The organism is Streptomyces sp. NPDC008086, assembly GCF_042957325.1.
GTDB lineage: Bacteria > Actinomycetota > Actinomycetes > Streptomycetales > Streptomycetaceae > Streptomyces.
On record NZ_JBIBIA010000005.1, the window covers coordinates 508,633 to 566,057 of the forward strand.

Below are 57,425 nucleotides of genomic sequence, written 5' to 3' on the forward strand. Positions count from 1 at the left end.
GGCCCTCACCAACGTCGTACGCCACTCGGGGTCGCGCCACGCGCGTGTGCGCCTCGACCACGACGACCGGACGACCCTGCGGCTGTGTATCGACGACGACGGTCCCGCGACCGGCGCCGACGCGGGCGGCAGTGGCAACGGACTCGCCGGAATGCGGGAGCGGGCGGCGGCGCTCGGTGGCACCATCGAGGCGGGCCCGCGTGCCGACGGAGGCTTCCGGGTGCTCGCCGTACTGCCGTTGAAGACGGCTCACGAGGTCAAGGAGGACCGGTGATCCGCGTACTGCTCGCCGACGACCAGTCACTGGTGCGGGCCGGCTTCCGGGCGCTGCTCGACGCCCAGCCCGACATCGAGGTGGCCGCGGAGGCCTCCGACGGCGAGGAGGCGCTGCGCAAGGTGCGCGAACTGCGGCCCGACGTCGTCCTGATGGACATCCGCATGCCGCTCCTGGACGGCCTCGCCGCGACCCGCCGGATCACCGAGGACACGGCACTGAAGGACGTCAGGGTGGTCATGCTGACCACTTTCGAACTCGACGAGTACGTCTTCGAGGCCATCCGCTCGGGCGCCTCCGGGTTCCTGGTCAAGGACACCGAGCCCGAGGAACTGCTGCGTGCCGTACGGGCGGTGGTCGAGGGCGACGCGCTGCTGTCGCCGGGCGTGACCCGGCGTCTCATCGCCGAGTTCGCCGCCCGCTCCAAGGAGCCGGCCGCCGCGGACGCCCTCGCCGAACTCACCGAGCGGGAACGGGAGGTGATGGCGCTGGTCGGCATCGGCCTGTCCAACGAGGAGATCGCCCGGCGCCTGGTGGTCAGCCCGCTCACCGCGAAGACCCACGTCAGCCGCACCATGGTGAAGCTCGGAGCCCGCGACCGGGCCCAACTCGTGGTGCTCGCCTACGAGTCGGGGTTGGTACGGCCGGGCTGGCTGGGCTGAGACGTCTGCCGGAACCGCGTCAGCACGCTGACGACCCGGGCGAAGAACAGCACGACCGCGACCGTGGCGCCCACCCCGACCAGGGCGCCGCGCACCCCGTCCGACACGTCGAAGACGTACGCCGGCCCGACGATCGCCGCGAACAGCACCGCCGCCGCGAACACCGCACTGAACAGCGCGTACCCGATCTCGACCGTGATCGCGTCCCGCTCCGCCTGCCGGCGCCGTCCCCCGTGGTTGTCCATACCCCGAGTCAAACAGGGGTGCGCCCGACGGAGCAAGCGGCTCCGCCGGACGCACCCGGGAGACGGTCCCCCAGGGGGTGTGGTGAAAGTCCCGCACAGCACCCCTAGTCGCGGAGCGCCACCCGCTCCACTTCCGTCTCCTTCGCGGTGGACTTGGCGACCACGACGGTCCGCTGCTCGCGGCGCGTCCGCAGTCCGGTGAGGGCGATGAGGAGGCCCGCGACCGCGATGACCGTGGTCACGACCAGGGCGGGCAGGTAGCTGTCGAGGACCGCTTGCGGGGACGCGGGTTCCTCGGGGCTGTTCGCGGTCAGGACCGCGGTCACGACGGCCAGGAACAGCGCGCCGCCCACCTGGACCGAGGTGTTGAGCAGGCCCGAGACCATGCCCTGCTCGTGTTCGTCGACGCCGTTGGTGGCCTGGACGTTGAGCGAGGGGAAGGTCAGCGCGAAGCCCGCGCCCACCAGCAGCATGGTGGGCAGGATGACCGTGGCGTAGACCGGGTCGAGGTCGATCCGCAGGAACAGGAGGTAGCCGGCGACCAGCGCGGCGAACCCGATCGCGATCAGCCGTGCCGTGCCGAACCGGTCGATGACCGCACCGACCTTCGTCGCAGACAGCGCCACGAGCGCACCCGCCGGCAGGAAGGCCAGCGCCGTGTGCAGCGCCGACCAGCCGAGCAGCTGCTGCATGTACAGCGTGACCAGGAACTGGAAGCCGATGTAGCTGCCGATGAACGTCAACGCGCCCAGCTGTGCCCGCACCTGGGCTCCGGAGCGCAGCACGCCCAGCCGGATCAGCGGGCTCGGGCTGCGTCGCTCGACGCGGACGAAGGCCGTGAGCAGGACGACGACGGCGACGAACGACAGGATCGTGCGGGCCGAGCCCCAGCCCGCCTCGGGTGCCTCGACGACGGTGAACACGAGCAGCAGCATCGAGGCGGTGCCGAGGATGGCGCCGGGGATGTCGTAGCCGCCGCTGGTCCGTTCGCGCTCGGTGCGCGGGAGCAGTTTCAGGCCGGCGACCAGGGCGATCAGCGCGACGGGCGCCGGGAGCAGCATGGTCAGGCGCCAACTGGCCTCGGTGAGCAGGCCGGAGAAGACGAGCCCCATCGAGTAGCCGGTGGCGCCGCAGGTGGTGTAGATCGCCAGCGCGCGATTGCGGATCGGGCCCTCGGCGAACGTCGTGGTGATGATGGACAGGCCGGCGGGCGCGGTGAACGCGGCGGCGAGGCCCTTGACGAACCGGCTGGCGATCAGCAGCGGGCCCGAGTCGACGAGCCCGCCGAGCAGCGAGGCGAGCGCGAAGACGGCGAGAGCGACGAGGAAGACCTGGCGTCGGCCCAGCAGGTCGGCGGTGCGTCCGCCGAGGAGCAGCAGGCCGCCGTAGCCCAGGATGTAGCCGCTGACGATCCATTGCAGGGTCGAGGTGGACAGGTCCAGGTCGGCGCCGATGGACGGCAGGGCGACGCCGACCATCGACACGTCGAGCGCGTCCAGGAACATCGCGGCGCACAGCACCAGGAGGGTGCCCCACAGCCGGGGGGTCCAGCGTCCGTCGGACGCGGGGGTGGTGAGCGGAGAGGTCATGACGGAGACAGTACATGCGCACGCATTGAATGCAAGTGCATTTAATGTCGGTGCAATAATTGCGGAACTCTGCTACGGTGCGCCCATGGCGGCGGAGAAGCCCGAGCAGGCACTCGTGGACCAGTGGCACGACATCCTGGCGCTGCATGCGCGCACCCAGTGCGAGCTCGACCGCGCGCTCGGCCGACACGGCCTGTGCGCAAGCGACTTCGAGGTCCTGGACGTGCTGGCGGACGCCAAGTGCCCGTCGTACCGGGTGCAGGAGATCTCCGAACGCGTCCATCTGAGCCAGAGCGCCCTGTCGCGGCTGATCGCCCGGCTGGAGAAGGACGGGCTGGTCGAGCGCGGGATGTGCCAGGAGGACCGGCGGGGCGTCAAGGTCCACCTGACGGCGAAGGGCCGCACGCTGCACGGCACGGTACTGCCCGTGCAGCGGGCGGTGCTGACGAGGATGCTGACGAACTGACCGGCGCCGGGCCCGGGTTCAGCTCCAGGTGACGGCGGAGTTCTCCCGCCACAGCGTGGCGACGGACTCGTCGCCCGTCACGTGCGGGAAGGGCTGCCGGTTCCACAGCGACAGATAGAGCTGCGCGCCCGGCCCGGAGATCTCGCAGTCGGCCCGCCCGGCGTCGCCCCGCTCGGCCGCGGGCGGCTCCTGCGACAGCCGTACGGTCCACACCGCACCGTCCGCGTCCGTCGCCCGCACCCGGAGCACCCGGGGCTCGGCGCTGCGGACCCGGCTCTTCGGGCGGGCGTGGAAGGCGCGCAGCAACTCGTCGATGCCGTCCGCCGCGAAGCCGGTGTCGATCCCGCTCGGCGTACCCCCGCGGGCCGCCTCCGCGTCGAAGCGGTGCACGGTCGTCTCGTGCGCCTGCCTGCGGGCCCAGAACGCGAGGGGTGACGGCGCGGGCAGAAAGTGCCAGCACCGCACGTCGGCCGGGGCGGCCGCGAGCGTGTCGACCAGGTGGCGGTGCCCTTCCCGGAACCAGTCGAGCAACTCGGCGCCGTCCAGGTCGGGCGGCCCGTCGCCGGGGCGGGGGGACATGTGCCCCTCGGCCACGAACGCCGCCGCCCAGCGGTGCACCATCCCGGTGTGCCGTACCAGGTCCCGCACCTGCCACTCGGGACAGGTCGGCACCTTCGCGTCGGTCCCTGCCGCCTCGGCGGCCGCCGCCAGCAGCCGGCCCTCGCGGTCGAGGGTGCGGACGAACTCGGGTGTCTCCATGGGGGGAGTGTGCCGGATGGAGTGCGGTCCAAGGGAAGCCCTGTTCGGAAGCTGGTCAGGGCGCGATGGGAAAGAGAAGAACTCGTTGCCCTCGGGGTCGACCAGGACCCAGTGGTCCTCGAACCGGACGACGACCGTCGCGCCGAGGGCGGTGAGCCGGCCGAGCTCGGCCTCGGGGCGCCGGAGACCAGGTCCAGATGGGGAGCGTGCCAGGCGTCGTGGGTCAGGCGAAACTCTGCGGACACGGCCTAGGATGGCGGCCGCACCGCTTGTTCGCGCGCAAGTCGCGTTCGTCGCAGGGAGATCGCCCATGCGCCCCGATGAGGCAGCACGTACCCCGGTCGGCGGCCGGGGCCTGGACGGGGAGTCGGCCGGGCCCGTGGTGGCGCGGCTGGTGCTGGGCGCGCGGCTGTGCGGACTGCGGGAGGAGCAGGGGATCTCACGCGTGGCCGCGGGGCATGTCATCCGGGCTTCACGGTCCAAGATCAGTCGGCTCGAAGGCGGCCGCCATGGGGTCAAACCGCGGGACGTGGAGGATCTGCTCACCCTCTACGGCGTCACCGACGAGGCCGAGCGTGCCACCTTGCTGACCCTGGCCGAACAGGCCAACACCCCCGCCTGGTGGCAGTACTACAGCGACGTCGTGCCCTCCTGGGCGCAGCTCTACCTCGGCGCCGAACAGGCAGCGAGCCTCATCCGCTGCTTCGAGGTGCAGCGCGTGCCCCAGCTGTTGCAGACCCCCGACTACGCCCGTGCCGCCATCCGCCTCGCCCACCCCGGCGCCGGTGCGCGGGAGATCGACCGGCGGTGCATGCTGAGGGCGACACGGCGGCGGATCCTGCACCGTCGGCCGACGGCGCAGTTGTGGGCCGTGATCGACGAGGCGGCGCTGCGCCGCCCGGTGGGCGGCCTCGACGTGATGCGCGCCCAGCTCAGGCATCTCATCGAGATCTGCCGACTCCCGCAGGTCACCGTGCAGATCCTGCCGTTCCTCGCCGGCGGCCACGCCGCGGAGAGCGGCCCCGTGACCATCCTGCGCCTGCCCGGCGGTCTGCTGCCCGACATGGTCTACCTGGAACGACTCGCCACCGCTCTGTACCCTGACCGGCCGGACGAGATCGAGCGCTACTGGGATGTCATGAACCGCCTGGTGGTCGAGGCGGAATCGCCGGACGAGACGCCGACGATCCTCCATCGCATCCTCCAGGAAACCTGAGCCGTCAGCGCTTGAGGGCCACCCCGCCGTACTGGTGGACCTCGGCGGGCAGCCCCCAGGCACCCGCGTCCGGACGCCAGCGCGAGCAGGACGCCACGCCCGGTTCGAGCAGCTCCAGACCGTCGAAGAAGCCCGCGATCTGCTCGGGGCTGCGCAGGATGTACGGGATCGAGCCGCCGTCGTTGTACTGCTGGATGGCCCGGACGTAGGCTTCGCTGGTGTCGGTGCTGTCGTACTGCACCAGGTAGCTGCCGGAGGGCAGCGCGTCCACCAGTCGCCGCACGATCGAGCGCGCCTCGTCGTAGTCCTCGATGTGGCCGAGGATGCCCATCAGCATCAGGGCGACCGGCTCGTCGAAGTTCAGCGTCTTACCGGCCTCCCGCACGATGGTGCTCGGGTCGCGCAGGTCGGCGTCGACATAGTTGGTGACACCTTCCGGCGTGCTGGTCAGCAGCGCGCGGGCGTGGGCCAGGACCAACGGGTCGTTGTCGACGTAGACGATCCGGCACTCGGGGACCACTCGCTGGGCGATCTCATGGGTGTTGTCCACACTGGGCAGCCCGGTGCCGATGTCCAGGAACTGCCGGATGCCCTCCTCGGCGGCCAGATGACGGACGGCGCGGGCGAGGAAGTAGCGCGCGGCGCGGGCGCCGGTCTCGATCCCGGGGAAGATCGCGCGGAACGCGTCACCGGCCACCCGGTCGACCTCGTAGTTGTCCTTGCCGCCCAGCCAGTAGTTCCAGATCCGAGCCGACTGCGGCACCGAGGTGTCGATCTTGGCGAGCGCCTCGTGCTCGGTGTTCTCCGGCTGTTCGGTCATGGGCACTCCCGCATGTGTGTGGTGTGGTCAGGACCACGAAACCGGCCAACGCCGGTCGTGGACACCCACGTTATTCCCCACGGCCCGGCTCAGGTGAATCACGAGGCCTCAACTCGCCTTTGCGACACCACCTGTTGGCCGTTCAGCGGGCCGTCGCACGCCGCGTGCCGAAGCCGATGACCGCCGCCGTGGCGGCGAGGGCGGCCACGCTCGTGAGGGCGAGCGGGAGGGACAGCCAGTCCGCCATGAAGCCGATGGCGGGCGGGCCCAGCAGCATGCCGCCGTAGCCGAGGGTGGACGCGATGGCGACCCCGTCGGGACCGGCGAGCGTGCCGGCGCGTTCGACGGCGACCGGGAAGAGGTTGGCGAGGCCCAGACCGGTGATCACGAAGCCCAGGAGTGCCGCCCAGAGGGTCGGGGCGAGCGCGCCGAGCAGCATTCCGGCCGCCGCGGTGGCGCCGCCGAGGACGAGGGTACGGGTCTGGCCCAGGCGCTCCAGCAGCCAGGCGCCGGTGAGCCGGCCGACGGTCATGGCGAGTGCGAAACAGGAGTAGCCGATGGCCGCCGCGCCCGGCGAGGCGTGCAGGTCCTGCTCCAGGTGCAGGGCGCTCCAGTCGGCCAGGGCTCCCTCGCCGTAGGCCGTGCACAGGGCGATCAGGCCGAAGGTGACGACCAGACGGCGGGTCCGGGCGTCCAGGCGGCGGGGCGCCGACTCGTCCTTCGGCGTGCTCTCGGGGGGCTCCGGCGGCGGGACGCGCAGCAGGACGCGGCCCGCCAGGGCCGTGACGACCAGCCCGATCACGGTGAGGCCGAGCAGGTGCCGCGTCGGCGACAGCGCGCCGGCGACCAGCCCGCCGAGCCCGGCGCCGACCATGCCGCCGAGGCTGAAGGCGGCGTGGAAGCTGGGCATGATGGGCCGCCGCAAAGCTCGGCCCAGGTCGACCGCCGCGCTGTTGAAGGCGACGTTGATCCCGCCGTACGCGGCGCCGAAGACCAGCAGGACGGCGCCCAGGGCCGGCGCGGAGTGGGTGAGCGGGGGCAGGGCCACGCTGAGGGAGAGCAGGACGCCGCAGACGACGGTGACGAGATGGCTGCCGTACCGGCGGCACAGGCGGCCGGTGAGCACCATCGTCACGACGGCCCCGGCGGAGACGCCGAGGAGGGCCAGGCCCAGGGCGCTGGCGGAGGCGCCGGTCTGCTGCTTGATGGCGGGGATACGGACGACCCAGCCGGCGAAGACGAAGCCGTCGAGGGCGAAGAAGGTGGTCAGGGCGATGCGGAGGCGGGTCAGGTCGTGGGGCGTACCCGGCACGGCGCTGTGCGATCGGGTTTTGTTTATTAGCGGCACAAAATCAGGCTAGGCGGGCGCGGGGGAGACGACAAGGGCAGCGCCCGCGTCGGCCGACTGTCCGGGTACCGTCCGAAGTGCGACGCTGGGACGAGAGCTGTCGGCCGAGGGAACTCGGGAGGGCACTGATGGGACGCGATGTGCCGGCCCTGGTGTTCACACGGGAGGATCGCCGTCGGTACCGGGAGAAGATGCACAGCTGTCTCGACGTGCTGGCGCAGATGCTGCGCGAGTCGACCTTCGAGAGTGAGCGCCCCCGGGTCGGCCTGGAGATCGAGCTCAACCTGGTGGACGACGCCGGACGGCTGGCGATGCGCAACACCGAGGTCCTCCAGGCCATCGCCGACCCCTCCTGGTCGAGCGAGCTGGGCCGCTTCAACCTGGAGATCAACATCCCGCCCCGGGAGCTGACGACCGGCGGCCCCGGCGCCTGGGAGCAGGCGATCCGTGACGCGCTCAACCACGCCGAGGACCGCGCCGCCGCCGTCGGCGCCCACCTGATCATGATCGGCATCCTGCCGACCCTGGGGGAGGCCGACGTCGGCGAGCGGGCCCTGTCCGGCGACCCGCGCTACCAGCTGCTCAACGAGCAGATCTTCGCGGCCCGCGGCGAGGACCTGAAGATCACCGTGGACGGCGTCGAGCGGCTGTCGACGTACGCCGACACCATCACCCCCGAGGCCGCCTGCACCAGCACCCAGTTCCACCTCCAGGTCGCGCCGAAGGACTTCGCCGACTACTGGAACGCGGCCCAGGCCGTCGCGGGCGTACAGATCGCCCTCGCGGCGAACTCGCCCTTCCTCTTCGGCAAGGAACTGTGGCGCGAGACCCGTATCCCGCTGTTCGAGCAGGCCACCGACACCCGCCCCCAGGAGATCAAAGCCCAGGGCGTACGCCCCCGGGTGTGGTTCGGCGAACGCTGGATCACCAGCGTCTTCGACCTGTTCGAGGAGAACGTGCGCTACTTCCCGGCCCTGCTGCCCCTGTGCGACGACGAGGACCCGCAGCGGGCGCTCGATGACGGCGGCGCCCCGCAACTGGGCGAACTGACCCTGCACAACGGCACGATCTACCGCTGGAACCGCCCCATCTACGCCGTCACCGACAGCGGCCCGCACCTGCGCATCGAGAACCGCGTCCTGCCCGCCGGCCCCACCGTGGCCGACATCATCGCCAACGGCGCCTTCTACTACGGCCTCACCCGCGCCCTCGTCGACGAGGACCGGCCGATCTGGACGCGGATGTCGTTCTCGGTCGCCGAGGAGAACCTCCACACCGCCGCCCGCGACGGCATCGACGCCCGCCTGTACTGGCCCGGCATGGGCGAAGTGCCGGTCCCGGAACTGGTGTTGCGCCGCCTGCTGCCCCTCGCCCACCACGGCCTCGAGCTGGCCGGCCTCGACGCGGCATGGCGCGAACCCCTGCTGGGCATCGTCGAGCAGCGCTGCGTCGTCGCCCGCAACGGGGCCCTGTGGCAGGCGGAGACCGTGCACCAGCTGGAGAAGGCCGGTGTCTTCGACCGGGACGAGGCGCTGCGGCGGATGACCAGGACGTACATGGACTACATGCACCTCAACGCGGCCGCGCACACCTGGCCGGTGGACTGACCGGCCTCGTGAACGCCTTCTTCCACGGTGCCCCGGATCAGCCGCCGCCGAGCCCCTTCCAGGTTTCCGCCGCCGTCAACGGCACCGGCGCGGGCACCTGCGCCGACGTGGTCAGCTCGATACGGCGCCCCTCGGCCGACGACCGCAGCAGCGCGCTCATCGTCTCCAGCACGTGCAGGGCGAGTTCGCCGTTCGCGCGGGGCGCGCGCCGCTCGTCGGCGGTGATGAAGTCGAGGAGTCCGACGCCCCGGGCGCCGTCGACGTAGCCCGCCGAGGGCGGGAGCGTACGCCACTCGCCGGCCCCGAGCTCGAAGAGCCGTACGTCACCGTCGAAGCGGTTCGGGTCCGGGACCGCGAGGGTGCCCCTCTCGCCGTGCACCTCGATCGGCGCCGCGGTCGTCGCCACGCCGTCGAAGCTCGTCGTGATCGTCGTCAGGGCGCCGTCCACGTGCTCCAGGACCCCGGAGACATGGCTGTCCACCTCCACCGGGATCCGCTCGCCCGCGCGCGGGCCGGACCCGATCACCCGCTCGGCACGCAATCGGCCGGCCGCGCCCGTCACGGCCCGCACCGGGCCGAGCAGTTGGACCAGGGAGGCCAGGTAGTACGGCCCCATGTCCAGCAGCGGGCCCCCGCCGGCCGTGTAGTAGAAGTCGGGGTGCGGATGCCAGCGTTCGTGGCCCGGCGTGACCATCATGGCCGTGGCGAACTGCGGACGTCCGATACGCCCCGCCGCCACCGCCGCCCGCGCCGTCTGGACGCCGGTGCCGAGGACGGTGTCCGGCGCGCACCCCACACCGACCCCGGCCTTCGCGGCGGCGTCGATCACGGCCTGCGCGTCGGCGAGGCTCGCGGCCAGCGGCTTCTCCCCGTAGACGTGCTTGCCTCGCCCGACGGCACCGAGGGCGATCTCGGCGTGGGCCGCGGGAACGGTGAGGTTGAGCACCGTGTCCACGTCCGGGCTGCTCAGCAGCTCCGCGACGGTCAGCGCCCGAACGCCGGGCACCTCGGCGGCGACCGCGGCCGACCGGGAGGCGTCCAGGTCGGCGACCGCGGTGACGCGCACCCGGGGGTGGCCGACGAGGGTGTCCAGGTACGCGCGGGAGATGACGCCGAGCCCTACGACGCCGATGCGGTGCGCGTCGCCCACAGCATGCCCCTCTCGATGACGGTGCGGACGCTCGGGTGCTCCAGGACGTCGAGGCTGTGCCCCGGTGTCGTCACCATGACGCGCCCGGCGCCCCACTGCCGGGTCCAGATCGCCGGCGAGGTGACCGGGCGGTGCCATGGCTGCCACGGCCGGGCCGGGTGGGTGGTCGTGGCCAGGACGTCGATCAGGTCGTCGTGGAGCACCCAGTACTGCTCGGTGTGCAGCTCGAAGTCCTCGATGCCCGCGGTGACCGGGTGCTCGCGGCCCAGCTCCGTGATGTCGACGGTGTGCGGCAGGTAGTTGTCCTCCTGGCCGCCCACGCGTGCGCAGGGCTCCTTGCCCGGGTGGGTCGCGAACTGCCCGCCCACCAGATGGAGATAGTCGGAGGAGGCGCGGAACGAGTCGGCGATGCCGCCGTGCCAGCCGGTGAAGCCGGTGCCGGCCACGACCGCCGCGCTCAGTCCTGCCAACTGCTCGGCGCTGATCTGCGACATCGTCACGCACTGCACGACGAGGTCCGTGGCGGCCATCTCGGCGGCGTCTGCGTAGACATCGGTGGACTCCTCGATCCGGACGGCGTATCCGTTGCTCCGCAGGAAGGGCAGGAACAGCTCGGTGGCCCGGACCGGCTGATGCCCCTCCCATCCGCCTCGGACCACCAGGGCCTTCTTCCGCGTCATCTCGTCCCTTCGGGGTCGAAGAACAGCGCCCTCACTATGCGCCAGACGTCGCCCCGGGGGAAAGAGTCGCCGGACTGCGCGAAATTTTCGCTCCGAGGCGATCGACGGCCCGTGACCGGGCAGGCTTCCGGGGTCTCTCCTGCCCTGCTCGTCAACTCCGCTCCCCGGGAGCCCTCTTGGACTTCGACGACACGACAGCCGCCTCGGACGCCCTCCGTCCCGGCCCGCTCTCCCGCCGCAGATTCCTCCAGGTCACCGCCACCGCGACAGCCGCGGCCACGGCAACGGCGGCCGCCGGCGTCGGCACACCGGCCACGGCCGCCGCCACCGGGACGTCCCTCTCGTTCACCGCTGCCACAGGCGGTTCCGCCACCCTCGCCCCGTCCGGTGACCGGCTGATCGCCGAGGTCCAGAACGTGCTCTGGTCCCTTCCGAGGGACGGCGGCACCGCGGCCCGGATCACCGCGCCCGGCCTCGAACCCACCCGCCCGCAGTTCTCGCCCGACGGCAGCCGCCTCGTCGTCTGCGCCTACCGCGGCGGAGGCTTCCACCTCTGGACGCTGCGGCCCGACGGCACCGGGCTGCGGCAGCTCACCGACGGTCCGTGGGACGACCGAGGTCCGGCCTGGTCGCCGGACGGCACCCGGATCGCGTTCGCCTCCGAACGCGGCGGCAGCGCCGTGACCGGCGCCCCGTACCGCGTCTGGGTCGTGGACGTACGCACCGGCGCCCTGACCCGGCTCACCGGACGTCCGGGGCAGCAGGGCCCAGGACAGGACGGCGGCTGGGAGGACTTCGACCCGGCATGGTCGCCCGACAGCGAGCGGGTGCTGTTCGTGCGGGCCCGCGTCACCGAGACGGGCGCCCTCAGGGCGGACACCGTCGCGTCCGTGGCCGCCGACGGTTCGGGCCCCGTCACCGCCGAGCGCACCGACGACTCCGGCGCCCAGCTCATGACCCCGGCCGTCTCGCCGGCCGGACGCCTGGCCCACCTGCGCACCACGGCTGCCCCCGCCGCCTCGTGCACGCTCGTCGTGGACGGCACGCCGGTCGCCGTGGCGGGCGACCTCCTCCCCGCACCGCCCCGCTGGACGGACGCCGAGCGGCTGCTCCTCACGGTCGACGGCCACTTCCGCCTCGTCGACCCGGACGCGCCGGGCGACGGCGAGGAGATCCCGTTCACCGCCACGCTGCCCGTGCACCGGCCCCGCCACCGCACCAAGGCGTACGACTTCGAGAGCACCGGCACCCGTCCGGTCCGCGCGCTGCACCTGCCCGCCCTGTCACCGGACGGCCGCAGCGTCGCCTTCGCCGCGCTCAACGCGCTGTGGACCGCCGGGACCACGGGCGGCCGTGCACCCCGCAAGGTGCTGCGGGTCCCCGCCACCCGCTATGTGTCGGCGCCGTCCTGGACGCCCGACGGCACGGCGCTGGTGTACACCGACGACCGCGACGGCCTGTTCGCCGTACGGAGCCGGGACCTCGACTCGGGGGAGGAGACCGTACTCGCCGAGGGCGGCCGCATCTTTCCCGCCCTCTCGCCCGACGGGAACCGGCTGGCCTGCCTGGACATGTCCGGCAGCCTCGTGGTCCGCGACCTGACCGACGGCACCGAACGCGTCCTCGCCGCGCCGCTCGGCGCGGGCGGGCTGCCGGGCCGCCCCAGCTGGTCGCCCGACGGCCGCCACCTGGCGCTGTGCGACCGCAACCGCCTCAACCAGCGCTTCCGCGAGGGCTACAACCTGATCCGCGTCGTCGACACGACCACCGGGACCGCCGCCCTGCACGCCCTCGCCCCGCACGCCTCCCTCTCCGACCGCTACGACTCCGGCCCCGTCTGGTCCCCGGACGGCCGCTGGATGGCCGTGATCGCCGAGTCCGCGCTGTGGCTGCTGCCCGTCCGCGCCGACGGCACCCCGCACGGCGAACCGCGCCTCCTCACCACCGAACCCGCCGACCACCCCTCCTGGTCCGCCGACGCCCGCACCCTGCTCTACCTCTCCGCGGGCACCCTGCGCCTCCTCGACCTCCGCGACGGCCTGGCCCGTACCGTCCGCGTCCCGCTGGACTACCGCAGACCCCGCCCGGCGGACACCGTCGTGCACGCGGGCCGCCTCTGGGACGGAGCCGGCGAGGACGTCCGCGAGGACGTCGACGTCGTGATCCGCGCCGGCCGGATCGCGGAAATCTCCCCGCACCGCGCCGGCCGCCCCGCCGCCCGCCGCGTCGACGCGAGCGACCGCACCCTGATCCCGGGCCTGTGGGACGCGCACACCCACCCCTGGCAGACCACGTACGGCGGCTGGCAGACCGCGCTGCAACTCGCGTACGGCATCACGACGGCCGTCTCGCTCGGCGGCTTCGCCTACGAACAGGCCCGCATCCGGGAGGCCGTCGCCGCCGGCACCCTCGCCGGACCCCGCTTGCTGGCCACCGGCGAACTCCTCGACGGGGCACGGGTCGCCTACAGCATGGGCCGCGCCCACCGCACCCGCGAGGGCCTGCACCGCTCGCTGGCGCGCGGGGCCGCGCTCGACTGGGACTTCGTGAAGACGTACGTACGCGCCCCCGGGTGGGTGATGAAGGAGGCCGCCGACTTCGCGCACGAGCGGCTCGGGGTGCGCAGCGGCAGCCATCTGTGCAGCCCCGGTGTGCAACTGGGGCAGGACCTGACGACCCACCTCCAGGCGACGCAACGGCTGGAGTTCGGGCACGCGACCTCCGCGACGGGGCGGGCCTACCAGGACGTCGAGGAGATCTACACCGCCACCGACTTCCACCTCGTCGCCACACCCTTCACCGCGCTGGCCCTGCTCGGCGCCGACCCCGCCCTCGCGGACGACCCGCGCGTCACCGCGCTCATGCCGCCGTGGGACACCGCGCTCGTCCGTCAGCAGGCCGGGCAGCCGCCCACCGAGGCCCAACTGACCACACTGGCAAGGGAGATGAACGTCTACCGGCGGATCCTCGCGGGCGGCGGACTGGTCGCGCTCGGCACCGACCAGCCGCTCGTCCCGGTCGGCCTGCATCTGCACCTGGCCCTGCGCGCCCTGCACCGGGCCGGCCTCTCACCGGCCGAGGCACTGCGCACCGCGACCCTGCTGCCCGCGCGGGTCTTCGGCGCCGACGCCGACCTGGGCACGATCGAGGAGGGAAAGCTCGCCGACCTCACGGTCGTGGACGGCGACCCGTTCACCGACTTCACCGAACTGGTCCGTACGGCGGCGGTCCTGCGTGGAGGCGTGCTGTTCGAGCAGTCGGACCTGGTCGACGCCTTCGCCGCCTTCGCCGCCTTCGACGTCACGGCAACGAGGCACGCGGCCGTGGAATGGCTTGAGGTGAGCCGCCGTATGCGCCGTGAGGGGTGCTGCGACCTCTGAGTGGTCATGGTCCACACACACTTCCTCGGGTATCTGCGCAGGAGCATCACTCGGGCTGCACACAGCCCGTCCAAAGCCTCGTTAGCGTTGCGAGCCGTTCGATTCTCCCGTGCGACCCCAGGAAGACCGCAGATGGACTACTGCTCCTCGTGCCGACGGCATCTCAACGGGGCCCTCGTGTGCCCCGGGTGCGGCGCCTACGCCCCGGACATCGCTCCCTCCGCGATCGGGGGCCCGACGGTGTCGGCCGCGCCCGCCGCGGTGGCGCCCGGCACGGCCGCGTGGGATTCCCCCGCCGCCGACGGCTGGCACGACGGCTACTTCCGGGACGAGACGGTGCCGTCCGCCGACCTGGACGAGACGGCGCCCGACGCGCCGGCCGCCGACGAGGAAGGCGTGCCCGTCGTCTCGGAGGGCAGGGCCGCGCGCCGTCGCCAGCGGGCCCGTTGGAAGAAGAACCAGCGTCGGGCCGTGGTCGCGACCGCCGTCGCCCTGGTCGGAGGCGGTCTGACCGTCTCGGCGATGAACCGGGGAGTCACCGACAAGGCCCAGGCGGCCACCGCGCCGGAGAACCCGAACACGGCGGTCGCCGAGCAGCAGGAGACCGAGCTCACCCGCCCGGTGTCCACTCCCGCGGACACCCGCGAAGTCCCGCGCGTCGACACGACCCCGTCGAAGACGCACCCCACCGACGCCGCCCGCGAGGCCATCACGCCGCCGCGCGCCACCCGGGAGTTCACCCGACCGGACGCCGCCGCCACCCCGAGCCCCACGGTGACCACGGCCCCACAGTCGCAGAGCGTCTCCTCCGGCGCCGGTGCCGCGAACTCCGGCAACGCGAGCTCGGGTGGAGCCCAGTCCGGCTCCGGCGACAGCGACGGCACGTCGGCCGAGCAGCAGACGCCGGCCCCGTCGGCGACCGAGGGCTCCGACTCCGGCACCTCCACCTCACCGTCCAGCCCCGCACCGGAGGCGACCTCGCCGGCGCAGCTCTGCGTGCTCAACCTCGTCTGCCTCGGCTGACCGAGCCGCCGGACCGCCACCCGACCACCCTCGCCGGAGCGCCCGCCACCTGAGATGGTCGTCACCCTCCCGCATCGCCACACAACCTCGTGGATGCGGTCATGCTGGAAGAAGCCGGACGTCACCGCCGACGCACCGGCACCGGCAGAGCAGGACGTCGTACTCAGGAAGGAACTCCCCATGGTCGAGCAGGACGAGCGCTTCGATGTCGTGGTCCTCGGCGCGGGCCCCGGCGGCTACGTCGCCGCCATCCGCGCCGCCCAGCTGGGCAAGCGGGTGGCGGTCGTGGAGGAGAAGTACTGGGGCGGCGTCTGTCTGAACGTGGGCTGCATCCCCAGCAAGGCGCTGCTGCGCAACGCCGAACTGGCGCACATCTTCACGCGCGAGGCGAAGACCTTCGGCATCAAGGTGGACGGCACGGTCAGCTTCGACTTCGGCGAGGCGTTCCGCCGCAGCCGCAAGGTCGCGGACGGCCGGGTCAAGGGCGTCCACTTCCTGATGAAGAAGAACAAGATCACCGAGATCGACGGCCGGGGCACCTTCCTCGACCCGCACACCCTCCAGGTGGCGGGCTACGACGGCGAGACCCGCACCATCGGCTTCGAGCACTGCATCATCGCCACCGGCGCCTCGCCCAAGCTGCTGCCCGGCACCCGGCGCAGCGCGCGCGTGGTGACCTTCGAGGAGCAGATCCTGGCCGAGGAACTGCCGGCGTCGATCGTCATCGCGGGCGCCGGCGCGATCGGCGTCGAGTTCGCCTACGTACTGCACAACTACGGCGTGAAGGTCACCGTCGTCGAGTTCCTGGACCGGATGGCCCCGCTGGAGGACGCCGAGGTCTCCGCCGAACTCGCCAAGCAGTACCGGCGGTTGGGCATCGACGTGCTGACGTCCACCCGGGTCGACGCCATCGACGAGTCCGGCCCGCAGGTGCGCGTCACCGTCACCGCCAAGGACGGCTCGCAGCAGGTCCTGGAGGCCGACAAGGTGCTCCAGGCCATCGGCTTCCAGCCGAACATCGACGGCTACGGCCTCGACAAGACCGGCGTGACCGTCACCGAGCGCGGCGCGATCGACGTCGACGGGCGCTGCCGCACCTCGGTCCCGCACATCTTCGCCATCGGCGACGTCACCGCGAAGCTGATGCTGGCGCACGCCGCCGAGGCCATGGGCGTCATCGCCGCCGAGACCATCGCGGACGCGGAGACGATGGAGCTGGACTACGTGATGATCCCGCGGGCCACCTACTGCCAGCCGCAGGTCGCCAGCTTCGGCTACACCGAGGCCCAGGCCCGTGAACTCGGCTACGACGTCAAGGTCGCCAAGTTCCCGTTCACGGCGAACGGCAAGTCGCACGGCCTCGGCGACGCGACCGGGTTCGTGAAGCTGATCAGCGACGACACCCACGGCGAACTCATCGGCGCCCACCTCATCGGCCCGGACGTCACCGAGCTGCTGCCCGAGCTGACCCTGGCCCAGCAGTGGGACCTGACCGTGCACGAGGTCGCGCGCAACGTCCACGCCCACCCGACCCTGGGAGAGGCCGTCAAGGAAGCGGTGCACGGGCTCGCGGGTCACATGATCAACTTCTGACCGTTCGGCCGTTCGGTCTCCCGGCCGTTCCGGCGTTCATGCGTTCAGCCGTCCAGCCACCAGCGGGCCGCCGCCCAGGCGAACGCGTAACCGAGGCTGTTGACCGCCCAGTGCAGGGCCATGGGCGGCAGCAGACTGTCCGAGCGGCGGCGCAGCTCGCACAGGACGACCCCGGCGACGGCCGTGGCGACGATCGCCGCGGCCACCGTCGGTGCCACGCCGGCCGTGCCGTCGCCGAAGACCGAGCCGACGGCGGCGTTGGAGCGATTGATGCCCCGGGCCGGCATCAGATGCCACAGCCCGAACAGCAGCGACGACCCGGCCGTGGCCCACGCCGTGCCGTGCCGCCGCCGGATCATGGCCCACAGCACGCCCCGGAAGGCCGTCTCCTCCAGCAGCACGGTCCCGAACGGCACCCGCACCAGCGTCACCCACAGCAGCCGCCCCACGGACAGGTCGGCGGCCCGGGCGTCCCGGAAGGCCTCGCGCCCGGCAGGGGCGACGAGGAGCAGCACCAGCACCAGCAGAACGATCCCGACCAGCACGGGCGTCCACCGCAGCCCCCTGCGCACGGCCGCCGCGTCGAGCCCCAGGTCGGCCAGGGTGAGCCCGTCCCAGCGCGCGACCAGCAGCAGTACCGCCGACGCGGCCACACAGACGACCACGTACAGGGCGGGGCCCCGCGCGAGCCAGTTGTTCAGCAGGTTCGCGACGGCGAGAACGGCGACAGCGCATACGATCCGCATCCGGCTTCCAGGATCCCCTGTCCCGGCCCCGCACGTCCGCCTGCCGCCCCTGTGGCGCCACGGCGCCCGCTTGAGCATCCTCGGTGGTACCGCGTCCCCAGGGAGGCCCACCCATGCCGGCCAAGAACCTCACCGCCAACCGCGCTGCCCTCGGCCATCGCGTCGCCTACGCCCTGCGCCACCCCGACCGCGTGCCCCGCCATCTGGCCCGCACCGCCCGCGACATGTGGCTGCGCCGCCGCCACCCCGACCACGTCTCCTACTACCGCGCGGTGATGCGCTCCGACACCCGGGCCGACCCGGACGCCGCGGTCGGCAGTCACAACCGGGAGCGGTGGCTCGCGCTCGGGGCGATGCAGTTCGACTACCTCGTCGGCCACGGTCTGCGCCCCGAGCACCGGATGCTGGAGATCGGGTGCGGCAACCTGCGCGGCGGCTGGCGGTTCATCCGCCACCTCGACCCCGGCCACTACCACGGCGTCGACATCTCGCCCGACATCCTGTTCGCCGCCCAGGACACGGTCGTGGAGATGGGCCTGCAGGATCGGCTCCCCACGCTGACCCCGGTGCGCGACCTGACGCTGCGGTTCCTGCCCGACGCACACTTCGACGTCGTACACGCCCACAGCGTCTTCTCCCACTCGCCGCTCCCGGTCATCGACGAGTGCCTGGCCAACGTGGGCCGGGTCCTCGCCCCCGGCGGCTGGTTCGACTTCACCTTCGACCGCACCGAGGGCCAGGAGCACCACGTCCTGCGCGAGGACTTCTACTACCGCACCGAGACCCTGGTGACCCTGGCCGGGAAACACGGCCTGCGGGCCCGCTTCATGACGGACTGGGAGAAGCTCCCGCACGGCCAGTCCAAGATCCGCGTCACGCACCCGGCGTGAACCGACGCCCCGTCAGCAGCGGGCGTCCGCCTCGAAGCAGGTCATCTGTCCCGGACTCTTGACTCGGCATGCGGGAGTGGCCATCCTCGTCGCACATTGCGCGAGGTCATGACAACTCGACCCCGCTCTCCCGCCGACCGAGGGACGTGGGCTGTGACCAGTGCCGGACGCCCGTACCGCAGACGCAAGAACGTCACCGTTGTGTCGCTCCTCCTGCTCGTGCTGTCCCTCACGCTCGGACCCACCCCGAGCTCGGCGGCCGGCACCGACTGGTGGAACCCGGCCGCACGGCCCGCGCCGGACTCCCAGGTCAACGTCACGGGAGAGCCCTTCACCGGCACCAACGCCAAGGGCGAGGTGCGCGGATTCGTCGACGCGCACGACCACATCTTCTCCAACGAGGCCTTCGGCGGCCGTCTGATCTGCGGAAAGCCGTTCTCCGAGGCGGGCGTCGCCGACGCCCTCAAGGACTGCCCCGAGCACTACCCGGACGGCTCCCTCGCGATCTTCGACTTCATCACCAACGGCGGCGACGGCAAGCACGACCCCGTCGGCTGGCCCACCTTCAAGGACTGGCCCCGGCACGACTCGCTGACCCACCAGCAGAACTACTACGCCTGGATCGAGCGGGCCTGGCGCGGCGGCCAGCGCGTCCTGGTCAACGACCTCGTCACCAACGGCGTGATCTGCTCCGTGTACTTCTTCAAGGACCGCTCCTGCGACGAGATGACGTCCATCCGGCTCCAGGCCAAGCTGACGTACGACATGCAGGCCTTCGTCGACAAGATGTACGGCGGCACCGGGAAGGGCTGGTTCCGGATCGTCACCGACAGCGCCCAGGCCCGCGACGTCATCGCGCAGGGCAAGCTGGCGGTCATCCTCGGCGTGGAGACCTCCGAGCCCTTCGGCTGCAAGCAGGTCCTCGACATCGCGCAGTGCGGCAAGGAGGACATCGACAAGGGCCTGGACGAGCTGTACTCGCTGGGCGTGCGCAGCATGTTCCTGTGCCACAAGTTCGACAACGCCCTGTGCGGCGTCCGCTTCGACTCGGGCGGCCTCGGCACGGCCATCAACGTCGGGCAGTTCCTGTCCACCGGCACCTTCTGGAAGACCGAGACCTGCAAGGGCCCGCAGCACGACAACCCCATCGGCAACGCCACGGCGGCCGAAGCCGAGAAGGAGCTGCCTGCGGGCGTCGAGGTCCCCTCGTACGGCGCTGACGCCCAGTGCAACGTCCGCGGCCTCACCGACCTCGGCGAATACGCCGTGCGCGGCATGATGAAACGCAAGATGATGCTGGAGATCGACCACATGAGCGTCAAGGCCACCGGCCGGGTGCTCGACATCTTCGAGTCCGCGTCCTACCCCGGCGTCCTGTCCTCGCACAGCTGGATGGACCTGGACTGGACCGAACGGGTCTACGGCCTCGGCGGCTTCGTCGCCCAGTACATGCACGGCTCCGAGGGCTTCATCTCGGAGGCGAAGCGCACCGAGGCCCTGCGCGACAAGTACGGCGTCGGATACGGCTACGGCACCGACATGAACGGCGTCGGCGGCTGGCCGGGACCACGCGGAGCGGACGCGCCCAACAAGGTGACATACCCCTTCAAGAGCGTCGACGGCGGCTCCGTCATCGACCGGCAGACCACCGGGCAGCGCACCTGGGACCTGAACACCGACGGCGCCGCCCACTACGGCCTCGTCCCGGACTGGATCGAGGACATCCGGCGCGTCGGCGGCCAGGACGTGGTCGACGACCTCTTCCGGGGCGCCGAGTCCTACCTCGACACCTGGGGGGCCTCCGAGAACCACGCGTCCGGCGTGAACCTCGCGAGCGGCGCGGCTACGTCGGCCAGCTCCTCCGAGTGGAGCCTGTTCACCAGCTACCAGCCGAACCGCGCCGTCGACGGCGACAGCCGGACCCGCTGGGCCAGCGACTGGAGCGACGACCAGTGGTACCAGGTCGACCTCGGGTCCACCCAGCTCGTCAGGCGGGTCACCCTCGACTGGGAGCGGGCGTACGGCAAGTCGTACCGCATCGAGCTCTCCACCGACGGGGTGAACTGGCGGACCGCCTGGTCCACGACCGCCGGCGACGGCGGCCTGGACACGGCCCGGTTCGCCGGCACACCGGCCAGGTATGTTCGCGTCCACGGCTCGCAGCGCGGCACCGAATGGGGCTACTCCCTCCACGAGGTCGGCGTCCACAGCAGCTGACACCCACGAGAGGGGTTCCATGGCACGGTTGCCGTCCGCCGAGCGGCGGCGACAGCTCACCGAGGCGGCGATCAGAGCGATGAGCCGGGACGGCGTCCCCAGGACGACGACCCGGTCCATCGCCGCCGAGGCGGGCGTTTCGCTGAGCGTCTTCCACTACTGCTTCGACTCCAAGCAGGAGCTGGTCGAGTCCGTCATCACCACCCTCACCGAGCACTCCGTGACGCGCGTGAAGGACGCCATACGGCCCAGGGCCACCTTCGAGGAGACCGTCCGGGCAGGCTTCCAGGCCTACTGGGACCACGTCCGCGCCCACCCCGACGAGCACATGCTGACCTACGAGCTCACGCAGTACGCGCTGCGCCAGCCCGGCTTCGAGCATCTGGCACGCCGCCAGTACGAGCTGTACGCCGAGACGTACGCCGAGCTCATCGACCAGCTCCGGCAGGCCATGGGCCTCCGGCTGCGCGTCCCCGTCCCCGTCCTGGCCCGCTACCTGGCCGCCATGACGGACGGCCTGACCCTCAACTACCTCGTGCTCGGCGACGACGCGGCCTGGACCGCCATCCTCGACACGGTCACCGCGCACATCGCGGGCCTGGTGGAGGAGACCTGATCGGGGGCGGTCACCCGCGTGCGACGGCTCGGTCGCCCGCCGGTTCCGCCGCCTCCCGCCGGAACAGCCACCGCAGGTCCGGCTCCACCGCAGCGCGCAGCATCCGCCGGACGGGCGGCGTGCACAGCAGCGTCACGACCACGGCCGCCACGGCAGTGACGACGACCGCGCCGAGCGGCCGCTGTACCCAGGCGGCGTCGTACCAGCCGAAGTACTTCGAGCCCTGCGCGACGAAACCGTGCAGCAGATAGCCGTACAGCGTGCCCGTCCCCAGCACCGTGCACCACAGCCGCCGCCCCGGCACCCAGGCGAGGAAGCAGGCCACCAGGACCAGAGAACAGGCGAACAGCACCGGCGTCATCACGGCCCCGTACCACGCGGGCGCCCCCAGCTCCTGGGCGCTGTCCCGGTGGTAGAACCAGCTGCCCGTCATGCGCGGCACCGCCCAGTACGCCACCACGAACGCGCCCGCGAACACGGGCACCGCGGCGATCCGCACCGCACGGCGCCGGACCATCCAAAAGTGCTCCGGCTTCAGGAGCAGCCCCAGCACGAAGTACGGCAGGAACTGCAGGGCGCGCTGGAGATCGAGGTCGTCGCCGATGGACGGCGACAGGGTGGCCAGCATCGCCATGGCGAGCGCGAGGGGCAGCGGCAGGCGCACCCGCCGCCACAGCGGCGTGGTCAGCCGCCACAGGAACAGGGCCGCGAGGAACCAGGTCAGATACAGCGGGTCGAGCAGGCTGACCGGGCGGTCCGGCTCCTGATCGGTCCATCTGGTGAACAGGGTGTACGCCGTCTCGAAGACGACATACGGGACGACGAGGCCCGTCACCAGGCGTCTGAGCTGCCGCGGGCGGCCGTCGAAGCCACGGGAGAAGTAGCCGGAGATCACGATGAACGCCGGCATGTGGAAGGCGTACACGAGCATGTACAACGCGTCCACGGTCCGGCTGCCGTCGCGCAGCGGTTCCCACGCATGGCCGACCGCCACCAGCACGATCGCCGCGTACTTGGCGTTGTCGAAGAAGGCGTCCCGTTCCTTCGAAGCCGCAGGTCGCGGCGGGGTTGCGGGGGTGGGAGCGGTGTCCACGGCTGTGACGGTGGGCTTCGGCATCCCACGCGTCTCACCACTTGTGGACGAGGCAAACCTCCCCGGCAGGACACGGCGTCCCACCTGCGCGGACGCGTCCGCCACAGGGCCATAGGGGTGTGGTCGTAACCCGTGTGATCGCTCCGAATGGTGCGACCGGGAGGAATGGCTGACGGTGGATCACGTCAGGCCTGGTCCCAGTGGTGATGAAGCGTCAGCCGCCCAGGCCGTGACGGAAGGACTCACTATGCGCTCTGTCCGCATGCTGCTCGCCACCGCGACGGCCACGGCCGCACTGGCGATCGCGCCCGCAGCGTACGCCATGACGACGGGTGACTGGGACCACGAGGACTCGTCCCACAGCAAGGACAAGGAGGACTCGTCCCACAGCAAGGACCACGAGGACTCGTCCTACAGCAAGGACCACGACAAGTCCTACAGCAAGGATCACGACAAGGAGAGCAAGCACGACGAGCCCAGTGGCGGTATGCACACGGGTGGCGGAGCGCTCACTGTCGTCACCGACGAGGACGACTGGAGCGGCTCCAAGGACGAGGAGCACGACAAGGGCAGCAAGTACGACGAGGACAGCGACTACGACAAGGGCAGCAAGCACGACAAGGACAGCGACTACGACAAGGGCAGCAAGCACGACAAGGACAGCGACTACGGCAAGGAGGGCAAGCACGAGAAGCCGAGTGGCGGTATGCACACCGGCGGCGGCGCGCTGACTCTCCTGACGGACAAGGACGACGACTGGAGCGGCTCCAAGGACGAGGAGCACGACAAGGGCGGCAAGTACGACGAGGACAGCGACTACGACAAGGGCAGCAAGCACGACAAGGACAGCGACTACGGCAAGGAGGGCAAGCACGAGAAGCCGAGTGGCGGTATGCACACCGGCGGCGGCGCGCTGGCCCTCGTGAACAACGGTGGCGACTGGGGCGGCGACAAGGACCCCAAGCACGACCCGGACAGCTACCGCAGCAAGGACGACGGGGGCTCGTGGAAGGAAGACGACGACTCGTGGAAGGGCGACCACGACAACGACTCGTGGGGCGGCGGTGACCACGACGGGCCGCGCGGCGGTATGCACACCGGCGGCGGTGGCCTCGCCAACCCGGGTGTCACCGGCGGTGGGCTCGCCATGCTGGGCGTCGCGGGCGCCGGCTGGTACGCGATGCGTCGCAAGAAGGCCGGCGGATCCGCGGCCTGACCCATGCCCTCCCTCATAGCGGCCGTGGCCGCCGCACGTGCGCCGCGCGTCGCGGCGGCCCCGTTCGTCCACCCCGTTGCCGGAATGCTCTACTTTCATCCCGTTTAGCCCATTGCCGTGTTCCCCGCAGTGCCCGAGTGAGGTGGTGCCCGATGGCCGCCGGCTGTCCCTCGTCCCCCGACCACGACCCGGCCCGTGCCGAGACCCCCTCCGCGCGCTCACGGCGGATAAGGCGCGTGGCGGGAGGGCTGCTCTGGAGCACCGTTGCCGCCGTGTTCCTGGTGGTGACCCTGCCCGGCGGCCACGACGAGGCACCCGACGGCCGCGGCGCGCCGCACGCCGCCCCGGCGATCGAGTCGCACGTCCCCCGTGCGGGCAAGTCCTCCTCGCAGGCCTCGCGACCCGTCGGCAAGCACCTGCCGCGGTCCCGGCCGGTCCGGCTGCTCATCCCCAAGATCTCCGTCGACGCCCCCTTCACCGACCTCGCCATCGGCAGCACCGGCCAGCTCGAACCCCCGCCGGCCCACGACACCAACCTCGTCGGCTGGTACGCCAAGGGCGCCTCGCCGGGGGAGACGGGCACCTCGATCATCGCCGGGCACGTCGACACGACGACGTCCGCCGCGGTCTTCGCGAGCCTGCGCGAGCTGCGCAAGGGCGACCGCTTCCAGGTGCTGCGCGCCGACGGCCGCAAGGCGTCCTTCGTGGTCGACGACACCGAGACCTTCGACAAGGACAGCTTCCCCAGCGACCGCGTGTACCGCGACACCCCCCGCGCCCAGGTCCGCCTGATCACCTGCGCCGGGGACTACGACCGGCAGGTCAAGGACTACACCGCGAACCTGGTGGTCTTCGCCCACCTCGTCTGAACCCTTCTCCCCCATCGCGGCACACCGCGCTGACCTCGTGTCTTACAGTGACTGAGACCCCCGTTCCGGTGACTGATGTGAGGTAGTCGCGAACCATGCCGACCGAGACGTTTGAGTTCCAGGTAGAGGCCCGTCAGCTGCTCCAGCTGATGATCCACTCGGTCTACTCGAACAAGGAGGTGTTCCTGCGGGAACTCGTCTCCAACGCCTCCGACGCGCTCGACAAGCTGCGTCTGGAGAAGCTGCGGGACGACTCCCTCGACGCCGACGTGTCGGACCTCCACATCGAGATCGACGTCGACAAGGAGGCCCGCACCCTCACGGTGCGGGACAACGGCATCGGGATGTCGTACGACGAGGTCGGCCGGCTCATCGGCACCATCGCCAACTCGGGCACCGCAACGTTCCTCAAGGAGCTGCGCGAGGCCCAGGACGAGGCCGGTGCCGAAGGGCTCATCGGCCAGTTCGGCGTCGGCTTCTACTCCGGCTTCATGGCGGCGGACGAGATGACGCTGGTGACCCGTCGGGCCGGCGAGAGCCAGGGCACCCGCTGGACGTCGCGCGGCGAGGCCACGTACACCCTGGAGACCGTCGCCGACGCGCCCCAGGGCACCTCGGTCACGCTCCACCTCAAGCCCGCCGACCCCGAGAACCAGCTCCACGACTTCACCTCGCCGTGGAAGATCAGGGAGATCGTCAAGCGGTACTCGGACTTCATCACCTGGCCGATCCGGATGGTCCCGGAGCAGGCCGACGGCGACAGCACGCCCGAGCCCGAGACGCTGAACTCGATGAAGGCGCTGTGGGCCCGCTCGCGCGACGAGGTGTCCGACGACGAGTACCACGAGCTGTACAAGCACATCAGCCACGACTGGCGCGAGCCGCTGGAGACGATCCGGCTCCAGGCCGAGGGCACCTTCGAGTACCAGGCCCTGCTCTTCGTCCCCGCGCACGCCCCGCACGACCTGTTCACCCGCGACTTCAAGCGCGGCGTCCAGCTCTATGTGAAGCGCGTCTTCATCATGGACGACTGCGAGGCCCTGCTCCCGCCCTACCTCCGCTTCGTCAAGGGCGTCGTCGACGCGCAGGACCTCTCGCTGAACGTCTCCCGCGAGATCCTCCAGCAGGACCGCCACATCCGGATGATGCAGCGCCGGCTGACCAAGAAGGTCCTGTCCACGGTCAAGGACCTCATGACCAAGGACGCCGACCGCTACGCCACCTTCTGGCGGGAGTTCGGCACCGTGCTCAAGGAGGGCCTGCTCACCGACACCGAGAACCGCGAGGCGATCCTCGCCGTCGCGTCGTTCGCGACCACGCACACCGACGACGAGCCGACCACGCTCGCGCGCTACGTGGAGCGGATGAAGGACGGCCAGGACGACATCTACTACATCACCGGCGAGTCCCGGCAGAGCATCGAGAACTCCCCGCACATGGAGGCGTTCCGGGCCAAGGGCATCGAGGTGCTGCTGCTCACCGACGGCGTCGACGAGGTGTGGGTCGACGCCGTGGGCGAGTACGAGGGCAAGAAGCTGCGCTCCATCGCCAAGGGCGAGATCGACCTGGACGGCAAGGGCGACGAGAAGGCCGACGAGGAGCGGGAGAAGCAGGCCGAGGAGTACGCCGGTCTGCTCGGCTGGATGGGCGAGCAGCTGGACGAGGACATCAAGGAGGTCCGCCTCTCGGCCCGGCTCACCGTCTCGCCCGCCTGTGTCGTCTCCGACGCGCACGACCTGACCCCGGCCCTGGAGAACATGTACCGGGCCATGGGCCAGGAGGTGCCCCGCACCAAGCGGATCCTGGAGCTCAACCCCGGCCACCCGCTGGTCAAGGGCCTGCACCAGGCGTACGAGGCGAGCGAGGACCGCGCGGAGCTCGCCGAGTCCGCCGAACTCCTGCACACCCTGGCGGTGCTCGCCGAGGGCGGCCAGCCGAAGGACCCCGCGCGGTTCGTGAAGCTGGTCGCGGACCGTCTGGAGCGCACCCTGTAGCGGCGCTGTAGCCCATGTGGTCGTGAGCGCGGGCCGTTGTCAGTGGCCCGCGCTACCTTCCTTGGAGTCGGCTCTCGGCCCCATCCCTGGAGGATTCATGGCCTCGCGTCTCAACCCGTACATCACCTTCGCCGGTGACGCCCGGCAGGCGATGGAGTTCTACAAGGACGTCTTCGGCGGCACCCTGGTGCTCAACACCTACGGCGACTTCGGCCAGCAGGACACCCCGATGGCCGACAAGGTCATGCACGGCATGCTGGAGTCCCCCGGCGGCCTCACCCTGATGGGCGCCGACACCCCGACGGACGACCACCGGCCCGGCAACAACATCGCGGTGAGTCTGAGCGGCGACGACGACACCGAGCTGCGCGGCTACTGGGAGAAGCTGTCCGAGGGCGCCTCGGTGACGGTGCCGCTGGAGAAGCAGATGTGGGGCGACGTCTTCGGCATGTGCACGGACCGCTTCGGCATCACCTGGATGGTCAACATCGCCGGCGAGGCCGCCTGAGCGCGGGTCCTCCCCGACGGGTTCCGGCCGTCCGCTGACCTGATCGCCCACGGGGGTGGCAACAGGGCGTAAAGCACCGAAGGGCAGGGAAAGGAGTTATACGGCAAACCGCGGGGAGTGGTCGCCGGCGCCCGGAGCGCCGGGCCCGAGGCGCTGGGGAGGGGCCGGGCATGGGCGGGCAGCCCTTGTATCTCGAACCGCGGCTGGAGTCGCGGCTGCGCTCGTTGCTGAACTCGCCGGTCCTGCTGCACACGCTCACCGAAGCCCTGGGGTCCCCGCTGAACGTGGTCGTCCCCGACCAACTCGCCGACAACCTCCAGCAGTTCCGCACCGTCTACGGCGCCCACCACCTCTCCGGCCAGGTGTTCCTCGCCCACAAGGCCAACCGCTCCAGCGCCCTGCTGCGACGGCTCGCCGCCACGGACGCCGGCGTGGACGTCGCCTCGCTGGGCGAGTTGCAGCACGCCCTCGGGGCGGGCCTCACCCCGGACCGGATCACGGCGACGGGGCCGAAGAACCCCGAGTTCCTGTGGCTGGCGGCCCGCACATCCGTCACCGTCAGCCTCGACACGCGAGACGAGCTGGAGCAACTCGCCACACTGGTACGCAAACACGCCCTGCCCAGGACCCGCGTCCTGCTCCGGCTGTCAGGGTTCGAGACGTCCGGCGTACGCGTGCTCAGCCGCCGCAGCCGATTCGGCACCGCGGTAAGGGAGCTGGAGCCCCTCCTGGAGTCCGTCGAGCGGCACGGCGACGTCGTCGACCTGGTCGGTGTCGCGTACCACCTGGACACGACCAGCCTCGCCGAGAAGGCCACGGCGCTGGAGGGCTGCCTGCGGGTGCTGGAGGAGTGCCGCAGCCGAGGGCTCAGGCCCCGGGCCGTCGACATCGGCGGCGGCTTCGGCGTCGACTACCTGGCCGACGGCGGCCAATGGGAGCGGTACACCACCGGGCTCACCGAAGCCGTCCTGGGCACCCGCCCACCGCTGACCTACGGCGGCCACGGCTACGGACTGCGCAACGAGGCCGGCACCCTGCGCGGCGCGCTCGGCCTCTACCCCGCGCACCGCCCGGTCGCCGGCGCCCGCTACCTCGACGAGCTGCTCGCGCACCCGGCCGCCTCACACGGCGGCAGCCCGCTGGCCGCCCTGCTCCTCGACCACCTCTACGACCTGCACACCGAACCCGGCCGGGCCCTGCTCGACCAGTGCGGACTCACCCTGACGAAGGTGCTGGAGGTACGCGACCAGGACGCCGGCGGCCCCCTCCTCGTACGGCTCGCGGCGAAGGCCGACGACGTGGCGCTGGAGGAACACGGGGTGCTCATGGACCCCGTCCTGGTCCCCCGGGACGGGGACGGACCCCCGGCCGCTCCCGGGGCCGGTTCCGACGCGGGCGCGGGCCCCGCCACCGAACCGGTCGGCGCGTACCTCTTCGGCAGCCGCTGCCTGGAGTCCGACCTGATCACGCGCCGCACGGTCTTCCTGCCCCGCCGCCCCGCACCCGGCGACCTGTTGGCCTTCGCCAACACGGCCGGATACTGCATGGACTTCCACGCCACCCGTGCCCAGCACCAGCCCGTCGCGCGCAAGGTCGCCGCCTGGCAGGAGGGCGACACCTGGCGCTGGTGCCTGGACGACCAGTACTGGCCAACCACACCCGTGGGGGGAGCGCAGTGAGGTACGACAGCATCACCGAGGCCATCGGCAACACACCGCTGGTGCGCATCGACCCGGCCGTGCACGGCCTGCGGAACATCGACCTGTACGCCAAGCTGGAGCTGCTCAACCCCTTCGGATCGGTCAAGGACCGCGCCGCCTGGAACATGGCCCGCCCGCATCTGGAGGCCGCCGTACCCGAGCGGGGCGGCCAGGTCGTCGAGCTGTCGAGCGGCAACACCGCCAAGGCCCTCGCCGTCCTCGCGGGCATGCACGGCCTGGCCTTCAAGAGCGTCACCAACCGGATGCGTATCCCGGAGATCAAGGACCTGCTGCTGTTGCTCGGCGCGGAGATAGAGGAACTGCCCGGCCAGAGCGAGTGCCTGGACCCGACCGCCACCGACGACCCGCTCACCCTCTTCCACCGCACCCTCTCCGCACCCGACAGCACGTATCTGCACACCGACCAGTACTTCAACCCGCGCAACACCGAAGCCCACTTCACCGGCACCGGCCCGGAGATCGTCAAGGATCTGAACGGCCGCGCCCCGGACTGGTTCATCGCCTGCGTGGGCACCGCCGGCTCGTCCACGGGCGTCGCCCGCGCCCTGCGCGAACACGACCCCGCCGTACGGGTCGTCGGCCTGGTCGCGGCGAAGTCCGACTTCATCCCCGGCATCCGCACCATCGACGAGGCGCACGAGGTGGGCCTGTTCGACCCCGGTACCTACGACAGCATCGACACGGTCACCGCGGACGAGGCGATCGAGGGGATGCTGACCCTCAACCGCCGCTGCGGCATCCTCGCCGGGCCCACGGGAGGCGCCGCGTTCTTCGGTGCGATACGCCAACTGCGGCCTGTCGACGATGAGGTGACGGAACGGCAGGCGGCGGTCTTCATCGTCTGCGACCGCGTCGAGAGCTATCTGAGCTACGTCCGCCGCCGGCGCCCCGACCTCTTCGGCCGCCCGCGTCGCCGGAACTCCCCGGCCGACCTGACACCCGCCGAGATCCGCACGGCTCCGGCCATCGGCGTCGCCGACGCCCAGGCGTGGATCGCCACCGGGGCACCGCTCGTCGTCGATCTGCGCGGCCCCCACGCCTACGCCGCGCTGCACATCGACGGCTCGATCAACATCGTCGACGAGCTCTTCGAGGAACTCCTCCACGGCGGACTGCCGTTCAGCCGTAGCCGCCCGGTCCTGCTGGCCTGCCCGGTCGGCGAGAAGTCCGCCCGGCACGCCGCCCTGCTGACCCGGATGGGGCACCCGGACGTCCGCAGCCTGACCGGCGGCATCATCGCCTGGCGTGACGCGGGCGCACCCCTCGTACGGGACTGACGCCCATGACCACACCCGGAACCGACGCCCAAGAGGCGGTCGTGATCGAGGAGTTGGGGGAGTGGCAGCAGGCCCTGCGCGCCCAGTTCCCGATCATCACCGCCCACCCGGAACTGGCCTATCTGGACAGCGCAGCCACCGCCCAGAAACCGCAGGCCGTGCTCGACGCCGTCCACACCTACCTCACCACCACCAACGCCAACGCAGGCCGCGGCACCTACCCCTGGGCCAACCGCACCACGGACCTGGTCGAGCAGGCCCGCGACCGGGTGAAACGGTTCATCGGCGATCCCGCTCCCGACCGCTCGACCGTCCACTTCACGAGCGGCACCACCGAGGGCCTGCGCACCGTCGCCCGCGACTGGCTGCCGGGGCTCCTCGCCGACGGGGACGAGATCGTCGTCCCCGTCGCCGACCACGAGGCCAACATCGCTCCCTGGCTGGAGGCCCAACGGCACCTGGCGGCGCGGGGCGTCCACATCCGCGTACGGCCGATGCCGTACCAGCGGTCGTCCGGCGACTACGACCACACCGCGCTCGCGGAACTCGCCGGCCCACGCACCCGCCTCGTCGCCGTCAGCCACGTCCACCACGTGTACGGCGGCAACATGAACGTCCATCGCATCCGCCGGGCGGTCGGTCCGGACGCGGTGATCTGTCTGGACGCCGCCCAGAGCGTCGGTCATCTCCCCGTGTCCGTCGCCGACCTCGACGTCGACTTCGTGGTCTTCTCCGGGCACAAGGCCATGGCACTGCCCGGCACGGGCGCCCTCTGGGCCCGGCAGTCACGCGGACCGCACTTCGCGCCGGGCGGCTGGTCGGGCACCCCCAACACGGTCGGCATCGCCTCCCTGACCGCCGCCCTGGACTGGCTGGACACCGCCGGCACCGACCGGATCGAGCGATGGACCCTCGCCCTGGCGGCCCGGCTCACCGAGGGCCTGCGCCACCTCGACGCGTACGAGATCCTCGGCTGCCAGAAGAGCCTGGCTGCCGACTCGTCCGTGCAGCGACGTCAGGGCATCGTCACCTTCCGCCACCAAGCCGTCGACTCCGGGGACCTCGGCTTCATCCTGTTCAGCCACGGCTTCATGGTCCGCTCCGACCAGCACTGCCAGGGCGGTGCGGGGGAGCGGACCGGCTCGGTGCGGGTGAGCCTGCACGTCCACAACACCGCTGAGGAGATCGACCGACTGCTGGAGGTCCTCGCCACGCTCGGGTGACGTACCGCCATTGGAGGGAATGGGAACCGTTTCCACCTGTAGGGTCTGGCGCAGACGGTGCGGACAGGTGCGGAACGGCGAGGTGCACGACGGGATGGGGCTGAGCCTGGCGACGGCGGAGCGATGGGTGGAGCGCTGGGAGCGCCAGCAGCAGCGGTACGCCGTCGACCGCGAGGAGCGTTTCACGGTGATCGCCGATGTGGTGGAACAGTCCGTGGCCGGCGTCCCGGGCCGGCCGTCGGTCGTCGACCTCGGCTGCGGCCCCGGCTCCCTGGCGGCCCGCCTCGCCCGCAGGCTGCCGCACGCCGACATCGTGGCCGTGGACATGGACCCGCTGCTGCTGGAGCTGGCCCGCACCCATCACGCGGACGCGGCCCGCTACGTCGACGTGGTGATCGGCGCACGGGACTGGACCCACGCCCTCGGCCTCGACGGCCCCCTGGACGCCGCCGTGTCGACGACGGCACTGCACTACCTGGACCCGGACGCCCTGCACCGCACCTACCGGCAGCTCGCGGACCTGCTGCGTCCCGGGGGCGTCCTCGTCAACGGCGACCACTTCCCGCCCGAGGACTCCGCGCTCGCCGGACTGGCCGGGTGCGTCGGCCGTCGGCACGCCGAACGAGCTCAGGCCCTGGCGCACGAGGACTGGGCGTCCTGGTGGGCGGCCGTCGCACAGGACCCGGAGCTGACCGACCTGCTCGCGGAGCGCCTGCGCCGGCAGGCGGCGGTCACCGGCGGCGGCCCGAGCGCAGGTACCGGCGGCGCCCCCTGCCTGTCCGTGTCCGCGCACGAACGGCTCCTGCGGCAGGCGGGATTCAGGCACGTCGGCGCCGTCTGGCAGTACGGCGACAGTCACGTCCTCGTCGCGATCCGCTGACCGGACCGGGACCGCGCGTTACCAAGCACAGCTAAAGGATTCATCATCCACCTTGACAGTGTGCGTGCTGTTTCGCGACGTTTGAGCTCGCCACAAAGTTCGACATGGGGGAATCAGTGGCGAGGCGCCCAAAAAGCGTCTCTTGGGGGACTTTTGGGGGGAGCGTCGCCATGCGATCCACGCACGCCATCACGATCCACAGACCCGAGGAGCTGGACGAGTCGCTGCGCCGGGCGTGGCACCGGGCCATGGACGAGTCGCCCGACTACGCCAACCCCTTCCTCGCGCCGGAGTTCGCGACCGGGGTCGGCAGACACCGCCGCGGCGCGCAGGTGGCGGTCCTGCACGAGAACGGAGAGGCCGTCGGCTTCCTCCCGTACGAGCGGGGCCCGCTCGGCGTCGGCCGGGCCATCGGCCTCGGTCTCTCCGACTGCCAGGCCCTGGTGCACCGGCCGGGCGTCACCTGGAACACCCGGGAACTGCTGCGGGCCTGCGGACTGTCCGTGTTCGAGTTCGACCACCTCGTCGAGGAGCAGAAGCCCTTCGGCCCGTACGTCACGGGGACGTTCGCCTCTCCCGTGCTAGACCTGAAGCCCGGCGACGGCAGCTACGCCGAGTGGCTGCGCGCCACCTACCCGGGGCAGGCCAAGACGACCCTGAAGAAGGAGCGGCGCCTCGGCCGTGACGTGGGCGAGGTGCGGTTCGTGTACGACGAGCGCGATCCGCGCATGCTGCGCACGCTGATGCGCTGGAAGTCCGCCCAGTACCGCAGGACGGGGCGGATGGACCGGTTCTCCAAGCCGTGGATCGTCGACCTGGTGGACGATCTGTTCCAGGTCCGCGAGGAGCACTTCACCGGCATCCTGTCCGTGGTCTACGCCGGGGACCGGCCGGTCGCCGCGCACTTCGGGCCGAGGTCGCGCACGGTGTTCGCGGCCTGGTTCACCGCGTACGACCCCGCCTTCGGCTACTACTCGCCCGGACTGATGATGCATTTACGGCTGGCCGACGCCGCCGGCCGGGACGGTGTGACGCTCATGGACATGGGGCGCGGCGAGAAGGAGTACAAGGACTGGCTCAAGACCCGTGAGCTGCGGGTGGCCGAGGGGTTCGCGATACGCCCGCACCCGGTGGCGGCGGCGCACCGGCTGTGGCGCAGACCGGTGCGCGGCCTGAGAAACACCGTCCTGGCCCACCCGAGGCTGCGCGAGCCCGCCGACCGGCTGCTGAAGACCGTCGGCACCCTGCGCACCTCCGGCCTGGCCCGCTCGGGCGAAGCAGGAGCCCGCGCCCGCTGAACGGGGCTGCCTCTGCCCGCCCTCGCGGTTCTGTCCGTTCTTCCCGCGCCTCGGTGCCGTGCCGCGATGACCCCTCGCGGTCCCCGTCACCCCGAGCGGCGTCCTCGAACGACGTTCGCGAACGCGCACACAGCCCGCCCGGGCGACCCTTCGTCGGACCCTTCCACGGAAGAGGTGACCATGCCGTACGGATCGCGGCTCGCCGCGATGATGACACGGCGCATCGGACGCGAATGCGTCTACACGCCCTCGGCCCGACTGGCCCTGTACCTGGCGCTGCGCCGCTGGTGCCGGCCCGGCGCACGGGTCCTGATGTCCCCGGTGAACGACGACGTGATCCTCTTCGTCGTCCTCGCGGCCGGCCTGCGCCCCGTCCAGGCCCCCGTCTCCCCCTGGGACGGCAACATCGACCCGGCCGCCGTACCCGAGTCCACCTGGCGCGACGTGGACGCTGTGCTGACCACGAACCTGTACGGCCTGCCCGACCGGGTGGCCCAACTGCGCCGCCGGTGCGACCAGTTGGGGATCCCGCTCATCGAGGACGCGGCGCACGCCATCGGCACCCACGTGGACGGACAGCCGATCGGCACCTTCGGGAAGGCCGCCGCCTTCAGCCTGTCCAAGCATGTCGCCGCCATGGCCGGCGGCTTCCTCGCCGTCGACGACGCACGAACCCGGCGCGAGCTGGAGCTGCTGCGCGACGACCTGCTCACCCCACGCCGCCTCCGCGACGACCTCGCCACCACACTCCGCCCCCTGGCCCGCTCCACCGTCCGCAACCTCCGCCTGGTGCGCCCCGTCTGGCGCACCATGCAGCGCCTCGGCCTCCTGGAACGCGACGCCTTCCGCATGGCCCTGCACGCTCCCCGCCTGACCGACAGTGCTCGCCACGCCCCGAGCCTGGCGGCTTACGAGCCCTGGGTACGGGTCGACCTGCACGGCTTCCGCTCCCGCCACGGAAGCCTGGTCCGGGGCCAGTTGGAGCTGCGGTTGGCCCTGCTCGACGCCGACCTCGCCCGACGCAGGGCCGGCGTCTCGCTGCTGTCCGGCACCACCTGGGCCACCCCGGCCCTGCGCGGTCGCACCGGCGACGGCCCGCCGTGCCTGTTCCGGGTCCCGCTGCTGGTCAACGACCGCGATGCCCTGGTGGAACGTCTGGTCGACCACGGCATAGTCACCGGTTACATCTACGACCCACCCCTCGACGACTATGCGGGCACCGAGTTCGCTGAACCGTCTCCCGCACCGGAGGCGGCCCGCTGGTTCGCGTCCCACACATTGCCGGCCGACCCGTGGACGGCCCGCAGGATCGCGGCCGCCCTGACGAAGGAAGGCGCAACCCCAGCCCACCCACCGGCCTGGCGCAACGGAGAACGGTTCGACCACGCCCCCAAGGGGGCGCGGGCCTGAATCGATATGCGGCTCCGCCGAGTGGGCGCGACCAGCCACATGGCACCCGCAGACGATCAACAACACATCGCGGCACCCCCCTCCCCCGCCTACCCTGAAACCGTGGCTCGGTCCAACGACGAGGTCGCCGCCCTGCTCCAGGAGTACGCGGACCTGATCTCCATCACCGGAGGAGACGCGTTCAGGACGCGTACCTACGAGAAGGCCGCCCGGTCGGTCGGCGGCTATCACGCCGACGTCTCCACCCTCGACGTCAAGGGGCTCCAGGAGATCCCCAACGTCGGCAAGTCGACCGCCCAGAAGATCATCGAGTACTTCACCACCGGCAAGGTCTCCGCCGTCGAGGAACTGCGCGCGAAGATCCCCGCCGGCGTCCGGCAGCTGACGGCGATCCCCACGCTCGGCCCGAAGAAGGCCCTGGTCATCTACGAGGAGCTGGGCATCTCCACGACCGAGGAACTGGCGGACGCCATCCACGAGGAGCGGCTGCGCGACCTGAAGGGCTTCGGGCCGAAGACCGAGGAGAACATCCTGCACGGCATCGGCCTGCTCCAGTCCTCCGGCGACCGCGTCCTGATCGACGTGGCCATGAGCCTCGCCGAGGACATCGTCGCCGAGTTGTCGCAGGTCACCGGCTGCGAGCGCTGCTCCTACGCCGGCTCGCTGCGCCGCGTGCGCGAGACCGTCGGCGACATCGACATCCTCGTAGCGGCGAAGAAGCCGGAGCCGGTCATGCGGGCCTTCACCGAGCTGCCGTATGTCGCGGAGGTCATCGCGCACGGCGCGAAGAAGACGTCGATTCGCACCAGCAAGGGACTTCAGGTCGACCTGCGGGTCGTACCGCCGGACTCCTGGGGCGCGGCGATGCAGTACTTCACCGGCTCCAAGGCGCACAACATCCGCACCCGGGAGATGGCCGTCCACCAGAAGCTCAAGCTCTCCGAGTACGGGCTCTTCGACACCGAGACCGGCAAGAAGATCGTCTCCGAGACCGAGGAGGAGGTCTACGCCCGCCTCGGCCTGCCCTGGATCCCACCCACCCTGCGTGAGGACCGCGGCGAGATCGAGGCCGGGCTGCGCGGCGAGCTGCCCGAGCTGATCCAGGAGCAGGACATCCGGGGCGATCTGCACACCCACACCGACCTCACCGACGGGCTCGCCCCGCTGGAGGAGATGGTCGCCGCGGCCGCCGAGCGCGGCTACGCCTACTACGCGGTCACCGACCACGGCCCCGACATGGCCATGCAGCGCATGACCGACGAACGGATCCTGGCCCAGCGCGAACGCGTCCGCGAGCTCGACGGGGCGTACGGCAAGCGGGGCAAGCGCGCCGGTCTGCGGCTGCTGCACGGCGCCGAGCTGAACATCGGGCCCGACGGCGACGTGGACTGGCCGCCGGAGTTCCTCGCCGGCTTCGACCTGTGCGTGGCCTCGGTGCACTCCCACTTCAACCAGGGGCGCGACGCGCTGACCCGACGGCTCGTCCGGGCCTGCGAGAACCCGCACGTGCACATCATCGGCCACCCCACCACCCGCCTCCTCGGCAAGCGCCCCGGCATCGACGTCGACCTCGACGCCGTCTTCGCCGCCTGCGCCCGCACCGGCACCGCCCTGGAGATCAACTCCCATCCCGACCGGCTCGACCTGCGTGACGAGGACATCCTGCGGGCCCGGCGGCACGGCGTGAAGTTCGCCGTCGACAGCGACGCCCACGCCGTCGTCCACCTGGCCAACCTGCGCTACGGCGTCGGCACGGCCCAGCGCGGCTGGCTCACCAAGGACGACGTGATCAACGCCTGGCCACTGACCAGGCTGCGGCACTTCCTGGACAAGGGCTGACCTCCGGCGACAGGCTCCGGAGGGCGTCGAGGGCGGTCCGTTCCCGCTCGTGTGCGAGTCGTGCAGGTTGAAATTCGTAGGAATCAAGGTCTTGTAGCGAGATTTGACGAGGGTTAATTTAACCGTCACTCGAAGCCGGGCCCGGGCTCCCGAGGGCTGTTCCCTGCGTGTTCGCCTTTTCATCGAGGAGTCGTGCCATGCCAGTAGACAAGGTCCAGATGTCGCGCCGAGGGTTTCTCGGTCTCGGAGTGGCGGCCGGCGTCGTGACGCTCACCGCGTGCGGTTCCGGCAGCGGCAGTTCGAGCGGCCCGCTCGTCATGACCGTCTGGGGCGGCGACGCCGACCGCAAGACGTACCAGAAGCGCATCGACCTGCTGGTGAAGAAGTACCCGGAGCTGAAGGTCAAGCTCCAGCTGATCCCCAGCGACGCGTACGCGCAGAAGGTGCAGACGATGATCGCGGGCGGCAGCGGCCCGGACATCATGCAGGTCGCCGAGAGCGTCAACACCTACTCCAGCAAGAACCAGCTCCTGCCCCTGGACGACCTAGCCAAGAAGGCCGGCCTCGACACCGAGAAGCGGTTCGGTCCCGTCGGCTCCATCTACACGTACGAGGACAAGCTGTACGCGATCCCGGACCGCTCCGGCGCGATCACCGTGTACTACAACAAGGACCTGTACGAGAAGAAGGGCATCAAGGCCCCCACCGCCGAGTGGACCTGGGACGACGCGCTCGACGCCTTCAAGGAACTCACCGTCCCGGGCAAGCAGTGGGGGTACACCGGCGCCGAGTGGTTCCCGCAGTGGTGGAGCCTCGCGTACCAGAACGGCGGCACCATCATCGACGCGAACGGCCGCCCCGCCGTCGACAGCGACGAGGTCGTCGAGGCGCTCCTGTGGGCCGGTGACCTGGTCTTCAAGCACAAGGTGGCGCCCAGCAAGGCCGACTACGCCGACATGGGCTCCGAGGTCGGCGGCGACCAGGCCTTCCCGATGCAGAAGTGCGCCACGCACGCCAACGGCTTCTGGGTGACCGCCGGTCTGACGGACGCCAAGTTCGCGTGGGACATCGCGCCGATCTGGCGCGGCAAGAAGCAGGCCGTCTCCGCGTTCGGCAGCGGCCTCGCCATCTCCCGGACCTGCAAGCAGCGTGACAACGCCTTCAAGGCGATCGACTTCCTCACCTCCGACGCGGCGCAGCGGCAGATCATCGACGACGGCGAGGACGTACCGGCCAGCCTCGCGGTGCAGCAGAGCGAGGCGTTCCTCAAGCCCGCGTGGATGAAGTCGGACGTCAACATGGGCGCGTTCGCCGAGTCCAGCGGCTTCATCTTCCGCGCGCCGTTCATCCCCGAGTGGAACGAGATGATGTCGGCCATCGACTCCGGTCTCGCCGACTTCTGGCTCGGCAAGGAGAGCGCCAAGAAGGCGCTGACCGCCCTCCAGAAGGACCTCGAGTCCCTCATCAAGTCCGCGGGATGACCGGCGATGGCGACCACCACCACGCGGCGGCGCCGAGAGGCGCTCTGGTTCTATCTGTTCGTCTCGCCGTGGGTGATCGGGTTCCTGGTCTTCCTGTTCGGGCCGATGATCGCGTCGGTCTACTACTCGATGACCGACTGGGACTCGTTCACCGCACCCACCTGGGTCGGACTCCAGAACTACGTCACGCTGCTCACGGACGACCCCAGGTTCTGGCGGACGCTGTGGCACACCTTCTACTACGCGGCGGTCTCCGTCCCGCTCGGTCTGGTGCTCGGCCTGTGGCTGGCGAACCTGCTCAACAAGCAGGTGCGGGCCCGGAAACTGCTGCGCACCCTGATCTATCTGCCGACCCTGGTGCCGCTCGTCGCCACGGCGATGATCTTCCGTCAGGTGCTCGCCCCGAACGGCCCCCTCAATGACGCCCTCGGCCTGGTCGGAGTCTCGGGACCGGCCTGGCTGCTCGACGGCGACTGGGCGATCCCCGCGCTGGTCGTGATGTCGGCGTGGAGCGCGGGCGCCGCGACGGTGCTGCTGCTCGCCGCCATGAAGGGCATCCCGAAGGAACTGTACGAGGCGGCCGAGGTCGACGGCGCGGGCGCGGTTCGGCAGTTCTGGAGCATCACGCTGCCGCACCTGACCCCGATCATCTTCTTCAACCTGATCATGGGGATGATCGGCGCCTTCCAGGTCTTCGCCCAGGTGTACATCCTGGTGCCGAAGGGCAAGCTGCGCGCGGCCTACGACGGGGCCGAGACGATGGTGCCGTACCTCTTCGACGAGGCCTTCGGCAACTACCACATGGGCTACGCCTCGGCGATCTCCTGGCTGCTGTTCCTCGTGGTCCTCGTCTTCACACTGATCGCATTCCGCACCGCCCGGCGCTGGGTGTTCTATGAAACCGAGGTGAAGTGATGACCGGCCTCCTGACCACCCCGGCGCCGCAGCGGACGAAGGGAAACGGCCCGCAGCGCAAGGCCCGAGGGGGACCGGGCCCCGGCACGGTGCGGGCGTTCCGGGCCACCCCGTTCACCTACGCGACGCTGATCATCGTGGCGGCGATCCTCACCATGCCGCTGGTGTTCGTCGGCTCCATCGCGCTCTCCAGCGACGCGACGGTGAACACCAACTCCTTCACCCTGTTCCCGACCGAGTTCCACTGGGAGAACTTCACCCGGGTCTTCGGCTCCGAACTGCCGATGGGCCGCTTCCTGATCAACTCCGTGATCATCTCGCTCTGTTCGGTCGCCGGGCAGATGCTCTCCAGCGGACTGGTCGGCTACGCCTTCGCCCGGCTGCGGGCCCCCGGCAAGAACGCGCTGTTCCTGATCGTCATCGCCACCATGATGATCCCGACACAGATCACGATGATCCCGCAGTTCATCCTCTTCCGGGACCTGGGCTGGGTGAACAGCTATCTGCCGCTGATCGTGCCGAACTTCTTCTCCAACGCCTTCAACGTCTTCCTGGTACGGCAGTTCGTCTCCCGGCTGCCCAACCAGCTCGACGAGGCGGCCATGGTCGACGGCCTCGGTTTCTTCGGCATCTACCGGCGGATCATGCTGCCGATGCTGTGGCCGGTGCTGATCGCGATCGGCATCTTCACCCTGACCCACACCTGGGGCGACTTCATGGGCCCGCTGATCTACCTCAACGACGAGTCCAAGATGCCGCTGTCCCTGGGCATCCAGTACATCACCAGCACCTCGGCGGCGGGCCAGTCACCGGCGTGGAACCTGGTCATGGTCGGCTCGGTCCTGCTCGCCCTGCCCATGATCATCGTCTACTACCTGGGCCAGAAGTACCTGTACGAGATGGACATCAGCGGCGGAAGCGCGGGAGTGAAGTGACCACCATCCACGTAGACGGCCAGGGCATCTGGATCGACGGCCGTCCCCGCACCCTGCTGTGCGCGTCCCTGTTCTACTTCCGTCTCCCGAGGGAGCAGTGGCGCGAGCGCCTCGCACAGGTCCGGGCCTCGGGATACGAGTGCGTCGACGTCTATCTCCCTTGGAACTTCCACGAGTTGGCACCCGGCCGCTGGTCCTTCGAGGGCCGCCGGGACGTCGCCGCCTTCCTCGACCTGGCGCGGGACGAGGGCCTGTACGTCATCGCGCGGCCGGGCCCGTACATCTGCTCCGAATGGGACGGCGGCGCGCTGCCCGCATGGCTGGGCCTGGACCCGGAGCTGAGGGTCCGCCAGAACGAGCCGCGCTTTCTGGAGCAGGTCACCGCGTGGTTCGACCAGGTGCTGCCGCTGCTGGCGGAGCGCCAGTACGGGGCGGACGGCTCGGTGATCATGGTGCAGTTGGAGAACGAGCTGGACTTCTTCGACTGCGCGGACCGCACGGGCTATATGACCGCCCTGCGGGCCACGGCACTTCGGCACGGCATCACGGTGCCGCTCATCGCCTGCTCCGGACAGGGCGACCTCGCGGGCGCCACGGGTGACGTGGAGGGAGTCGTACCGGCCTGCAACTTCTACCCGGACGACGACTCCCCGGACATCGAGGCCGAGGTGCGCCGTTACGCGGCCCTGGTCGCCAAGCGCGGCGTGCCGCTGCTGGTCACCGAGACCAACCGGCGCCACCGCACGCTGCGCCGGCTGCTGGCGAGCGGCGCCAAGCTGATCGCGCCGTATCTGCAGTCGTCCGGCTGGAACTTCGGGTACACCCCGTCGAGCGGCAACTGGGGGCGCCCCGGCAACTTCATGAGCCACGGCTACGACTTCGGCGGATACGTCAGCTCGACCGGCCTGGAGCGCCCGGAGTACGCCGAGGCGCAGGTGCTGGCCCGGGTCGTGCAGACCTGGGGTTCCCGACTGGCCCTGGCGACAGCGGTGTCGTACCCCGAACTCGACTGCGACTTCCCGACGAGCTCGCAGCCGTCGGCGCTGGAGCTGGACGGGGGTGGCCGGCTGGTGGCCGTACCGCATCTGGGCGGTGAGCCCGGCACGACGGTCGTCGAGGGCGTGCCGGTCGAGGTCGCTCCGGGGTCGTGCCCGCTGATGGCCGTGGACGTGCCGCTCGACGGTGCCACCCTGAACCTCGCCTCGGCGGACCTGGTGGCGCGGGCGGACGGGGTGCTGGTGTTCTCCTCCGACGTGCCGGTCACCGTCGTACTGGACGGGACGCGGACCGAGATCCCGGTGTCCGGACGGGAGACGCTGGCCGGGACCACGCTCGTGGTGCTGCCGTCGGCCGAGGCCGCACGGCTGAGGTCGGTCGACGCCGAGGGCACGGTTCGACTGGTGGCTGCCTCCGAGAAGGCCGGCGCCCGCGAACCGATCGCCGTGCGCGAGGTGCGACGGCGGGCCGAGGCCGCCCCCGAGCAGCCCGCCGGGCGGCACGAACTGCCGCCGGACCTGGAAGCACTCGGCGTGTACCGGGGCCGCGGCACCTACCGGACCACCACGGACCTGACCGCCGTCGACGAACTGCTGCTCACCGGAGCCGCCGACATCGTCGACCTGACCGTCGCCGGCGGGGCGCTCCCGACCGTCGCCGGATTCGGTGCGGCCCGCCGCATCGATTGCCAGGACGTGACGGGTGCGGTCGCGATCGAGGCCCTCGTGGAGATCTGGGGCCACGCGAACTTCGACGACGCCCGTCTGCCCGCGCTCCGCCTCGGCGCCCTGCGGGGTCTCGGCACCCTCTGGAAGGTCCGGGACACCACGGACGTCTCGGCCCTGTGGACGGTCCACGGCCACTGGTCCGGGACACCCGCGCCCACCCGGGCGCTCGGCGGCTGGAGCAGTACCCGCGTCGGGGAGCCGGTCACCTACACCCGTACCGTCCATGCGTCCGCCCCGTCGGCGCTGTATGTGCGGGGGGTCGTCGAACCGCTGAGGGTGAGCGTGGACGACACGGAGCCGGAGACCGTCCACGCCGAGAACCCCTTGGTGCTGCTGACCGCCGGCACCCACCAGGTCTCGGTCACGCTGCCGCACCATCCGAGCGGTCCCGGCCTGCGCGCCGAACTGCTCGCGCTGGAAGCCGTGCGGGACTGGTCGTGCGCGGTGCAGGACGACGAGTTGCTGACCGCGTTCGCCACCGGCTCCGGCCGCACGGAGGAGGTACGGCTGCCGCTGGTGCTGAAACCGGGGGAGGAGGCGTGGCTCGACGTGGACCTCCCGGCCTCGCCGGACGGACACCTGGTCCGGCTGGACGCCACACAGGTCCGGGTGACGGGATGGGCCGGCGGGGAGTGCGTGGGGCGCGTCTGGGCCGGCGAACGGCCCGACTTCTCGGGCGGTGACCCCGACGCCCTCTGGGTGCCGCCGAACTGGCCGGGCCTGACCCTGCTCGCCCAGGGGATTGAGGGGCGTGGGACGCCGGAGATCCGTACGCTGTGGCTGGGGGGACCGACCGACTGAGGGGGAGCACCGGTGGCCCGGCACACGGCCCGAGACGTCCGCAGCGAGAACCGCTTCGCGGTGCTGCACGCGCTGTTCGACCTCGGGCCGTCCTCCCGCCAGGAACTCGCCCGGCACACGGGCCTCAGCCAGGCCACCGTGACGACGCTGGTCGGCGGATTCCTGGCGGAGGGCGTGCTGCACATCGCCGCCGTGGAGCGCAACGCCGTGGGACGGCCCTACGAGCGGCTCACGATCAACCCGGACCGCGGCCGCGTCGTCGGTGTCGACGTCGCCGAGACCCACGTCGACGCCACGGTCTACGACCTCGCGCTCGGCGTCCTCGCCCGGCACGAGGTGCCCCTCGACGAGCACCAGAACGACCAGGCGTACGTCGTCGACGGCATCGTCGGCGCGATCGAGGCCGCCCTGGGGGCGGACGGGACCGACCGCGACCGGATCGTCGGAGTCGGCGTCAGCATGCCGGGCCATGTCCACCACGACGCCGGGGTCTCCGTCTTCGCGCCGAACTGGAACTGGCACGACGTCCACATCGAGGAACTGCTGGCCGAGCGGCTGCGGTTGCCGGTGTACGTCGACAATCCGCTCAAGGCGGCGATCCTGTCCGAGATGTGGTTCGGCGTCGGACGCGTCGTCGACAGCATGGCCGTGGTCAACATCGGCACCGGGGCCGGAGCGGGCATCGCCATCGAGGGCACCCTGGTCCGCGGCATCACCAACAACGCCGGCGAATGGGGGCACACCCTGCTGATGCTGGACGGCCGCCCGTGCCGCTGCGGCCGACGCGGGTGCGTGGAGGCGTACGTCGGCGCTCCCGGCCTGGAGACGACGCTGGCCGAGATCGACCCGTCCCATCCGGCGCTGGGCCGGCCCGGGCAGCGGGACTTCGTCGCGTCCGTCGCCGCGGGCCTGACCGCGGGGGACCCGGCGCTGCGGGAACTCGTCCGGCGCACGGGCCGCTGCCTCGCCGCCGCCCTCGGCGACCTCGTCAATGTGCTCAACGTTCCGAAGGTGACGCTCACCGGCTGGCTGCCCGGCATGCTGGCCCCGTGGCTGGTCCCCGCCGTACGGGACGAACTGCCCCGTCATGTGCTGCCGGGTTCCCTGCCCGGCCTGACCGTCGAGGTGTCCGAGGTGCCCGGCAACGCCGTGGGCCTGGGCATGGCGGCCTTCACCCTGGAGCAGTTCCTGGCCCGGCTCGGCCTGGTCAGCCAGGCCCGGACCCGGCCGCGGCCGGGTGCCGAGAGCGCCCAGCCGGTCGGCTGACGGACCCGCCCGACGGCCCGCCGCCGCGCCGGGTCGCGCAAGAGATCGCACTTCGGCGGTTGGTGATCTTCATCCCGTTTGGGTGCCCGCCCGGAAGGGGAGCGTGCCGGGGGTGAGCCGGGCCGAACAGTCAGGCTTTGCTCATGTCGCCGCACAGGGGTTGTCCTGACATTCGCTCCCTGCCTAGGGTCGCCCTCGAAGTGCAAGCGCTTTCTGAGCGGGCTGTCCGCCGGCCGTCCGAGGAGAACTGCATGTCCACACGCCCTGCCCGCCGCCGCGTCGCCGTCATCGGCACCGGCGCCATCGTCAGCGGCAGCCATCTCTCCGCCCTGAGACACCACGCGGACCGGGTGGAGCTGGTCGCCGCCGTCGACGTGGACCAGGCCCGGCTGGACGCCTTCCGGGAACTCGCGGGCGAGGACCTCACCGGGTACACCTCGACCGGTGAGATGCTGGACGCCGTACGCCCCGACCTGGTCCTGATCGGCACGCCGCCCTCCCTGCACCGGGAGCAGACGGTCGCCGCGCTCAAGGCGGGCGCCTGGGTGCTGTGCGAGAAGCCGCTGTGCCTGTCCCTCGCCGAGTACGACGACATCGCGGCGGCCGAGGAGGCGTCGGGCGCGTACGCCTCGGTCGTCTTCCAGCACCGCTACGGCTCCGGCGCCGTGCACGCCCGCGAGCTGATCGCGAGCGGTGAGCTGGGTGCCCCGCTCGTCGCGCACTGCCAGACGACCTGGCACCGTGACGCCGCCTACTACGCGGTGCCGTGGCGTGGACGATGGGCCACCGAGGGCGGCGGGCCGACGATGGGCCACGGCATCCACCAGTTCGACCTGCTGCTGCATCTGCTCGGGCCGTGGGCGGAGATCCGGGCCATGGCCGCGCGCCTGGTCCACGACACCGAGAGCGAGGACGTCTCCACGGCCCTCGTCCGGTTCGAGAACGGCGCCCTCGCCACCGTCGTCAACAGCGTGCTCTCCCCGCACGAGGTCAGCCGCATCCGCGTCGACTGCGCCGACGCCACGGTCGAACTCACCCACCTGTACGGCCACCGCAACGACGACTGGGTCTACACCCCAGCCCCGCACGTCCCCTCCGAGCGCGCCACCGCCTGGCGCACCCCGGCCGCGGACCTGCCCAGCTCGCACACGGCACAGCTCGGCGCCCTCCTCGACGCCTACGACAACGGTGTCCGGCCCCCGGGCAGCGGCCCCGACGCCCGGGCCACCCTCGACTTCGCCGCCGCCCTCTACAAAGCCGCCTTCACGGGCAGCCCGGTGCACGCCGGCGAGATCCGGCCCGGCGACCCCTTCTACCCGGCCATGCACGGAGACCACCCCCACTGGGCCCCCAAGGAGCGCGCATGAGCATCCGCGTCACCCACGCGCACGGCGACCACATCGCCGTCACGGCCGCGAACGGCACCGAGATCCTGCGGTACGTCTACCGCCCCGACCCGGAGGCCTTCGAGTCCCGCAAGCCGTACGCCCACCCCGTGCGCACCCTCGCCGGACACACCGTGACCGGCTACCGGCCCAGCGACCACCGCTGGCACAAGGGCCTACAGATGACGGCGAGTCATCTGTCCGGGCAGAACTTCTGGGGCGGCAACTGCTATGTCCACGGCCAGGGTTACCTGCCTCTGCCCGAGCGGGTCGGCTCCATGCGGCACGACGGGTTCGGCGAGTTCACCGTCGAGGACGACCGGCTCGCGTTCACCGAGGAGCTCACCTGGGTGGAGAACGGCGGCGAGGAGTGGGCGCGCGAGACACGCGGACTCACCGTCCACTCGGTGGACGAGGAGGCCGGCGCCTGGGCGCTGGACTGGTCGATCCGGCTCACCAACCTCCGGGCCGAGCCGCTGCGCTTCGGCTCCCCGACGACCGAGGGCCGGGAGCTGGCCGGATACACCGGCCTCCAGTGGCGCGGCCCGCGCGACTTCACCGGGGGGACCGCCTTCGCACCGGAATCCGACGCCGACGCAGACAAGTTGATGGGCAGTCAGGGCCCGTGGCTCGCCTTCACCACCGAGCACGACGACATCGACGGCCACTCCACGCTCGTGTTCGCGCACGCGCCCGAGAACGCCGACGCCGTTCACGAGTCCCACTGGTTCGTGCGCTCCGAACCGATCCCCACGGTCGCGTTCTCCTGGGCGTTCTTCGAGGAGTTCGCGCTGCCGCCGGGCGAGTCCTTCGCCTACCGCTACCGCGTCGTGTTCGCCGACGGGGCCTGGGACCGGGAACAGGTGGCCGCCCACCTGGAGGGGCTGCCGTGGTGAAGCCGAACCTTCCGCACCCGCTGCCCGGCGCCGTCGGCCTGTCCCACCTCAGCGCCTACGACTGGGAGGCCGCCGACGGCGTGTGCGGCGGCAGCCCGCATCTCCACCTGGTCTGCACCGAGGCGTACGTCGTCACCGGCGGCCGGGGTGCCGTGCAGACGCTGAGCCCCGACGGCTACCGTGACATCCCCCTGGAGCCGGGCTCGGTCGCCTGGTTCACCCCCGGGACCGTGCACCGCATGGTCCAGGGCGGCGATCTGCGCATCACCGTGCTGATGCAGAACAGCGGACTGCCCGAGGCCGGGGACGCCGTGTTCACCTTCCCGCCCGAAGTGCTGGCGGACCCGGAGCGGTACGCGGCGGTGGCGGCCCTGCCACCGGGCACCGGCCCGGACACGGCGGCCGCCGCGCGCCGCCGCAGGGACCTCGCGATCGAGGGCTACCTGGTCCTGCGCGAGGCGCTCGTCGCCGGTGACAGCGGCCCGTATCGGGAGTTCCAGCAGGCGGCGGCCCGCCTGGTGCGCGCCAAGGTGCCGAACTGGCGGGAGCTGTGGCGGGCGGGCGCACTGGCCACCGCCGAGCGCACGGGCGCCCAGCTCGACGCGCTGGAGGCGGGCGAACCGGCGTATCTCGCCGACGCGACCGCGCACGAGGCCGGGCCCACCAGGCTCGGCGGGTTCGGGATGTGCGGCCGCCGGGACGAGTACAACCTGCCCGGGGTCACGCTGCCGTACCAGAGCGAGTAGCTCGCCCGGGGGAGCGAGGGGGGGCCGAGGGGGGCCAACAGAAGGACCGAGGAGAGAAGAGGTGACCTCGGCATGCCCGGACACGGGACAAAGGGGTTCTGCGCGTCGGCCGCCGCACTCGTGCTCTGCGCGATGCTGGCCGGCTGCGGAGGATCCGGGGAGTCGGTCGGCGGCGGCAAGGTCGTGCTGCGCTACACGTGGTGGGGCAACCCCGACCGCGCGGAACGCACCGAGCAGGCCGTCGCCCTGTTCGAGAAACAGCACCCGAACATCCGGGTGCGGACGTCGTTCTCGTCCTACGAGGCCTACAAACAGAAGCTCGCCGTCCAGGCCTCGGGCGGTGACGCACCCGACGTGATGCAGCTCGACTACCGGCAGATCGACCAGTACGCCTCCGGTGGCGTCCTGCTCGACCTCGCCGAACAGAAGGCCGTACTGCGCACCGGTGAGATCGACCCGGGGCTGCTGGCCACCGGCCGGCTGGACGACACGCAGTACGCCGTCCCGCAGGGCCGCGGCACCGAGACGGTCGCCTACGACGTCGAGGCGTGGAAGGCGTCCGGCGTGCCGCTCCCGGGACGGAGCTGGACCTGGAGCGAATGGGCCGACGCCATGCGGGCGTTGGCGAAGAAGACCGGCAAGCCCGGCTCCACCGACCCCGGCCAGAGCGAGGACTGCTTCGAGGTCTGGCTGCGCGGCCAGGGCAAGTCCCTCTACACGAAGGACGGCGGGCTCGGCTTCACCGCCGACGACCTGACCCGCTGGTGGACCTTCACCGACGAGCTCCGGCGCGAGGGCGCCGTCTCGCCCGCCGAGCAGACGACGCAGCTCGACGGCTCCGTCGAGAACACCCCGCTCGGCCGCGGCAAGGCCGTCTCCGACCCCAACTGGGACGCCCCGGCCAGCGGTTTCCTCGCCCTCATACCGACCGGCGTCGCACTCGCCCCGATGCCGTCCGGCGAGGACGGGACCCCCGGCCAGTACTACAAGCCGTCGATGTTCCTCGGCGTCGGGGCCACCACCGGTCACCCGAAGGAAGCGGCCCAGCTCGTCGACTTCCTCGTCAACGACGAGCAGGCGGCGAAGATCCTCGGCGCCACCCGTGGCATCCCCGTCAACGAGTCCATCCGCGAGGAGACCGAGCCGCAGCTCAAGGACTTCGACAGGACGATCGCCGACTACCAGTCCTCCCTGGAAGGCGCCCTCAAGGACCCGCCGCAGGCCCCGCCCTCCGGCGACAACGCCCTCCAGGCCACCTTCCAGCGCGACTACGACCAGGTGTCCTACGAGCGCATGTCGCCCCGCGAGGCGGCCCAGAACTACGTCACCGAGGCGAAGGCGGAGCTGAGGTCATGACCACCACCGACATCCCCGCGCCCGCCGCCAGGAAACCGGGGGCCACCGCCGCCCCGAAGCGCCGCCCCAAGCGGGAGAGCCAGGGCCCCGCCTGGGTGTTCCTCTCCCCGTGGGTGCTCGGCGCGATCGTCCTGACCCTGCTGCCGATGGCCGTGTCGCTGTACCTGTCCTTCACCGACTACGACCTGTTCAACCCGCCGCGCTGGGTGGGCCTGCGCAACTACGTCCAGATGTTCACCGAGGACCCGCGCTACTGGCGCTCGGTCATGACCACCCTGACCTACGTCGTCATCGCCGTGCCCCTGCAACTGGCCCTCGCGCTGGCCGTCGCACTCGCGCTGAAGTCCATGAAACGCGGCAAGGGCTTCTACCGTTCCGCCTTCTACGCCCCCTCGCTGCTCGGCGCGTCGATGTCGATCGCGCTCGTCTGGCGCGCGGTCTTCAACGACGGCGGCACCGTGGACAATCTGCTCGGCACCGGCGGCTGGGTCAACAAGCCCGGCTGGGCGCTGCTCGCCGTGGCCCTGCTGACGGTGTGGCAGTTCGGCGCGCCCATGGTCATCTTCCTCGCCGGGCTCCAGCAGATCCCGAGCGAGCTGTACGAGGCGGCGGCCGTCGACGGGGCCGGGAAATGGCGGCAGTTCCTTTCCGTCACGGTGCCGATGCTGTCCCCGGTGCTGTTCTTCAACCTCGTCCTCCAGACCATCCAGGCCTTCCAGGTCTTCACACCCGCCTTCGCCATCGGCGCCGGCAAGGGCGGCCCCGCCGACTCGACCCTCGTGTACACCCTCTACCTCTACGACCGCGGCTTCGTCGCCTCCCACATGGGCTACGCCTCCGCCATGGCCTGGGTCCTGCTGATCGTCATCGGCGCCGTCACGGCGGTGCTGTTCCGCACCTCGCGCTCCTGGGTCTTCTACGCCTCCGAGGGGGACCGATGACCAGTACCACGACTCCCGTCGTCCGCAAGCCCGTCGCCTGGGGCCGGATCGCCCTGCACGTCGGCTGTCTGGCCGCGCTGCTGGTCATGCTGTACCCGCTGGCCTGGCTGCTGGCGACCTCGCTCAAGCCCGCCGACGAGGTCATCGCCAGCCTCGATCTGCTGCCCGGCCGTCTGGAGTGGTCGAACTACGCCACGGCCCTGGACGGCGTCAACGACGTGTCCATCTGGCGGCTGCTCGGCAACTCGCTGCTGATCGCGGGCGGCGCGGTCCTCGGCAACGTCATCAGCTGCTCGCTGGCTGCCTACGCCTTCGCACGCCTCAGGTTCCGCTTCCGCGGCCCGCTGTTCGCCTTCATGATCGCCACGATCATGCTGCCGCACCACGCGGTGCTGATCCCGCAGTACATCATCTTCAACCAGCTCGGCCTGGTGAACACCTACTGGCCGCTGATCCTGCCGAAGTTCCTCGCCACGGAGGCCTTCTTCGTCTTCCTCATCGTCCAGTTCATGCGCGGGCTGCCCCGCGAGTTGGAGGAGGCGGCCCGCATCGACGGCTGCGGTCCCTTCCGCAGCTTCTTCAAGGTCGTCCTGCCGCTCACCCGTCCCGCGCTGATCACCACGGCGATCTTCACCTTCATCTGGACGTGGAACGACTTCTTCACCCAGCTCATCTATCTCTTCGACCCGGACAAGTTCACCCTCACCCTCGCCCTGCGGTCGTTCGTGGACGCGTCCAGCACCTCGGCGTTCGGCCCGATGTTCGCGCTGTCCGTGATCGCGCTGCTGCCGATCGTGCTGTTCTTCCTCGCCTTCCAGCGCCTGCTGGTGGAGGGCATGGCCAGCTCCGGGCTCAAGGGGTGAGCGGCATGGGAACACGTGAGCCGGGCGAGGTCTTCGGGCCCCGGCTGACCCTGTTCGCCGACGTGCTGAGCGTCGGCCTCGCCACGGCCGTGGCCTGCCTTCCCCTCGTGACGCTGCCGGCCGCGCTGTCGACCGCGTGCGCGGTGTTGCGGGGAGCCGGGGAGGGGCGACCGGCCACCGCCGGGCGGTACTTCGCGCTGCTACGGCGACGGCTGCGGGCCGGAGACCTCGTGGCGGGAGCCGTCGCCCTGCTGGCCGCGCTGCTGTTCGCCGCCGATCTCGCGCTCGCCGGGGCGGGGCTGCCGGGGGCGCCGCTGTTCGCGGTGGTGGCCGGTGCCATGGGCGCGGCCGCCCTGGTCGTGGGCCTCGGGGCCTGCGCCCGCCCCGAGTCGCTCGCCGACTGGCGGGCGGCGCTGCGGGAGGCCGCCCGGGACTCGGTGCGGGATCCGGGCGGCAGCGGACTGGTGCTGCTCGCGGTGGCGACGGCGGTGCTGTGCGCGTGGATGCTGGTGCCGCTGGCGTTCCTCGCCCCTGGGCCGCTGGCCTTGGCGCTGACTGCCGTTCACATCCGACGGGCCGGCATGTCCAAGAGTTAAGGGCGCATTTGAGGTAGATGCGGTGTGAAGGACGGTTGGCGTGCCCATCATCTTGTCATGAACCTGCGACCCGACGGACGGGTCGCAGTCTCATGGAGGTGTGGAATGCACCGCAGACTCGCCACCGCACTGACCACCTCGACCCTGGCCCTCGGCACGGTCCTCGGCGCCGCCTCGGCCGCCGGGGCCGCGCCCGCCGACAAGCCCCAGGTCCTCGCCGGCTGGACCCAGACCAGTGCGTCCAGCCACAACGCCTGGGTCGCCGCCCGCGGCAACCAGTCCGCCTGGTCCGCGTACGGCTTCGACTGGTCCACGGACTACTGCTCCTCCTCGCCCGACAACCCCTTCGGCTTCCCGTTCTCCACGTCCTGTGCCCGCCACGACTTCGGCTACCGCAACTACAAGGCGATCGGCGCCTTCGACGCCAACAAGTCGCGTCTGGACAGCGCCTTCTACGAGGACCTCAAGCGTGTGTGCGCGGGCTACAGCGGCGGCACCAAGACCGCCTGCAACAGCACCGCATGGACGTACTACCAGGCAGTGAAGGCCTTCGGCTGAGAGACCGGCAAAGGGAAGGGGGCGCCGCGGCAGGCGCCCCCTTCCGTACGGCGGACTCAGTCCAGGGCCCGGAACGACCGCAGCCGCAGCGAGTTGCCGACCACGAACACCGACGAGAACGCCATGGCCGCCCCGGCGATCATGGGGTTGAGCAGTCCGGCCGCGGCGAGCGGCAGGGCGGCGACGTTGTAGGCGAAGGCCCAGAACAGGTTCGACCGGATGGTGCCGAGCGTCCTGCGGGAGAGCCGGATCGCGTCGGCCGCGACGTGCAGGTCACCCCGGACCAGGGTCAGGTCGCCGGCCTCGATCGCGGCGTCCGTGCCGGTGCCCATGGCAAGACCCAGGTCGGCCTGGGCCAGGGCGGCCGCGTCGTTGACGCCGTCGCCGACCATCGCCACCGAACGGCCCTCGTCCTGCAGTCGCTTGACGACATCCGCCTTGTCCTGCGGCAGCACCTCGGCGACGACGTGCTCCGGCGCCATCCCGACCTCGCGGGCGACGGACTCGGCCACGGCCCGGTTGTCGCCGGTCAGCAGGATCGGGGTGAGACCGAGGTCGCGCAGCCGCCGGATCGCCTCCGCGCTGGTCTCCTTGACCGCGTCGGCGACCTCCAGGACCGCCCGCGCCTCGCCGTCCCAGGCGACCGCGATGGCCGTACGACCGGCAGCCTCGGCCTCGGATCTGGCATGCGCGAGCCGCTCCGGCAGCTCCATGGCCCTGCCCCCCTCTCGGCTTCGCTCGAGCGGAGGGACCCCCATCGCCAGGAGCCGCTCCCGGCCCACCAGCACCGCGTGCCCGTCCACCACGCCCTGCACTCCGAGCCCGGGCACGTTCGCGAAGTCCTCCGGCGTGGGCAGCGAACCCAGCTTCTCCAGTGCCCCGTCGGCCACGGCACGGGCGATCGGGTGCTCGGAGGCGTGCTCCAACGCCCCGGCGAGCCGCAGGACTTCGCTCTCCTCGGCGTTGTCTCCGGTGTGCACGGCGAGCAGCGTCATCCGGCCGGTGGTCACCGTGCCCGTCTTGTCGAGGACGATCGTGTCGACCTCGCGCGTGGACTCCAGCACCTCCGGCCCCTTGATCAGGATGCCGAGCTGCGCGCCCCGCCCGGTGCCCACCAGCAGCGCGGTCGGTGTGGCCAGCCCCAGGGCGCACGGGCAGGCGATGATCAGCACGGCGACCGCGGCGGTGAAGGCGGCGGCCGGTCCGGCGCCGTTGCCGAGCCAGAAGCCGAGGGTGCCCAGTGCGAGGGCGATCACGATCGGCACGAAGACGGCGGAGATCCGGTCCGCGAGCCGCTGCGCCGCGGCCTTGCCGTTCTGCGCGTCCTCCACCAGCCTGGCCATCCGGGCGAGCTGGGTGTCTGCGCCGACCCGGGTGGCCTCGACGACGAGACGGCCGCCCGCGTTGAGCGTGGCGCCGGTGACCGCGTCGCCCCGGGCGACCTCGACCGGCACGGACTCACCGGTCAGCATCGACGCGTCCACCGCCGACGAGCCCTCGACCACCGTGCCGTCGGTGGCGATCTTCTCGCCGGGCCGGACCAGGAAGCGGTCGCCGGCCTTCAACTCCGAGACCGGTATGGTCCGTTCGGCGCCGTCCGCGCCCAGCACGGTGACGTCCTTGGCGCCCAGCTCCAGCAGCGCCTTCAGCGCCGCGCCCGCCTTGCGCTTGGAACGGGCCTCGAAGTAGCGCCCGGCCAGGATGAAGGCGGTGACTCCGGCGGCCGCCTCCAGATAGATGTTCCCCGAGCCGTCACCGCGGGAGATGGTCAGCTCGAAGGGGTGCGTCATGCCCGGCTCGCCCGCCGTGCCGAGGAACAGCGCCCACAGCGACCACAGGAACGCGGCCGACGTGCCGACCGAGATCAGCGTGTCCATGGTGGCGGCGCCGTGCCGCAGATTGGTGAACGCCGCCCTGTGGAAGGGCCAGGCGGCGTAGGTCACGACGGGCGCCGCCAGCGTGAGCGACAGCCACTGCCAGTACTCGAACTGGAGGGCCGGGACCATCGCCATCGCGACGACGGGCACGGCGAGCGTGACGGCGGTGATCAACCGCTCCCGCAACGACCGCAGTTCATCGTGCCCGTCGCCACCGCGGGACGAGTCCCGCGCTTCCTGCGCGTCCGGCACAGGCGGGGCGGGCTCCTGCGCGGTGTACCCGGTCGCCTCGACGGTGGCGATCAGGTCCTGGACGGAGACTGCGTCGCCATAGCTGACCTTCGCCTTCTCGGTGGCGTAGTTGACCGTCGCGGCCACGCCGTCCATGCGGTTCAGCTTCTTCTCGATGCGCGCCGCGCACGAGGCGCAGGTCATGCCGCCGATGGCGAGCTCTACCTCGGCCGTGGGGTGGGACGCGGTGGTGGTCATCGCTGCTCCTGGTACGGGGTGCGGGCGGAGCCGGGCAGGGCCGGGCTCCTGCGGGGCGGGGTGCGGGTCAGGCGGCGCGGCCGGTCAGCTCGTAGCCGGCCTCGTCGACGACCTCGGCGATCAGGGCGTCGTCGGGCTCGGCGGCGCTGGTGACGGTGACCTGGCCGGTCGCGAGGTCGACGCCGACCTCGGTGACGCCGTCCAGCTCGCCGATGGCCCTGGTGAGGGTGGCCTTGCAATGGCCGCAGGTCATGCCGGAGACGGCGTACGTGGTGATGGACATGGATTCCTCCTGAGGGGTGGGGCCGCGGTCGACCAGGATACGGGGTAGGGGTATCCTTTCCGGTGTTCATGTATACCCCCAGGGGGTAGGTAAGGCAAGTGTCGATCCGAGTTGACTTTATACCCCCCAGGGGTATGGTGAAATGCAGTGAAGGACCGTATCGAGAGACCGACCCGCAGGAGACCGCCATGCATGCCGGACTGAGGATCACCGCGTTCGCCGCCGCACTGGCCGCAACCTTCGGCACTGCCTACGGCGTGGGCGAGGCCGTCGACCCCGTCGTCGAGGACCCCGCGCCCGCTCGCCACGAGAGCCACGGCGAGACGTCACAGGGGCCGAACGAAGACGGCGGACAGGGCGGACACGGCGGGCACCGGACCGAGCCGGCCGGCGGGCTGGAGATCTCCGACGGCGGCTACACCCTCGACCTGCGCACCCAGCGCGTCACGGCCGGCGAGCGCACCGACCTGAGCTTCGTCATCCGCGACGACGACGGCCGCGCCGTCACCGCCTACCGGCGCGAGCACGACAAGGAACTCCACCTCATCGTGGCCTCCCGCGACCTGGGCACCTACCGCCACCTGCACCCCACCCGCGCCGCCGACGGCACCTGGAGCATCCCCGTGGACCTGCCCCGCGCGGGCGGCTACCGCGTCTTCGCCGACTTCACCCCGGCCGTGAAGGACGCCGAGAACCTCACCCTCGGCGCCGACCTGGCGGCTTCCGGCACCTACGAGCCCCAGCGACTCCCCGCCCCGAACACCACCGCCGACATCGACGGCTACGACGTCCGACTGGACGGCGGACTGCGCCCCGGCAAGGAGACCGAGCTGAAGCTCAAGGTCTCCCGCGACGGCACCCCCGTGACCAACCTCCAGCCCTACCTCGGCGCCTACGGCCACCTCGTCGCCCTGCGGTCCGGGGACCTCGCCTACCTCCACGTCCACCCGAACGGCGACCCCGGCGACGGCACGACCAAGCCCGGCCCGGAGATCTCGTTCACGGCGACGGCGCCGAGCAGCGGCACGTACCGGCTGTTCCTCGACTTCAAGCACGAAGGGAAGGTGCACACGGCCGCGTTCACCGTGCGGGCGGGGACGGCGACCACGGGGGAGGTGCCTTCGGAGGCGCCGTCGGGTTCGGACTCAGGGGAGCACGAGGGCGAGCCCGGTCACGGTCACTGACCTCAGATCCGCCCCGCCCGCCGCTGCCTGCGCAGCAGCACTCCCAGGTACACCCCGCCGACCACCGCGGTCACCACGCCGACCGGCAGCTGGGCCGACTCGTGGATGCGCTGGGACGCGAAGTCCGCGGTGACCACGAGGAAGGCGCCGGTGCAGGTGGCGGCGAGGAGGTTGGGGCCGGGGGAGCGGGTGAGGCGGCGGGAGAGCTGGGGGGCGATCAGGGCCACGAAGGGGATGGGGCCGGCCGCGGCGGTGGCCACCGCGCAGGCGGCCGTGGCCAGCACCAGGACGACCAGTCGGGTGCGCTGGACCGGGACACCGAGGCCGCCGGCGACGTCGTCGCCCATCTCCAGGATCTTCAGCCGGCTCGCGGCGAGCGCGACCAGCGGGAGGACGACGAGGAGGCCGAGGGCGGCGGGGCGTACGTCCGCCCAACCCCGGCCGTTGAGGCTGCCGTTGAGCCAGACCATCGCCTGGGCGGCCTGGGTGAAGCGGGCCTTGGCGAGGAGGTAGGCGTTCACTCCCTGGAGGAGGGCGCTCACCCCGATGCCGACCAGGACGAGCCGGTAGCCGTGGATGCCCTGCCGCCACGCCAGCAGATGGACGAGGACGGCGGTCACCAGGCCGCCGCCGACCGCGCCGACGGCGATCTGCCCGCCGGTGCCGCCGACGAGCAGTACCACGAGCAGGCCCCCGGTGGCGGAGCCGTAGGTGAAGCCCACGATGTCGGGGCTGCCCAGCGGGTTGCGGGTCAGGCTCTGGAAGAGGGCCCCGCTCAGTCCGAGCGCGGCGCCGACGAGGATGCCGGTCAGCAGGCGGGGCAGCCGGAGGTCGTTGACCACGAAGTCGGTGCGCGGGCTGCCGTTGCCCAGCAGGGTGCGGACGACGTCGGCCGGGGAGATCGAGTACTCGCCGGTGCCGAGCCCCAGGACGCCGACCGCGGCGGTGGTGGCCAGCACCAGGACGCAGACGGTCACCGCGCGCACGTCCACCCGCAGGGAGAAACGGTGCGAGCGGCTTCGTACGACATGCGAGCGGGCGCGTGAGCGGCCGGTGGCCCCTGTCGGTACCTGGGGCGGTGCCTGGGTCGTCATGCCGTCACCGCCCTGCGACAGCGGACCAGAGCGATGAACACCGGGGCGCCGACCACCGCGGTGACCACGCCCGCGTCCAGTTCGTCGGGGCGTACGGCGACCCGGCCGAGGACGTCGGCGAAGAGCAGCAGGGCGGGGGCGAGGAGCATGGACAGCGGCAGGGTCCAGCGCTGGTCGGCTCCGGCGATCATGCGGGAGATGTGCGGGACGGCGAGGCCGACGAAGACCAGCGGCCCGACCGCCGAGGTCGCCGCGCCGCACAGCAGCGTCATGGCCGCGAGGCCCAGGAAGCGGGTGCGGTCCACGTGCGCGCCCAGTGCCCGTGCGCCGTCGTCGCCCAGCGCGAGGGCGTTCAGCGGACGGACCAGCGCCAGCGCGAGCACCAGGCCCACGGCGACGAACGGCGTGATGGTCGTCAGGGTCTCGTCGTCGGCGCGGGCGAGCGAGCCCACGCTCCAGAAGCGCAATTGGTCCAGCGCCTGGGCGTCCAGCAGCATCAGCGTCTGGCTGATGCCGGTGAACACGGCCGCGATCACCGCACCGCCGAGAGCGAGCCGCTCCGGGGTGGCGCCGCCGCGACCGCCCGAGGCCAGCGAGTACACCAGCAGACCCGCCACCACCGCGCCCAGCATGGCGAACCACACCGACGCCCACAGGCTCGTGATGCCGAGAGCGGTGATGGACAGCACCACGCCGGTGGCGGCGCCCGCGTTGATGCCGAGCAGCCCCGGGTCGGCCAGCGGGTTGCGGGTGAGCGCCTGGATGAGCGCGCCCGCGACCCCGAGGGCCGCCCCGGCCGCGATGCCCGCCAAGGTGCGCGGCACACGGACGTCCCAGACGACCGAGGCCGCGGTCGACCCGTCGTCGTCCAGCAGCACGGCCCACACGACCCCCGGCGACAGGGCGCGCGAGCCGACGGCGAGGCTGAGCGTCGCGGCGGTGATCAGCAGGAGCAGGGCGCCGAGCACGGCCAGGGTGCGGGTCGAGTTGCGACGCCCCGGGGACTGCGTGGACTGCTCGGACCGCTTGCTCGTCCCGTCCGTTCGTACCAGAGGGGCCGAACCGGCCTCAGTTGCCACCACTGCCCTCCGCGCGGAGACGTTCGGCGATCAGCAGGCCGAGCGCCTTCTTGTCGATCTTGCCTACCGAGGTGCGGGGAAAGGCCTCGACGACCTCCACCCGGTCGGGCAGCTTGTACGCGGCGACCCCGCGCTCGGTGAGGAACGCCGCCAACTCCCGCTGTGCCGGGGCCTGTCCACGCGCCACGAGGTAGGCGCAGGTGCGCTCGCCCATCGTCTCGTCGGGCATGCCGACCACGGCCGCGTCGTGCACACCGGGGTGGGCGAGGATGTGGTTCTCCAGCTCCTCGGCGGAGATCTTGTCGCCGCCTCGGTTGATCTGGTCCTTGGCCCGGCCCTCGACGACC

Annotated in this window: 50 protein-coding genes and 1 pseudogene (2 of these 51 only partly in view); 36 read left to right on the forward strand and 15 right to left on the reverse strand. The window is 71.3% G+C overall.

Annotation, left to right across the window (positions count from 1 at the left end):
- Nucleotides 1–274, forward strand: the 3' portion of a protein-coding gene (locus tag ACFZBP_RS20180; RefSeq protein WP_391414781.1) for a histidine kinase. It extends 971 nt beyond the left edge of the window; only the last 274 of its 1,245 coding nucleotides appear in the window; its start codon lies off the left edge, out of view; the stop codon is at nt 272–274.
- Entirely contained in the window at nt 271–936 is a 666-nt protein-coding gene (locus ACFZBP_RS20185) for a response regulator (protein WP_383448944.1), read from the forward strand. Before ACFZBP_RS20180 ends, ACFZBP_RS20185 begins: the two co-directional genes overlap by 4 nt.
- On the opposite strand, the gene ACFZBP_RS20190 is transcribed toward ACFZBP_RS20185, so the two are convergent.
- Together ACFZBP_RS20190 and ACFZBP_RS20195 are read right to left on the reverse strand one after the other, a co-directional pair.
- Entirely contained in the window at nt 897–1,181 is a 285-nt protein-coding gene (locus ACFZBP_RS20190) for a DUF6332 family protein (RefSeq protein ID WP_383448946.1), read from the reverse strand. The two genes, ACFZBP_RS20185 and ACFZBP_RS20190, sit on opposite strands and share 40 nt — an antisense overlap.
- 104 nt (nt 1,182–1,285) lie before the next feature.
- Nucleotides 1,286–2,770: an MFS transporter gene (locus tag ACFZBP_RS20195; RefSeq protein WP_383448948.1), complete on the reverse strand. Its 1,485-nt coding sequence runs from the start codon at nt 2,768–2,770 to the stop codon at nt 1,286–1,288.
- 85 nt (nt 2,771–2,855) lie between these two features.
- Here ACFZBP_RS20195 and ACFZBP_RS20200 point away from each other — a divergent pair, with 85 nt between their 5' ends.
- The gene (locus ACFZBP_RS20200; protein WP_383448950.1) at nt 2,856–3,236 is read left to right on the forward strand and encodes a MarR family winged helix-turn-helix transcriptional regulator; all 381 of its coding nucleotides are present in this window, start codon (nt 2,856–2,858) and stop codon (nt 3,234–3,236) included.
- Nucleotides 3,237–3,254: 18 nt separating this feature from the next.
- Here ACFZBP_RS20200 and ACFZBP_RS20205 read toward each other — a convergent pair whose 3' ends face one another.
- Together ACFZBP_RS20205 and ACFZBP_RS20210 are read right to left on the reverse strand one after the other, a co-directional pair.
- Nucleotides 3,255–3,995 carry a maleylpyruvate isomerase family mycothiol-dependent enzyme gene (locus ACFZBP_RS20205; protein WP_391415114.1) on the reverse strand — a complete coding sequence of 247 codons (741 nt, stop codon included), beginning with the start codon at nt 3,993–3,995 and terminating at the stop codon, nt 3,255–3,257.
- A 90-nt stretch (nt 3,996–4,085) separates the two neighbouring features.
- Nucleotides 4,086–4,307, reverse strand: a pseudogene (locus ACFZBP_RS20210) (hypothetical protein); the annotation flags it as partial.
- Between ACFZBP_RS20210 and ACFZBP_RS20215 the strand changes: the two are divergent.
- The gene (locus ACFZBP_RS20215) at nt 4,306–5,211 is read left to right on the forward strand and encodes a helix-turn-helix domain-containing protein (RefSeq protein WP_383448956.1); all 906 of its coding nucleotides are present in this window, start codon (nt 4,306–4,308) and stop codon (nt 5,209–5,211) included. The pseudogene ACFZBP_RS20210 and the gene ACFZBP_RS20215 overlap by 2 nt on opposite strands.
- Nucleotides 5,212–5,215: 4 nt before the next feature.
- Here the strand turns inward: ACFZBP_RS20215 and ACFZBP_RS20220 are convergent, their stop codons facing one another.
- Nucleotides 5,216–6,031: an SAM-dependent methyltransferase gene (locus tag ACFZBP_RS20220; RefSeq protein ID WP_391414786.1), complete on the reverse strand. Its 816-nt coding sequence runs from the start codon at nt 6,029–6,031 to the stop codon at nt 5,216–5,218.
- Between the two features lie 142 nt (nt 6,032–6,173).
- Nucleotides 6,174–7,343 (reverse strand): MFS transporter, encoded by a 1,170-nt coding sequence (locus ACFZBP_RS20225; RefSeq protein ID WP_391414788.1) that lies wholly within the window; start codon nt 7,341–7,343, stop codon nt 6,174–6,176.
- Nucleotides 7,344–7,507: 164 nt separating this feature from the next.
- On the opposite strand from ACFZBP_RS20225, the gene ACFZBP_RS20230 reads away from it, so the two are divergent.
- On the forward strand, nt 7,508–8,986 hold the full coding sequence (locus tag ACFZBP_RS20230; RefSeq protein ID WP_391414790.1) for a glutamate--cysteine ligase: 1,479 nt from the start codon (nt 7,508–7,510) through the stop codon (nt 8,984–8,986).
- Between the two features lie 37 nt (nt 8,987–9,023).
- Here the strand turns inward: ACFZBP_RS20230 and ACFZBP_RS20235 are convergent, their stop codons facing one another.
- Together ACFZBP_RS20235 and ACFZBP_RS20240 are read right to left on the reverse strand one after the other, a co-directional pair.
- Nucleotides 9,024–10,136: a Gfo/Idh/MocA family oxidoreductase gene (locus ACFZBP_RS20235; protein ID WP_391414792.1), complete on the reverse strand. Its 1,113-nt coding sequence runs from the start codon at nt 10,134–10,136 to the stop codon at nt 9,024–9,026.
- The gene (locus ACFZBP_RS20240; protein ID WP_391414794.1) at nt 10,106–10,816 is read right to left on the reverse strand and encodes a ThuA domain-containing protein; all 711 of its coding nucleotides are present in this window, start codon (nt 10,814–10,816) and stop codon (nt 10,106–10,108) included. Before ACFZBP_RS20240 ends, ACFZBP_RS20235 begins: the two co-directional genes overlap by 31 nt.
- 176 nt (nt 10,817–10,992) lie before the next feature.
- On the opposite strand from ACFZBP_RS20240, the gene ACFZBP_RS20245 reads away from it, so the two are divergent.
- The 3 genes from ACFZBP_RS20245 (at nt 10,993) to lpdA (ending at nt 16,812) form a co-directional block, all read left to right on the forward strand.
- On the forward strand, nt 10,993–14,196 hold the full coding sequence (locus ACFZBP_RS20245; RefSeq protein ID WP_391414796.1) for an amidohydrolase family protein: 3,204 nt from the start codon (nt 10,993–10,995) through the stop codon (nt 14,194–14,196).
- Nucleotides 14,197–14,328: 132 nt separating this feature from the next.
- On the forward strand, nt 14,329–15,219 hold the full coding sequence (locus ACFZBP_RS20250; RefSeq protein WP_391414798.1) for a hypothetical protein: 891 nt from the start codon (nt 14,329–14,331) through the stop codon (nt 15,217–15,219).
- Nucleotides 15,220–15,399: 180 nt separating this feature from the next.
- Entirely contained in the window at nt 15,400–16,812 is a 1,413-nt protein-coding gene (lpdA, locus tag ACFZBP_RS20255; protein ID WP_391415116.1) for a dihydrolipoyl dehydrogenase, read from the forward strand.
- A gap of 44 nt (nt 16,813–16,856) precedes the next feature.
- Here the strand turns inward: lpdA and ACFZBP_RS20260 are convergent, their stop codons facing one another.
- Nucleotides 16,857–17,558 (reverse strand): CPBP family intramembrane glutamic endopeptidase, encoded by a 702-nt coding sequence (locus ACFZBP_RS20260; protein ID WP_383448969.1) that lies wholly within the window; start codon nt 17,556–17,558, stop codon nt 16,857–16,859.
- 113 nt (nt 17,559–17,671) lie between these two features.
- On the opposite strand from ACFZBP_RS20260, the gene ACFZBP_RS20265 reads away from it, so the two are divergent.
- From ACFZBP_RS20265 to ACFZBP_RS20275, 3 genes are all read left to right on the forward strand, one after another.
- Nucleotides 17,672–18,448, forward strand: a complete 777-nt coding sequence (locus ACFZBP_RS20265) for a class I SAM-dependent methyltransferase (RefSeq protein ID WP_383448971.1) — start codon at nt 17,672–17,674, stop codon at nt 18,446–18,448.
- Nucleotides 18,449–18,601: 153 nt separating this feature from the next.
- Nucleotides 18,602–20,665 (forward strand): discoidin domain-containing protein, encoded by a 2,064-nt coding sequence (locus ACFZBP_RS20270; RefSeq protein ID WP_391414801.1) that lies wholly within the window; start codon nt 18,602–18,604, stop codon nt 20,663–20,665.
- 19 nt (nt 20,666–20,684) lie between these two features.
- Nucleotides 20,685–21,281 (forward strand): TetR/AcrR family transcriptional regulator, encoded by a 597-nt coding sequence (locus tag ACFZBP_RS20275; protein WP_383448975.1) that lies wholly within the window; start codon nt 20,685–20,687, stop codon nt 21,279–21,281.
- A 10-nt stretch (nt 21,282–21,291) separates the two neighbouring features.
- Here ACFZBP_RS20275 and ACFZBP_RS20280 read toward each other — a convergent pair whose 3' ends face one another.
- Nucleotides 21,292–22,398: an acyltransferase family protein gene (locus ACFZBP_RS20280; RefSeq protein WP_391414804.1), complete on the reverse strand. Its 1,107-nt coding sequence runs from the start codon at nt 22,396–22,398 to the stop codon at nt 21,292–21,294.
- A 223-nt stretch (nt 22,399–22,621) separates the two neighbouring features.
- Between ACFZBP_RS20280 and ACFZBP_RS20285 the strand changes: the two genes are divergently transcribed.
- The 24 genes from ACFZBP_RS20285 (at nt 22,622) to ACFZBP_RS20400 (ending at nt 51,072) form a co-directional block, all read left to right on the forward strand.
- On the forward strand, nt 22,622–23,590 hold the full coding sequence (locus ACFZBP_RS20285) for a hypothetical protein (protein ID WP_391414806.1): 969 nt from the start codon (nt 22,622–22,624) through the stop codon (nt 23,588–23,590).
- Nucleotides 23,591–23,742: 152 nt separating this feature from the next.
- Nucleotides 23,743–24,459 carry a class F sortase gene (locus tag ACFZBP_RS20290; RefSeq protein WP_383448981.1) on the forward strand — a complete coding sequence of 239 codons (717 nt, stop codon included), beginning with the start codon at nt 23,743–23,745 and terminating at the stop codon, nt 24,457–24,459.
- Between the two features lie 95 nt (nt 24,460–24,554).
- Entirely contained in the window at nt 24,555–26,453 is a 1,899-nt protein-coding gene (htpG, locus tag ACFZBP_RS20295) for a molecular chaperone HtpG (protein WP_383448983.1), read from the forward strand.
- Nucleotides 26,454–26,550: 97 nt separating this feature from the next.
- On the forward strand, nt 26,551–26,961 hold the full coding sequence (locus ACFZBP_RS20300; protein ID WP_391414809.1) for a VOC family protein: 411 nt from the start codon (nt 26,551–26,553) through the stop codon (nt 26,959–26,961).
- Nucleotides 26,962–27,131: 170 nt separating this feature from the next.
- Nucleotides 27,132–28,640, forward strand: coding sequence for an alanine racemase (locus ACFZBP_RS20305; protein WP_391414811.1), 1,509 nt, complete (start codon nt 27,132–27,134; stop codon nt 28,638–28,640).
- Nucleotides 28,637–29,959, forward strand: a complete 1,323-nt coding sequence (locus ACFZBP_RS20310; protein WP_391414813.1) for a pyridoxal-phosphate dependent enzyme — start codon at nt 28,637–28,639, stop codon at nt 29,957–29,959. Before ACFZBP_RS20305 ends, ACFZBP_RS20310 begins: the two co-directional genes overlap by 4 nt.
- A gap of 5 nt (nt 29,960–29,964) precedes the next feature.
- Nucleotides 29,965–31,182, forward strand: a complete 1,218-nt coding sequence (locus ACFZBP_RS20315; RefSeq protein ID WP_391414815.1) for an aminotransferase class V-fold PLP-dependent enzyme — start codon at nt 29,965–29,967, stop codon at nt 31,180–31,182.
- 94 nt (nt 31,183–31,276) lie between these two features.
- The gene (locus tag ACFZBP_RS20320; protein ID WP_383449192.1) at nt 31,277–32,062 is read left to right on the forward strand and encodes a class I SAM-dependent methyltransferase; all 786 of its coding nucleotides are present in this window, start codon (nt 31,277–31,279) and stop codon (nt 32,060–32,062) included.
- A gap of 170 nt (nt 32,063–32,232) precedes the next feature.
- Nucleotides 32,233–33,360, forward strand: a complete 1,128-nt coding sequence (locus ACFZBP_RS20325) for a GNAT family N-acetyltransferase (protein ID WP_391414817.1) — start codon at nt 32,233–32,235, stop codon at nt 33,358–33,360.
- Between the two features lie 180 nt (nt 33,361–33,540).
- Entirely contained in the window at nt 33,541–34,770 is a 1,230-nt protein-coding gene (locus ACFZBP_RS20330; RefSeq protein ID WP_383448995.1) for a DegT/DnrJ/EryC1/StrS family aminotransferase, read from the forward strand.
- Nucleotides 34,771–34,872: 102 nt separating this feature from the next.
- The gene (polX, locus tag ACFZBP_RS20335) at nt 34,873–36,609 is read left to right on the forward strand and encodes a DNA polymerase/3'-5' exonuclease PolX (protein ID WP_391414819.1); all 1,737 of its coding nucleotides are present in this window, start codon (nt 34,873–34,875) and stop codon (nt 36,607–36,609) included.
- 197 nt (nt 36,610–36,806) lie between these two features.
- Nucleotides 36,807–38,090: an extracellular solute-binding protein gene (locus ACFZBP_RS20340; protein ID WP_391414821.1), complete on the forward strand. Its 1,284-nt coding sequence runs from the start codon at nt 36,807–36,809 to the stop codon at nt 38,088–38,090.
- 6 nt (nt 38,091–38,096) lie between these two features.
- Nucleotides 38,097–39,005 carry an ABC transporter permease subunit gene (locus ACFZBP_RS20345; RefSeq protein WP_391414824.1) on the forward strand — a complete coding sequence of 303 codons (909 nt, stop codon included), beginning with the start codon at nt 38,097–38,099 and terminating at the stop codon, nt 39,003–39,005.
- Complete coding sequence (locus ACFZBP_RS20350) at nt 39,005–39,940, forward strand: ABC transporter permease subunit (protein WP_391414826.1); 936 nt, start codon at nt 39,005–39,007, stop codon at nt 39,938–39,940. The genes ACFZBP_RS20345 and ACFZBP_RS20350 overlap by 1 nt, the downstream gene beginning before the upstream one ends.
- Entirely contained in the window at nt 39,937–42,465 is a 2,529-nt protein-coding gene (locus ACFZBP_RS20355; protein WP_391414828.1) for a beta-galactosidase, read from the forward strand. Before ACFZBP_RS20350 ends, ACFZBP_RS20355 begins: the two co-directional genes overlap by 4 nt.
- Nucleotides 42,466–42,477: 12 nt before the next feature.
- Nucleotides 42,478–43,731 (forward strand): ROK family protein, encoded by a 1,254-nt coding sequence (locus ACFZBP_RS20360; protein ID WP_391414830.1) that lies wholly within the window; start codon nt 42,478–42,480, stop codon nt 43,729–43,731.
- Nucleotides 43,732–43,982: 251 nt separating this feature from the next.
- Nucleotides 43,983–45,098, forward strand: a complete 1,116-nt coding sequence (locus ACFZBP_RS20365; RefSeq protein WP_383449008.1) for a Gfo/Idh/MocA family protein — start codon at nt 43,983–43,985, stop codon at nt 45,096–45,098.
- On the forward strand, nt 45,095–46,012 hold the full coding sequence (locus ACFZBP_RS20370; protein ID WP_391414833.1) for a DUF6807 family protein: 918 nt from the start codon (nt 45,095–45,097) through the stop codon (nt 46,010–46,012). Before ACFZBP_RS20365 ends, ACFZBP_RS20370 begins: the two co-directional genes overlap by 4 nt.
- Nucleotides 46,006–46,758, forward strand: a complete 753-nt coding sequence (locus tag ACFZBP_RS20375) for a cupin (RefSeq protein ID WP_383449012.1) — start codon at nt 46,006–46,008, stop codon at nt 46,756–46,758. The genes ACFZBP_RS20370 and ACFZBP_RS20375 overlap by 7 nt, the downstream gene beginning before the upstream one ends.
- A gap of 72 nt (nt 46,759–46,830) precedes the next feature.
- A complete protein-coding gene (locus ACFZBP_RS20380; RefSeq protein ID WP_391414835.1) occupies nt 46,831–48,114 on the forward strand; it encodes an extracellular solute-binding protein in 1,284 nt (427 codons plus the stop codon).
- On the forward strand, nt 48,111–49,055 hold the full coding sequence (locus ACFZBP_RS20385; RefSeq protein ID WP_391414837.1) for an ABC transporter permease subunit: 945 nt from the start codon (nt 48,111–48,113) through the stop codon (nt 49,053–49,055). The genes ACFZBP_RS20380 and ACFZBP_RS20385 overlap by 4 nt, the downstream gene beginning before the upstream one ends.
- The gene (locus tag ACFZBP_RS20390; RefSeq protein ID WP_383449020.1) at nt 49,052–49,918 is read left to right on the forward strand and encodes a carbohydrate ABC transporter permease; all 867 of its coding nucleotides are present in this window, start codon (nt 49,052–49,054) and stop codon (nt 49,916–49,918) included. The genes ACFZBP_RS20385 and ACFZBP_RS20390 overlap by 4 nt, the downstream gene beginning before the upstream one ends.
- Before the next feature lie 5 nt (nt 49,919–49,923).
- Complete coding sequence (locus tag ACFZBP_RS20395) at nt 49,924–50,514, forward strand: hypothetical protein (protein ID WP_391414841.1); 591 nt, start codon at nt 49,924–49,926, stop codon at nt 50,512–50,514.
- 105 nt (nt 50,515–50,619) lie between these two features.
- The gene (locus tag ACFZBP_RS20400) at nt 50,620–51,072 is read left to right on the forward strand and encodes a phospholipase (protein WP_383449025.1); all 453 of its coding nucleotides are present in this window, start codon (nt 50,620–50,622) and stop codon (nt 51,070–51,072) included.
- Nucleotides 51,073–51,128: 56 nt separating this feature from the next.
- Here the strand turns inward: ACFZBP_RS20400 and ACFZBP_RS20405 are convergent, their stop codons facing one another.
- Both ACFZBP_RS20405 and ACFZBP_RS20410 read right to left on the reverse strand, forming a co-directional pair.
- Entirely contained in the window at nt 51,129–53,438 is a 2,310-nt protein-coding gene (locus ACFZBP_RS20405; RefSeq protein WP_391414843.1) for a heavy metal translocating P-type ATPase, read from the reverse strand.
- 67 nt (nt 53,439–53,505) lie between these two features.
- Nucleotides 53,506–53,721: a heavy-metal-associated domain-containing protein gene (locus ACFZBP_RS20410; protein ID WP_383449029.1), complete on the reverse strand. Its 216-nt coding sequence runs from the start codon at nt 53,719–53,721 to the stop codon at nt 53,506–53,508.
- A gap of 188 nt (nt 53,722–53,909) precedes the next feature.
- On the opposite strand from ACFZBP_RS20410, the gene ACFZBP_RS20415 reads away from it, so the two are divergent.
- The gene (locus ACFZBP_RS20415; protein ID WP_391414846.1) at nt 53,910–54,905 is read left to right on the forward strand and encodes a hypothetical protein; all 996 of its coding nucleotides are present in this window, start codon (nt 53,910–53,912) and stop codon (nt 54,903–54,905) included.
- Between the two features lie 2 nt (nt 54,906–54,907).
- Here the strand turns inward: ACFZBP_RS20415 and ACFZBP_RS20420 are convergent, their stop codons facing one another.
- The 3 genes in view from ACFZBP_RS20420 to ACFZBP_RS20430 are tightly spaced (each overlapping or abutting the next) and all read right to left on the reverse strand, a layout consistent with a single transcriptional unit that may run on beyond the window.
- Nucleotides 54,908–55,999 (reverse strand): iron chelate uptake ABC transporter family permease subunit, encoded by a 1,092-nt coding sequence (locus ACFZBP_RS20420; protein ID WP_391414848.1) that lies wholly within the window; start codon nt 55,997–55,999, stop codon nt 54,908–54,910.
- On the reverse strand, nt 55,996–57,078 hold the full coding sequence (locus ACFZBP_RS20425; protein ID WP_391414850.1) for an iron chelate uptake ABC transporter family permease subunit: 1,083 nt from the start codon (nt 57,076–57,078) through the stop codon (nt 55,996–55,998). The genes ACFZBP_RS20420 and ACFZBP_RS20425 overlap by 4 nt, the downstream gene beginning before the upstream one ends.
- Nucleotides 57,068–57,425 carry the 3' portion of an AMP-binding protein gene (locus ACFZBP_RS20430; RefSeq protein WP_391414852.1) on the reverse strand. The gene runs 1,271 nt beyond the window's last position, so only the last 358 of its 1,629 coding nucleotides appear in the window; the start codon falls outside the window, past its right edge — the gene reads right to left on this strand; it ends in the stop codon at nt 57,068–57,070. The genes ACFZBP_RS20425 and ACFZBP_RS20430 overlap by 11 nt, the downstream gene beginning before the upstream one ends.

Bases quoted from the DNA above. Each gene is read 5' to 3' on its own strand.
- ACFZBP_RS20190 (WP_383448946.1), bottom strand. From the start codon at position 1,181: ATGGACAACCACGGGGGACGGCGCCGGCAGGCGGAGCGGGACGCGATC.
- ACFZBP_RS20195 (WP_383448948.1), bottom strand. From the start codon at position 2,770: ATGACCTCTCCGCTCACCACCCCCGCGTCCGACGGACGCTGGACCCCC.
- ACFZBP_RS20200 (WP_383448950.1), top strand. From the start codon at position 2,856: ATGGCGGCGGAGAAGCCCGAGCAGGCACTCGTGGACCAGTGGCACGAC.
- ACFZBP_RS20205 (WP_391415114.1), bottom strand. From the start codon at position 3,995: ATGGAGACACCCGAGTTCGTCCGCACCCTCGACCGCGAGGGCCGGCTG.
- ACFZBP_RS20215 (WP_383448956.1), top strand. From the start codon at position 4,306: ATGCGCCCCGATGAGGCAGCACGTACCCCGGTCGGCGGCCGGGGCCTG.
- ACFZBP_RS20220 (WP_391414786.1), bottom strand. From the start codon at position 6,031: ATGACCGAACAGCCGGAGAACACCGAGCACGAGGCGCTCGCCAAGATC.
- ACFZBP_RS20230 (WP_391414790.1), top strand. From the start codon at position 7,508: ATGGGACGCGATGTGCCGGCCCTGGTGTTCACACGGGAGGATCGCCGT.
- ACFZBP_RS20240 (WP_391414794.1), bottom strand. From the start codon at position 10,816: ATGACGCGGAAGAAGGCCCTGGTGGTCCGAGGCGGATGGGAGGGGCAT.
- ACFZBP_RS20250 (WP_391414798.1), top strand. From the start codon at position 14,329: ATGGACTACTGCTCCTCGTGCCGACGGCATCTCAACGGGGCCCTCGTG.
- lpdA (WP_391415116.1), top strand. From the start codon at position 15,400: ATGGTCGAGCAGGACGAGCGCTTCGATGTCGTGGTCCTCGGCGCGGGC.
- ACFZBP_RS20260 (WP_383448969.1), bottom strand. From the start codon at position 17,558: ATGCGGATCGTATGCGCTGTCGCCGTTCTCGCCGTCGCGAACCTGCTG.
- ACFZBP_RS20265 (WP_383448971.1), top strand. From the start codon at position 17,672: ATGCCGGCCAAGAACCTCACCGCCAACCGCGCTGCCCTCGGCCATCGC.
- ACFZBP_RS20275 (WP_383448975.1), top strand. From the start codon at position 20,685: ATGGCACGGTTGCCGTCCGCCGAGCGGCGGCGACAGCTCACCGAGGCG.
- ACFZBP_RS20280 (WP_391414804.1), bottom strand. From the start codon at position 22,398: ATGCCGAAGCCCACCGTCACAGCCGTGGACACCGCTCCCACCCCCGCA.
- ACFZBP_RS20285 (WP_391414806.1), top strand. From the start codon at position 22,622: ATGCGCTCTGTCCGCATGCTGCTCGCCACCGCGACGGCCACGGCCGCA.
- ACFZBP_RS20290 (WP_383448981.1), top strand. From the start codon at position 23,743: ATGGCCGCCGGCTGTCCCTCGTCCCCCGACCACGACCCGGCCCGTGCC.
- htpG (WP_383448983.1), top strand. From the start codon at position 24,555: ATGCCGACCGAGACGTTTGAGTTCCAGGTAGAGGCCCGTCAGCTGCTC.
- ACFZBP_RS20300 (WP_391414809.1), top strand. From the start codon at position 26,551: ATGGCCTCGCGTCTCAACCCGTACATCACCTTCGCCGGTGACGCCCGG.
- ACFZBP_RS20305 (WP_391414811.1), top strand. From the start codon at position 27,132: ATGGGCGGGCAGCCCTTGTATCTCGAACCGCGGCTGGAGTCGCGGCTG.
- ACFZBP_RS20315 (WP_391414815.1), top strand. From the start codon at position 29,965: ATGACCACACCCGGAACCGACGCCCAAGAGGCGGTCGTGATCGAGGAG.
- ACFZBP_RS20320 (WP_383449192.1), top strand. From the start codon at position 31,277: ATGGGGCTGAGCCTGGCGACGGCGGAGCGATGGGTGGAGCGCTGGGAG.
- ACFZBP_RS20325 (WP_391414817.1), top strand. From the start codon at position 32,233: ATGCGATCCACGCACGCCATCACGATCCACAGACCCGAGGAGCTGGAC.
- ACFZBP_RS20330 (WP_383448995.1), top strand. From the start codon at position 33,541: ATGCCGTACGGATCGCGGCTCGCCGCGATGATGACACGGCGCATCGGA.
- ACFZBP_RS20340 (WP_391414821.1), top strand. From the start codon at position 36,807: ATGCCAGTAGACAAGGTCCAGATGTCGCGCCGAGGGTTTCTCGGTCTC.
- ACFZBP_RS20345 (WP_391414824.1), top strand. From the start codon at position 38,097: ATGGCGACCACCACCACGCGGCGGCGCCGAGAGGCGCTCTGGTTCTAT.
- ACFZBP_RS20350 (WP_391414826.1), top strand. From the start codon at position 39,005: ATGACCGGCCTCCTGACCACCCCGGCGCCGCAGCGGACGAAGGGAAAC.
- ACFZBP_RS20365 (WP_383449008.1), top strand. From the start codon at position 43,983: ATGTCCACACGCCCTGCCCGCCGCCGCGTCGCCGTCATCGGCACCGGC.
- ACFZBP_RS20370 (WP_391414833.1), top strand. From the start codon at position 45,095: ATGAGCATCCGCGTCACCCACGCGCACGGCGACCACATCGCCGTCACG.
- ACFZBP_RS20380 (WP_391414835.1), top strand. From the start codon at position 46,831: ATGCCCGGACACGGGACAAAGGGGTTCTGCGCGTCGGCCGCCGCACTC.
- ACFZBP_RS20385 (WP_391414837.1), top strand. From the start codon at position 48,111: ATGACCACCACCGACATCCCCGCGCCCGCCGCCAGGAAACCGGGGGCC.
- ACFZBP_RS20390 (WP_383449020.1), top strand. From the start codon at position 49,052: ATGACCAGTACCACGACTCCCGTCGTCCGCAAGCCCGTCGCCTGGGGC.
- ACFZBP_RS20395 (WP_391414841.1), top strand. From the start codon at position 49,924: ATGGGAACACGTGAGCCGGGCGAGGTCTTCGGGCCCCGGCTGACCCTG.
- ACFZBP_RS20400 (WP_383449025.1), top strand. From the start codon at position 50,620: ATGCACCGCAGACTCGCCACCGCACTGACCACCTCGACCCTGGCCCTC.
- ACFZBP_RS20405 (WP_391414843.1), bottom strand. From the start codon at position 53,438: ATGACCACCACCGCGTCCCACCCCACGGCCGAGGTAGAGCTCGCCATC.
- ACFZBP_RS20410 (WP_383449029.1), bottom strand. From the start codon at position 53,721: ATGTCCATCACCACGTACGCCGTCTCCGGCATGACCTGCGGCCATTGC.
- ACFZBP_RS20415 (WP_391414846.1), top strand. From the start codon at position 53,910: ATGCATGCCGGACTGAGGATCACCGCGTTCGCCGCCGCACTGGCCGCA.
- ACFZBP_RS20420 (WP_391414848.1), bottom strand. From the start codon at position 55,999: ATGACGACCCAGGCACCGCCCCAGGTACCGACAGGGGCCACCGGCCGC.